Raw genomic sequence first — 55,795 nt, forward strand, 5'->3', positions numbered from 1 at the left:
GCCCGGCAGACGGAACTGGGCGAAGCCGTCCGTCGCGTACGGGAGCACGGAGTCGAGCAGGTGGTCGGCCATGGCCTCCCAGTGCGCCCGGATCCAACCGGTGTGACCGGACAGGTGGTCGTCGGACGGGGGGAGACGAAAAGCCATGAGGCGGAGGATACTACGCGGGTAAGCGCTTACCGACCCGGAGACCGCCTAGCCGGCGGCTCCGCCGCCACAGGCGCTGCGGATCTTGTAGAACCACGACAGGTACTGGGAGTGCACGTCACGGCCGCTGATCCGGAGCAGGGAGTCGTCGGCGTTCTCCAGCGTGGTGAAGTTCGCGCTGCCGGTGTAGACGCGGGGCGTGATGCCGCCGTCGTACGCGCCGTCGATCATCATCAGCTTCGTGTGCGGCACCACCGACCGGTTGCCGACGGTGAACCGGCACGGCCTGACCTGGAGGTACTTGCCGTTCGACGCCTTGCGGGCGAGCAGGCCCCTGATGTAGTCGGTGACGTTCCGCTTCGCGGGGTCGTCGTAGTACACGATGTCGATCCAGCAGTTCTCGCCGCGCAGCCTGATCAGCTCGTCGGCGATCTCCTTCCTGGCGGCGTTGAAGGCCGTCAGGGCCAGGCGGATGTCCGTCTGTCTGCTCACGCCGTCGGCGTCCTTGTAACCGCATTCGACCAGCTTGAGCACGTTGACGATCGGGTCGCCCTCCGAGCTCAGGCGGGGGAAGAAGTGCCCCTTGTACGTGGAGCCGGTGGGAGTCGTCCAGAAGTAGTCGGGGTCGACCGGCTTGAGCCGCCCGGCGCGCAGGTCCTTGAAGTAACGGACATAGCCGTCGTAGACCGTGGAGTCGGAGAGGGTGAACCCGTCGTTGTAGGAGTTGTACAGGTACCAGTTCGACAGGTTCGACGAGCTCTGGAAGACGACCTTGTCGTAGGTGGTGCCGCCGGCGACGACGCGGGAGAAGGTGGCGAACTTGTCGTGCAGGTAGTCGCGGGCGATGCAGCCGCGGTTGACGTCCTGGCTCGGGTACTCGCACCGAACCGCCCACGACGCGGCCGTCTCCGTGGTGCCGAGCGCGGCGCTGAGCTGCCCGAAGACGGCGTCGTTGCCGCCGTCTTCCTGGCTGTCCATGATGACCTGGACGCCGACGCCCCTCTCGTGCGCGGCGATCAGCGACGAGGCCACCTCGCTCGACCGGTCGCCCGGGGCGAACTCGTGCATCGCGAACCGGATCTCGCCACCCGCGGGGACGGCTTTGACGAGCCTGATGAGCTGGTCCATCACGGCCGACTGCGTGGCGCTCGGGCTCCCGGCGACGCCCGAGTCGGCCGTCGGGTCGTTGAACACCGGCGCGTTCATCACCGGCGGGCCGCTCACGTCGGCCGCCGCCCCGGTGACCGGCGCGACGCCGATGCCCAAGGCCCCGAGACAGGCCAGGACGGTGGATGTCTTCATTCGCATGAGGGCTCCTGTACGTGATCACGGACGCCTGGGCGCACAACCGCATGATCTCGCTTCCCGGCGTCACCGGCGGGCGATCCGCATGATGCGCCCGGTGCTGTTGAACCCTCGTTGAGCATCCGTTGAGCCCGCCCGCCGCACCACGATCCCCGATCCCCGATCCCCGGGCCCCGCCGCCTCGCGCTAGTCGCCCCGCGTACGGTTCAGCTCGCGCAGCGCGCGGGCGGCGGGCGTGCCCGGATCCCCGGTGATGAAGACGACCTGCTGATCGTCGTCGGGGACCACGAGAATGTCGCAGTTCACCTTCAACATGCCGCCGCCCGGATGCGGCACCGTCTTCGTACGGTGGCCCGGCGCGTGCACCGGATTGGCCTCCCAGAGCTCGGCGAACTCCGCGCTCCCCGCCCGCAGCTCACGCAACAGCCCGGCCAGCGCCCCGTCTCTCGGGTACCGCTCGGCGGCCCGGCGCAGGCGGGAGACCACGACACGGCCGAACTCCTCCCTGCCGGAGCTCTCGGGCAGTGGGCCGGTGCCCAGGAAGCGGCGGCGGGCCAGGTTCGGCTCGGTCTCGAAGTCCCCGCCCAGCAGGATGTGGGCGAGCCGATTCCAGGCGACGACGTCGTAACTCGCGTCGGTGACGATGGCGCCCGCGTCGGGGATGCGGTCGAGCAGCCCGGCCACGTCGGGACGGACGCGGCGTACCGGGCCGGGCGGCGGCGTGGGCGGCGCTCCGGCCAGCTGGAACAGGTGGGTGCGCTCGGCGCGGTCGAGCCGCAGCGCTCCGGTGAGCGCGTCGAGGACGCGCGGCGACGGGCGGGGCCCGCGCGCCTGTTCGAGCCTGGCGTAGTAGTCGACCGACATGTTCGCCAGCTCAGCCACCTCTTCCCTGCGCAGCCCCGGTGTCCTGCGCCGCCGGTCGGCGGGCAGGCCCACGTCGGCGGGACGCAGGCCCTCCCTCCGCGCCCGCAGGAAACGGGCCAGCTCCCGCTTGGCCACGCGCGTCTCCCCTCTCTTCCAGGGATCGGCTGTCCCTGGCTGAACCCCTGTCGCCGGGGGCATCGTCGAAGGCATGAACGACTTCACGGCACCACGGGATTCCGTCGCGCTGGTCACCGGCGCCAACAAGGGGATCGGCAAGGAGATAGCCCGCCAGCTCGCGGACGCGGGCTGCACCGTCTACGTCGGCTCGCGCGACCTCGGCCGGGGCGAGCAGGCGGTCAAGGAGATCGGCGGCGACGCCAGGCCGCTGGTCCTCGACGTCACCGACGAAGGGAGCATCGCGGCCGCGGCGCGGGAGGTGGACCGGCTGGACATCCTGGTCAACAACGCCGGGATCATGCCCGACGACGCGAAGGCACCCGACGCGGGGATCGACTCCTTCCGGCGCACGTACGAGACGAACGTCTTCGGCGTCCTCGCGGTCACCAACGCCTTCCTGCCCGCGCTGCGCCGCTCCCCCAGGCCCAGGATCGTGAACATCTCCAGCGGCACCGGCTCGCTGACCTGGAGCGCGGACCCGTCGCACGCGTTCGCGCTCGCGGCCGGCTCGGGCGCCGCCTACCGCTCGTCCAAGGCGGCGCTGAACGCCCTGACGATCTACTACGCGCAGGCGCTGGACGAGGCGGGGTTCAAGGTGAACGCCCTGGCTCCCGGGCTGCGCAAGACCGATCTCACCGAGCGTGCCGCCTCGGGCGGCGACCCGGCCGAGGCGGCGGAGGCGGCCGTGCGACTGGCCCTGCTTCCCGACGACGGCCCCACCGGCGCGTACGTCTCCTGGGACGGGACCACCGTGCCCTGGTAGCGGTGGGGAGGGCGCGGGCGCTCCCGGCCGGCGGGACAATGGGCTGACTCTTTCGGAAGATCGCCTTCCGCCGAGCCTGCTCTCGTGAGACGGAGTGAGTGTCATGCCCGCACCCGCGCGGTTGCTCGCCTTGCTGGCCGCGGCGACGGTGCTGGCGGGCTGCGCGGCCCACGGCGGCGCGGCGCCTGCCGACACGTCTCTCGACATCGCCACCACGACCCTGCTCACGAGCTTCGACACCGAAGACGCGACCGCCGGAACCCTGCCGTACTTCCAGGCGGTCTACGACACCCTGGTCAAGCGCGAGCCGGACGGCGCGCTCAGCCCCATGCTCGCCACCGGATGGGCCTACGACGCCGCCCGGACCACGCTGACGCTCACCCTGCGCACCGGCGTGCGGTTCGACGACGGCACTCCCTTCGACGCGAGCGCGGTCAAGGCGAACCTGGATCACCTCCGGCGGGGCGACGGCGCCGCGGCCGGCGCCCTGGCCCGGGTCGAGGCGGTCGAGGTGGTGGACGCCACGCGGGTGAGGCTGGTCCTTCCGGAGCCCGACCCCGGGCTGCTCAACTCGCTCGGCGGCCCGGCCGGCCTGGTGGCCGCCCCCGCCGGGCTGCCCGGCGAGGGGCTGCGGATCGAGCCGAGCGGCACTGGCCCGTACGAGCTGGACCAGGCCAGGACGGTGGCCGGCTACACGTGGGTGTTCACCAGGGCGGCCGGCTACTGGGGCGCGCGGCTCCCCTACGACACGATCACGTTCAGCTACCTCCCCGACGAGAGCGCGATCGTCACCGGCCTCACGGCCGGCCGGTTCGACGCCACCCTGCTCCGCGACCCGGCCCAGCAGCTCGCCGTCAGGAACGACCCCAGCTTCAGCACCGTCGAGCAGGTCGCCGACCTTCAGGGCCTGATGCTGTTCGACCGCGCGGGCGCGGTGGCGCCCGAGCTGAAGGACCCACGGGTGCGCAGGGCGCTCAACTACGCCGTGGACCGCCCGACCCTGCTGAGCAAGCTCCGGCAGGGCCGCGGCCAGGTCACCGGCCAGGTCTTCGGGCCCGGCACGGCCGGATACCGGCCCGAGCTCGACACCTACTACGCGCTCAACCGGGCCAGGGCGCGCGCACTGCTGGCCGAGGCAGGGCTGGCGAACGGGTTCACGCTCAGGCTGCCGCGCGACCCGTCCGTGGTGAGCCCCGCGCTGGCCTCCTTGCTCAGGAACGACCTGGGCGCGGTCGGCGTGGAGGTGGTGTGGGAGCCGCTCGACCACGGCTCGGCCCAGCGGCGGATCCTGCTGGAGCAGGCGTACCCGGGGCTGGTCATGACGCTGCGCCAGTCGTCCGACGACTGGGCCGTGCTGCGTGAGCTGGTGCTGCCTGGGCGGCTCAACCCGGCCGGCTACACCGACGCCACGGTGCGGCGGCTGCTGCCGAAGCTCAGGGACAAGCCGGCCGAGGCCGACCTCGAAGCGCTCAACCGGCATCTGGTCGAGGACGGCTGGTTCGTGCCCTTCTTCCGGATGACGTACCTGCACGTGTCCGACGGCACGGTGACGATCAGCCCGCAGGACGGCATGGCGGCGCCGTCCCTCTACGGCTACGCGCCCGCCCGGTGAGGGGCGCGCCTAGCTGAAGCCGTTGGGGCACAACCAGCCGCGGATGGTCGCGGGCGCGCTCCTGAGCAGGGACGGCTGGTCGGTCACCGAGCAGACGTTGCTGCCGTACTCGCCGCCGGTGAAGCCGCCGGTGTCCTGGGTCGCGATCAGTTTCACGCCGCCGACGCTCGGCGAGTCGATCCTGGCGGCCACCCACCGGCCCGAGCACCTCTTGCCGGTGACGCGGGCGTCGTCGGGCAGGCTGCCCTGGTTCATCCGCTTCAGGTAGCTCAGCACGGCGGACGCGGTCGCGCACGGGATGGGGGGCCGGCGGCTGGCCCGGCTCGGGGTCGGGGTCTCGCTGTCCTCAGGAGTCTTCTCAGCACGCGTCGGGGTCGGCTCGGAGGTGTCGTCGGGCGTCCGCTCCGGGGTGTCAGACGGCTCAGGTGTGTCAGACGGCTCGGGGGTGTCGGACGGTGTCTCGCCGGAGCTCTCGGAGGTCTGCTCGGCGGCGTCGGCGCTGCCAGAGGACCGGTTCGGCGGCACGAGCGCGCCCAGCACCCCGGACGAGCTCACCGCGATCACCACCCCGGCCACCACGACCGCGGTGGCGGCCGCCGCCACCGGCCACAGCGGCACCGTCATCCGCTTCCCGCCCCCGCCCGGGTCGGCCGCGCCCGCCCTGATCGCGGCCATTCTGGCGAGGATCTCATGCGCGGCGGGCCGGGCCGCGCGGTCCTTGGCCAGGGCGGCGCGTACCAGGGCGCGCAGCGGCGCGGGCACCCCGGACACGTCGGGATCGGCGCTCATGACGCGGTAGGCCAGCACCTCGGGCGGCCCGGTGCCGAACGGCGGCTGTCCCGTGGCTGCGTACGTCATCAGCGCGCCCCACGCGAAGACGTCGGCGGCGGCGTCGGCCTGCTCGCCCCGGTACTGCTCGGGGCTGATCCACCCCGGCGTGCCGATCAGGCCGCCGGTGCCGGTGAGCCCGCTCTCGTCGAGGGCCCGCGCGATGCCGAAGTCGAGCACCTTCGCCCCGGACGCGGACAGGATCACGTTGCCGGGCTTCAGGTCGCGGTGCACGACGCCGGCCCGGTGGATGTCGGTCAGCGCCTCGGCGATGTCCACGCCGAAGTCGGTCAGCCGCTCGTACGTCAGCGGCCCGTCACCACGGACGAAAGCGTTCAGGGTGGGGCCTGGGACGTACTCGGTGGCCAGCCACGGCGGCATCGCGGCGGTGTCGGCGGCGAGCACCGAGACCGTGCACCGGCCCCTTACGCGGGACAGCATGTCCACCTCGCGCACGAAGCGGGCGTGGAAGTCGGGGTCGGCGGCCAGCCCGGGATGGATCACCTTGACCGCGACCCTGCCGCCGTCGGGCGCGGTGCCCGCGTAGACCACGCCCATGCCGCCGGCGCCCATCCGGCCCGCGATCCGGTAGGGGCCGATGACCTCGCGCTCGTCCGCCGTGAGGGGGCCAAAGCCGCCGGGGTCGCTCATCGAGGCTCCCGATCGCCGGATCATCGAAACAGGGTGATCTTACTGATCAACGCCCGAATTGGCCCTCTTGGGCGCTGCCGTATTCTCTTCGCCTGCCCACCGACCCGCCAGCGCCGATGGGCCACGAGCAGTCACCGTCCTACCGGGGCCTGCTGACCGAGCGCATCGCGCGCCAGCTGGAGCACGACATCCGCTCGGGCGACATCGCGCCGGGCGCCAAGCTCCCGTCGGAGCGCGAGCTGCCTCTCCTGCACGACGCCCACCACCGGCTCACCCCGATCCAGGCGGCCAGGCCGGGGCGGGTTTGGAGCCGTACGACCTGTTCTGGCTGGAGGACTGCACGCCGGCCGAGAACCAGGAGGGGCTGCGGCTGGTGCGCTCCCACACCACCACGCCGCTGCGCAAGCTGTTCGACTTCGCCGCCCAGTACCAGATCAAGAGCGCCGTGCACGGGCCCGAGGACATCTCCCCCGTCGGCATGGCCGCCGCGATCCATACGAGCAGGCGTACCTGCCGGTCAACCGGCTGCTGGACGGCACGGTGCACGACTGGTAGCCGGTCAGAAGTACTGCCCGATGTGGAAATGGCGCACCGTGAGCGGCAGCGCGGCCCGGCTGAGCACCTTGACCTTCCGCAGGCCGCTCGGCTTGTGGATGCTCACCTTGACGCACTTCATCCGCACCACGTGGTCGCCCGGGGGCGCGTAGCGGGAGATGATCACGGCCCGCCGGCCGAAGCCCCGGCTCGTCAGGCCCACGCCCACCTCGCGGTAGCGGCGCCATGAGCCCTTGAGCATGAACGCGGTGGAGCCGAGGATCGCGTGGTTCGCCTCGACGGGGCAGTGCAGGAGGACCCTGAGGACGTCGTTCTGGTGGGGTGCCTCGGGTGAGATGCGGAAGGAGGTGAGCTTGCGCCACTTCGGCTCGTCGTCGTTGTCGTCGGTGGAAGTGGCGGTGGCGGTGGCGGTGGCGGCGGCCGGTGGGGCTGTCAGGGGGACGGCGGCCGGCGGGGCGGCGAGGGCGAGCGCCGCCGCCACGCTCGTGATGGACCGCATCCGCCCTCCTCGCACATCGTGATCGCAGTGCTCCCCATTGTGACGAACGCGCTCCCGTCCTGGCCGGTGCCACGCCGAACGCCGTCTCGTCGCCGGCCGTCACCAGCCCTCGCCGGTCCTCGCCGGTCCTCGCCGGTCCTGGCGACCGCCGTCACCCCACGTCAGCCATCGGTTCCGAGCGCACGGCGTACCGCCTCCTCGGAGCGGGCGACCACCGCCGATCCGTCGTCGGCGGTGATGATCGGGCGCTGGATCAGGATCGGGTCCTTCGCCAGCGCCTCGATCCACCGGTCGCGGTGGGCGGCGTCGCGCGGCCAGGCGTCCGCACCCAGTTCGGCCGCCCGCGCCTCACCGGTCCTGGTGATGTCCCACGGTTCGAGGCCGAGCCGGGCCAGGACCTCGCGCAACTCCGCCTCGTCCGGCGGGTCCTCCAGGTAGTGCCGCACGGTGTAGTCGGCGGCCTCGGCGTCCAGGACGGACAGGGCGGAGCGGCACTTCGAGCAGGCGGGATTGATCCAGATCTCCATGACCCACGACCGTACCGGGCGGCCTCAGGAGAGGACGGCGAGCAGGACGAGCACGAGCGTGACGACGGCCAGCAGTCCGTGCCCGACGACGACCGCGACGGGGAAGTGCCGCTCGGCCGGCGCGACGGCTCCGGAGGCGGCGGCACCGGGGACGGCCCCGGGGGCAGTCCCAGGGGCGGTGGTCTCGGAGGCGGCGGTCGTGGGGGCCGCGGTCTCCGGGGCGGGGGCGCGGTAGATCGGGATCCAGCGGGCCAGCATGACGAAGCCGAGCAGGGCCACCGGCACCAGGATGATCAGTGCCGTCCAGGCGAGGCCGGTCGAGCGGGTCGCCAGGTAGAGGATCCAGGCGACCAGCCCGGCGGCGGCGAGCAGCAGATGCCCGAAGACCACCGGGCTGGGCAGCCGGGTGCCGGCGCCCTCCTCGCGGCGCAGGCCGCCCCGGGAGATCCAGATGCCCAGCAGAGCGAAGCCGCCGAGCGCGGTGACGATCCAGGTGATGAGTGCGGCGATGTCCATGATCCTCCTTCGCGGATCAGGTGTGGAAACCCTCGGCCTGCGTCTTCTCGTCGGCGACGCGGACGCCGTAGCGGTAGGCGAGCTTGCCTCCCAGGTAGCCCGAGACCGCCAGGGCGGCCAGGCTGACGGCCGACAGGGCCACCTGCCCGGCGGCGACCGGCTCGGCCGCGGCGTCGCCGGTGGCGCGCCAGGCCCAGGCCAGGCCGTACGCGGCGGTGACCGTCAGGTTGAGGCACATGTGCACGATCCCCGTGCGGTACGCGGCGGTCCCCCGTTCGATGCCGAGGAAGTCGAGGAACCCGAGCAGGGCCGCCCCCAGCGCCCCGAGCACACCGGTCGCGATCAGCCAGAGCGAGCCCCTGACCAGGAAGGCCGGGTCGGGCACGACGTACGAGGCGAGGTCGAAGATCAGGCTCGTCACCCAGGCACCGATGGGCACGGTGACCAGGATCGGATGGAACGGGTGCCCGTACGGGCCGGCGAGAGCGGTCGCCGGGCGCTTGGCGCGATGCAGTGGACTCGTCACGGCCCACCTCCTATTTGCCAACAAGTTTTGGCTTTATTCGGCCCGCGGGTCTATGGCTAAGCAGTTAGAGGAGGCTGTCTTCGACATTTGACCCACTGTCATGGGTGTTACTCTCACCACATGAGCTCAGCGCTCGAAGCCGTCGCGGTGCTCGGCGACGACCTGCGGCGCCGCCTCTACGACCACGTCCGCCGCTCGCCCGCCCCCGTGACCCGCGACGAGGCGGCCCGCGACGCGGGCATCTCGCGCAAGCTCGCCGCCTTCCACCTCGACAAGCTCGTCGCCGTCGGCCTGCTCTCCGTCTCCTACGCCCGCCCGGCCGGCCTGCGCCGTGCGGGCCGCACGCCCAAGGTGTACGCACCGGCCGAGACGAGCCTGCAGATCAGCATCCCACCGCGCGAGCACGGCCTGCTGGCCGGCATCCTGCTGCGCGCCGTACGCCACCAGGCCCCCGGCGAGAGCGGCACCGAGGCGGCACTGCGCTCGGCCGCCTCCCACGGGCGGTCACTGGGCGCGGCCGACCGCGACCGGCTCAGGCCGGGTCGGCTCGGCCCGGAACGGGCCCTCACCTACGTCGCCGACCTGCTCGAACGCCACGGCTTCGAGCCGGCCCGCGACGCCCCCACGCGGATGACCCTGCGCAACTGCCCGTTCCACCCGATGGCGGCCGACGACCCCGACCTCGTCTGCGCCATCAACCACGCCTTCGTCTCCGGCCTCCTCGACGGCCTCGGCGCCACCACGCTCGACGCCACCCTCGCGCCCAGACCCGACGGCTGCTGCGTCGCACTCGCTCCCAGGACACCGCCCGCTTGACCTTGACACCGGCGTCAACGTCTACCCTCGGTCTCCCGGCCTCGACGAACGGACGCCCATGACTCCCGACCACGACACTTCCGGCGGCACTTCCGAGGGCACGCCGCACAACACTCTCCGCGACATCCTCCTCGACCACGACCAGAGCTTCTTCGACGCTCTGACGAGCGGTGACGCCGGCCGGCTGAAGGAGCTGCTGTCGGACGACTTCCTCCTCGTGAGCGTCGAGGACGGCGCCGTCGCCGACAAGGAGACGGTCATCGGCCTGCTCGCGTCCGGGGCCCTGGAGTTCCCGAGGATCGAGTCGTTCCCCGGGGAGGCGGTCGTGCGGGTGGTCGGGGATGTGGGGATTGTCGTCGGGCGTACCGGGATGAACTTCACCAACCCCGACGGCACCCCGTTCAGCGCCGCGAGCCGGTACACCCATGTGTACGCCGCCGCCTCCCCCGGCCTCTGGCACCTCGTCTCCGCGCAGGGCACCACGATCAAGGCGTGAGGGTCTGGACGGGGGCGGGCCGGGATCGCATCATCGGGGGCGAACCCATCAGAAGGGGGAGCTCCCATGCGCGCTGCCGTCAGGTTCGTCATCCTGCTCGCCGTCGCACTGGTCGCCCTGGTGATCGCCCAGGTCGCGGCCACCGCGGCCACGGCCATCGAGTACGGGCTCATCGCCTGAGGCGGGCCCACCCGTAGCGGCCACCCGAAGCCGCCCTGGCGTGGCCGGCCGAAGCCCCATAATGAGGGACCGGCCGACCGCGACGGGAGAGGAGAACGGGTGAGCCATCCTGCGCCGATCGCGACCGCTGAGCCGGTCGTCGGGCGCCGTGAGCGTAAGAAACAGGCCACGCGGGCCGCGTTGCGCGAAGCCGCGTTGCGCCTGTCGCTGCGGCACGGCGTCGAGAACGTCACGGTCGAGCAGATCGCCTACGAGGCCGACATCGCGCTGCGCACCTTCTTCAACTACTTCTCCAGCAAGGAGGAGGCGGTGGTGGCCTCGCTGTCGTCCGGGGCGGAGGCGCTCATCGCCGAGTTCCGGGCCCGGCCGCTCACCGAGTCGGTGCTCCAGGCGTTCCGCGAGGCGGTGCTCACCGTCATGAACCGCAGCGACGCGGCCGGCCGCGACTACATCGAGGCGATGCGGCTGATCAGGAGGGCGCCGTCGCTGGTGCCGCAGAAACTGGCCGTGCTCGCCGCCCAGGAACAGGCTCTCGCCACCGCGATAGCCGACCGCCTCGGCCTTCCCCATGGGCGGGGCCCGGGGGACGGCCCGGTCTATCCGGCGGTGTGCGCGGCGGCGGTGCTGTCAGCCCTCCGGGTCGTCCTGGATCGGTGGCTGCTGCCGGGGCCCGGCCCCGAGCCGACGCCGTCGATGGCCGTGCTGGGCCGGCAGATCGACGAGGCCATCGCCGAACTCGCCACCGGCCTCGACCGGCACCGCTGACCCACGGCCTGAGCCACGGCCTGAGCCCGGCCGCCGGCCTCCGGACGGGACCGAGACCCCTGACCTATCGGCCCGGCGGCTTCATCAGCGATCGGCCAGGTTCTTCACCCAGGCGGACACGCTCTCCATGAGCACGTCCAGCTCCCGGCGCAACTGCGTGTTCTCCGCGCGGATCTCGGCGTTCTCGTCGCGTACGGCCGCGCAGTCGCCGCGCAGCTCCAGGTTCACCCGGCGCAGCTCGGCGTTCTCCCTGCGCAGCCAGCGCAGCTCGGCCAGCTCGTCCGCCGTCGCCCGATCCTGCGGCTGGTACGCGGGCGACGGCTCCGGACGGCCGGCCCCGTCCGGGACGGCCCGCTCCTCACGCGACCGGAACGCGTCCCCCCCAAGGCCCCAGTTCCGCGTGCACGATCGACATGGGCCGAGCCACCCGGGGGCGAACGGCTGGGTCACCTCGGCGGACGAGCGTCGCACCGGCTCCCCGCGCAGGTCGGCGGCAGGGGCGGGATGCGAGGCCCTGACACCGGCGCCCGCACCCGCATCGGCATCGGAACCTGCACCGGCATCGGCAATCGCATCGGCATTCGCACCAGCACCGGCACAACGCCCGGCGATCGGCTCTGGGACCGGCCCCGCGGCGGGAGGTTGCGGAGTGGCGGGTGCAGCGGTGGCACCGCGACATGAGGCAGCCCAGCGCCGGCGGCGACGACCGGCACCTCGACCGCAGCGCGTACATTGTGCTCAGCCGCCTGGAGCTCGACGGCCCGATGTCGATCGGGCAGCTCAGCGAGGCGTTCAGGGTGGCCTCGTCGACCGTCCACCGGCAGAGCGCGGCCATGCTCTGCGCCGGGCTGGTGGAGCGCATCCCCGACCCCGAGGGCGGCATCGCGCGCAAGTTCCGCCTCACCGAGGAGGGGCGGCGCCGCCTGGACGAGGAGCGGAGCCGGAACGTGCGCGGGCTGGAACGCGTCCTCGCGGGCTGGAGCGAGGAGGACACGGCCGCTTTCGCCGCCTGCCTGCGGCGGTTCAACGCCGGGATGGAGCGCCTCTCAGCCCAGCGCCCGCCACCCGCCTGACCTGCTCCACCTGAATGATCAGCGAGCGGGACGGGGCCAGGGGCGGCCTTCGAGCCGTTCGATGTCGGAGTTGAAGCGGCGCAGGTAGCCCGCGAAGGCCGCGGTGTCCTCCTCGCTCCAGCCCTCCAGCACCTTCTCCAGCCCCTGGATGTTCTGCAGGCGCTCGGCCCTGAGGCGGTGCTCGCCCTCCGCGGTGACGCGGAACTTGCGCGCGATGCCGCCTTCCGGGTCGGGGATGCGCTCGACCAGCCCGGCCCGGGTCATCGCGGAGGTCTGCCGGTTGAGCGTCGAGGGGTCGAGCCGGAACGCCTCGCTGAGCTGGCCGATCGACATCGGGCCGTCGAGCTCCAGGCGGCTGAGCACGATGTACGCGCTGCGGTCGAGATGTCCGCCGTCGGGGTGAAGACGTGGCGCGGACAGGTAGCGGTGCCGCCCGAGCAGCATGGTCTCGTACTCGATGCGGTGGGTGGACTCGTCCATGGCCGGTCTTGATCCCTCCTCGCCGCCAGCCTACACAGGGACGCCCCCGCCCGAGGCCGGCATACCGGACGCGGAACGTCCGGAACGGCCCCTAACATGCGGGGATGACCCAGCATCTCGCAACACACGACCAGGGGCCGATCGAGGCCGGGCGGCTCACCGTCGTCCCGGCGAACGAGGCGTCCTGGGAGGACCTGGACGCGATCTTCGACGCCAACGACGCCCGCCGCTGCCGCTGCCAGCGGTTCAAGGTGGCCGGCTGGTTCTGGCGGGACACCACGCTGGAGGAGCGGGCCGCGATGCTGCGCGCCCAGACCGCCTGCGACGAGCCGGACGCGCCGGTGACCAGCGGCCTGGTGGCCTACGTGGACGGGGAGCCCGCGGGCTGGGTGGCGGTCGAGCCGCGCACGGCGTACGTGAAGCTGCGCACCTCCCGCATCCCGTGGGCCGGCCGGAACGAGGACCGCGACGACGACGACGTGTGGGCGGTGACCTGCCTCGTGGTCCGCAGGGCCTACCGGGGGCGCGGGCTCACCTATCCCCTCGTGCGGGCCACGGTCGGCTTCGCCCGCGAACGCGGCGCGCGGGCGCTGGAGGCGTATCCGATGATCACCCGGGCGGGCAAGGAGATCACCTGGGGCGAGCTGCACGTGGGGGCGCGGCAGGTGTTCGAGGAGGCCGGGTTCGCGGAGATCACTCATCCGACGGCGCGGCGGGTGGTCATGCGGATCGACTTCGCCTCCTGACCGCTCCCGATCGTACGTATACACGGAGTGTATAACCCTGGTGTATAGTCCGGGCCCATGAGCGTTCCCCTTGCGCTGCTCGGCCTGCTGGAGCGCGAGCCCAGCCACGGTTACGACCTCAAGCGCGACTACGACACCTACTTCGGCCAGGGCAAGGCGCTGCCGTTCGGGCAGGTGTACTCCACGCTCGGCCGGCTGGCCAGGGACGGCAAGGTCACGGCGGGCCTGAGCGAGCCGGGCGACGGGCCCGACCGCAAGCGCTACGCGATCACCCCTGTCGGCCGGCGGGAGGTCGAGGAGTGGCTGTCGGAGCCGGTCGCGGCCGAGCCGTACCTGCAGACGGTGCTGTTCACGAAGGTCGTGCTGGCGCTCATGCTCGGGCGCGACGCGGCGGCCTACCTCGACCTGCAGCGGGCCACGCACCTGCGGCGCATGCGGGAGTTCACCCAGATCAAGCGCACCGGCTCGCTGACCGACGCGCTGCTCGCCGACCACGGCATGTTCCACCTGGAGGCCGACCTGCGCTGGATCGACGTCACCCAGGCGCGGCTCGGGGCCCTGGCCGCCATGGTGCGCGAGTCATGATCATCGAAGCGCGCAAGCTCAGCCGCTCGTACGGGAACACCCCGGCGCTGCGCGAGGCCGACCTGGCCGTGGAGGCCGGGGAGATCCTGGCCGTCATGGGGCCGAGCGGCTCGGGCAAGTCGACGCTGCTGCACTGCCTGGCCGGGATCTTCACCCCCGACAGCGGCGAGGTGTGGTTCGGCGGGCGGCGCCTGGACACGATGAGCGACGCCAGGCGCACGAAGCTGCGGCGCACCGCGTTCGGGTTCGTCTTCCAGTTCGGGCAGCTGGTGCCCGAGCTGACCGTGGCCGACAACGTCGCCCTGCCGCTGCTGCTCGGCCGGGTCAGGCGCCGGGAAGCCTACGCGCGGGCGGCCGGCTGGCTGGAGCGGCTGGGGCTGGCGGAGCTGGGCGGCCGGCGTACCGGGCAGCTGTCCGGCGGCCAGGCGCAGCGGGTGGCCATCGCCCGCGCGCTGGTGCTCGGGCCCCGGGTGCTGTTCGCCGACGAGCCGACCGGCGCGCTCGACTCGCTCACCGGCGAGCACGTCATGGAGCTGCTGGTCGGCCTGGCCCGCGAGGAGGGCACGACGGTGATCGTGGTGACCCACGACGCCCGCGTGGCCGCCTTCGCCGACCGGGAGGTCATCGTCCGCGACGGCCAGGTCACCGACCCCTTCGCCGATCAGGCCGTACGATGATCGCTCTTGGCCTGCGCCTGTCGCTGCGCGGCGGCGGGGAGGCGGCGGCCAGGCTCGCGCTGATCGTGGCGGGGGTGGCGGCCGGCGTCACCGTGCTGCTGGTCACGCTCTCGCTCTTCAACGCCTTCCAGGCCACCTCCGCCCGCCCCTGCTGGGAGTGCGCCACCGGCACCGCCCCCAGCGGGTGGGTCCTCGACGCCACCGCCGACGGCGCGCTGTGGAACTACCGCGAGGACTACTACGCCGGTCAGAGCATCAAGCGCCTGGACGCCGCCGCGCTCGGGCCGCGCGCGCCGGTCGTGCCCGGTCTGGCGCGCATGCCCGCCCCCGGCCAGTACTACGCCTCCCCCACCTTGGCCAGGCTGCTGGCCTCGGTGCCGCCCGAGCAGCTGGGCGACCGCTTCCCCGGCACGCTCGCGGGCACCGTCGGCCGGGCCGCCCTGTCGGGCCCCGACGAGCTGACCGTCGTGGTGGGACGCACGCCGCTGGAGGTCGCCGCCATCGCGGGGACGCGGCAGGTGGACACGGTGGAGACCGGCACCGGCTACGACGACTTCGGCGACATCTACCGGTTCGGTTTCGCCGTCGCGGCCGTCGGGCTGTTCGTGCCGCTGCTCGTGCTCGTCGGCGCCGCCACCCGGCTGGCCGCCGCCCGCCGCGAGGCGCGCTTCGCCGCGATCCGGCTCGTCGGCGCCACGTCCCGCCAGATCAGCGTGATCGCCGCGGTGGACGCGGCGATCGGCGCGTTCCTGGGCGCGCTGCTCGGTGTCGCGCTGTTCCCGCTGGTACGCCCGGCCGTGGCGGACGTGCGCGTCACCGGCGCCCGCTTCTTCCCCGACCTGGTGGCCCCCGCGACCTGGCAGTACGCGGCCGTGCTCGTCTGCGTGCCGCTCCTGGCCGGGTGCAGCGCTCTGTGGTCGCTGCGCCGGGTACGGGTCTCGCCGCTCGGCACCGTCAAGAAGGCCGCGCCCCGGCCGCCTCGGGTCTGGCGGGTGATCCCGCTGCTGGCCGGGCTCGGGCTGTTCGCCGGGCCGGTGTTCCGTGGCGACGGTCACAAGCTCGACGAAGGGGTGGCCGTGGCGGCGCTCGCGCTGGTCATGGCCGGGCTGGTGCTGGCCGGTCCATGGCTGACGATGCTGGGGGCGCGGCTCGCGGCCCGCGTGACCAGGGGCGCGGCCACGCTGCTCGCCTCGCAGCGGCTGGCGGCCGATCCTCGGGGCGCCTTCCGCTCGGTGAGCGGGCTCGTGCTGGCGGTCTTCCTGGGCACGGCGATCTCGGGCATCGTGCCGGCCATCGTCTCCGGGCAGCAGGCCGTGGCGGGCGGGGCGCTGACCGGCGTGCTGCGTGCCCCGCTGGGTCTCGGCGGACTGCCGCCGCGCGAGGGGGCCGAGCTGCTCGACCGGCTGCCCCCGTCCCCGGGGGTCGGCGTGCTGCCCGTCTACGCGCTGGCGGAGCCGGCCGAGAACCACGTGATCAGCCCCGAAGGGCCGCCGCCGACGACGGCCGTCGAGTGCGCGGAGCTGGCCCGCTTTCCCGTGCTCGGGACGTGCCCGGCGGGCGCGCGGGCCGTCATGGGCAACTTCGAGCGGGTGATGGGGCTCGACAACCCGCTCACCATCGACCGGATCCTGCCCCTCTCCGGCCCCTCCAGCCGGTCCGTCTCCACCACCACCGGCCTCAGCCTCGCGGCCGTCCTGGTCCGCCTCGACGCCGCCCCCTCCGGCACCGGGCACGGCGCCGAGGCGGGCGGCGCGGGGACGGACGCCGGACGTACCGACGCGGACGGAGCGGACGGAGTGGACATAGCGGACGACGCGGCGACCTTGGAGCGGGTGCGGACGTTGCTGGCGCGGTACGGCGCCGACGCGCCGATGACCTTCGCCGAGGTCGCCCAGACCAGGGCGACGCTGTTCACCCAGGTCGAGAACATCGCGCTGGGCATGGTCGCGCTGACCCTGCTGACCGGCGGGTGCAGTCTCGTCGTGGCGGTCGGCGGCGGGCTGATGGAGCGCAGGCAGCCGTTCACCCTGCTGCGACTGGCGGGCACGCCCGCCCGCACCCTGGCCTCGGTGGTGCTGCTGGAGTCGGCGCTGCCGCTGGTCCTGGCCGCCGCCGTCGCCGCCGCGGCCGGTTTCGGCGTGGCGGGCCCGCTGATCGACGGGCTCGCGATGAAGAGCGCCTCGCCGGCGCTGCCCGGCCCCGTCTACTTCGCCACCGCCGGCGCGGGACTGGCCGCGTCGCTGCTGGTCATCCTCATGGCGCTGCCGTTGCTGCGGCACATGACCGCGCCCGACAACGCGCGTTTCGAATAGGAGAGCCCCCATGAAGCTCAGATCCTGGCCGGCCGCTCTGGCGGCCCTGGCCTTGGTCACGACCGTCACGGTGGCGGTCCCGGGTACGCCGGCCGCCTCGGCCCCTGACGGGCCCGCTACCGGGGACCAGGGCCGGCCCGCCATCGCGGAGCAGGACCGGCCGGCCGACGGGAGCTACGCGGCCGAGATCCGGCGCACCGAGTACGGCATCCCGCACATCTCCGCCAAGGACCACGGCGGGCTCGGCTTCGGCTACGGCTACGCGTTCGCCCAGGACAACCTGTGCGTCCTGGCCTCGTGGGTGACGACGCTGCGGGGCGAGCGCTCGCAGTTCTTCGGCCCCGAGGCGGAGTCGGACGACCCGGTCCGCCCGGTGGCGAACCTCACCAGCGACATCTACTTCAAGAGCGTCGCCGACTCGGGCGTCGTACCGAGGCTGCTGGCCAGGCCGGCGCCGGTCGGCCCCACCGACGACATGCGCCGGCTCGTGGCCGGTTACGCCGCCGGCTACAACAAGTACCTGCGGGACACCGGGGTGGCGAACCTGCCCGACCCCACCTGCCGGGGCCGGGCGTGGGTGCGTCCCATCACCGCCACCGACGTCTGGCACAACCTCCTCGACCTCAACCGCCTGGCCGGCGGCTCCGGCCTCAAGGAGGCCGTCGCCGGAGACGGAGAGGCCGAGCCGGACGGGCCGGCCCCCGGCAGCAATGCCTGGGCGCTGGGTCGCCAGGCCACGCGAGACGGCCACGGCATGCTGCTGGCCGACCCGCACTTCCCGTGGAACGGCATCCGCCGCTTCTACCAGGTGCAGCTCACCATCCCCGGCGTGCTCGACGTGGCGGGCGCCAGCCTGTACGGCACCCCGGTCGTCCAGATCGGCCACAACGCGCACGTCGCCTGGGCGCACACCGTCTCCCACGCCCACCGCTTCAGCGTCTACCGGCTGAAGCTGGCCGGCGGGCGCGGCGGCTACCTGGTGGACGGAAAGACCGAGCCGATGGGGCGTCAGGAGGTCGAGGTGCGGCTGAACGACGGCGGCATCGTCACCCGTACCCTCCCCACCTCCCGTTACGGCCCGGTGCTGGCCGCCGGTCGGAGCGACGAGTACGCCTACGCGCTGGCCGACGTCAACGCCGCCAACCTGCGCTCGGCGGACACGTGGCTGGCGATGGCCAAGGCGCGCGACCTCAAGGAGCTGCGTGCCGCCCAGGACACCTACCAGGGGCTGCCGTTCGTCTACACGCTGGCCACCGACGTCGCCGGCACGACCACGTTCGCCGACGCCTCGGTCGTCCCCCACGTGACCGACGCCATGGCGCGCCGCTGCGTCGTGCCATCGCCCGACCCGTCGCTGGAGGCGTACGTGCTGGACGGCACCACCTCGGCGTGCCTGTGGGGCAACGACGGCGACGCCGTCGTGCCCGGCATCTTCGGGCCGGGCAGCCAGCCCCGGCTGACCAGGGCCGACTACGTCGCCAACAGCAACAACACCCCCTGGATGACGAACCCGTCGGTGCCGCTGACCGGTTACGACGAGGTGTGGGGCAAGGTCCGCACCGACGTCGAGCCGCGGCCCCGGGTGAGCCTGGACATGATCGCCCGGCGGCTGTCGGGCTCCGACGGGCTCGGCCCGCGCGGCTTCACCCTGGACACTTTGAGCGCCACCGTCCGCTCGAAGCGCAACCACACGTTCGAGCTGCTGCGTCAGGACCTGGCGGCACTGTGCCGGGCCCATCCCGTGATGAGCACGGCCGCCGGCGAGCGGGTCGACGTGCGCGCGGCCTGCCGGACGCTGACGGCCTGGGACGGGCGCGCCACCCTGGACGGCGAAGGGGCGATCCTGTGGCGCGAGTTCTACACCGGGATGGAGCGCCCGGCGAAGCCGGGTGAACCCGTGTGGCGCTGGTGGCGGGTGCCGTTCGATCCCGATCATCCGCTCACCACGCCGCGCGGGCTCAAGCGGGACGCCCCCGAGGTGCGGCAGGCCCTGGCCGAGGCGGTGAAGTCGTTCGAGGACGGCGGCATGCCGCTCACCCTCACCCCGGGTCAGGCCCAGCGTTACGGCGCGAACCCGATCCCCGGCTGCACCGAGGGCGAGGGCTGCTTCGACCGGGTACGCATGCGCGGCAGGCTCGCCGGCGGGCGCTATCCGGACGTGGACACTGGCTCCAGCTTCATGATGGCCGTCGAGCTCACCCCTGACGGTCCGAGGACGCGCACGATCCTCACCTACTCGTTGTCCGCGAACCCGTCCTCGCCGCACCACACCGACCAGACGGCCCTGTTCGCGCGCGACGGGTGGGTGACGGAACGTTTCACCGAGGCCGAGATCAAGGCGGATCCGCGGCTGCGCGTCACCACCGTGCGGGGGTGAGAGAAGCGCCCGGCGGCGAGTGAAGGCACGACGTTCAAGGTCGCGATCTCGCGGATGAACGCCGGCCATCCGCCAATTCGCGATTAACCGCGTAGTTAAGGGGACGCCGAATGGCGTGAGGGGCTCCCGGCAAGGCGTCGCCGAGGCCCGCGGCTAATGGCGAAGAAAGGAAGTCAGCCGAAACTCGTGGCCCGCGGGCGGGGTCCCGGCCGAATCAACGCGACCGAATCGGGGCGGCCGGTTGAACGCGGTGCGCGGGGCGGGACCCCGGACGCTCGCTCAGTGGGCCGCCTCGTACTGCTCCACGACCGTGGAGGCGATCCGGCCGCGCTCGCTCACCGGCAGCCCCTGCGCCTTGGCCCACCGCCTGATCTCGGTCGACTTCTCCCTGCTGACGGCCCTGGAGGAGACGGCGCCCGCACGGCGGCCGCGCGCGCCCCTGTCGGCGCGGACGGCACGCGCCTTGGTGATGAAGGGGGCCAGGGCCCGCTCCAGCTTCTCCCGGTTGGATCCGGACAGGTCGATCTCGTAGTTGGTGCCGTCGAGGGAGAACCTTGTGGTGCCTTCGGCATCACTGCCGTCGATGTCATCGAGAAAGGACTCAACAATACGCTTCGCCATAAGGGTGCTCCAATTTACGTCACGGTTGCACGTACTGTAGCCACCTTCAGCAGATCACGCACCTCTCGGGGGCGCCTTCGCGGTAAAAAGGCACGAGTGCGCCGCGGCGTTCGGGCATGAAAGGCACTTGCCCAAAGGCGTCCGCGTCTGTACGGGTCCGGCATGACATCACCGTGTTGAAGGGCAATTCAAAGACCGTTCCGGCCGCCGTCTCCGTCAGCCCCGCGCCCGTACTCGTGCCGGTAGTCGTGCCCGCAGTCGTATCGGCAGTCGCGGCTCTACTCGCGAGGGTGCTCGCGGCGGTAATGGTAGCGGTGCGACGTCGTGAAGCCGAGCCCTTCGTAGAGCGCGCGGGCCGGGTGGTTGTCCTCCTCGACCTGGAGATAGAGGCAGGGCGCGCCCCGCTCCTGCGACCACCGGGCGAGCTCCGCCATGACGGCCCTGGCCACGCCCTCGCGCCGGCGGCCTGGATGGGTGGCCATGCAGAACACGCCCGTCCACCCGTCGTCCATGACCGCCAGCCCCAGACCGGCCCCGTTGCCGGCGACCAGCAGCACCGTCTCGGGCTCGATGCGCCCGATGACCGGCATGCTGCCGGCGTCACCGGTCACGGCCTCGAACAACGCGGCCCAGCGATCCCGATCGAAGACCCGCTCGACCCCGCTGTCCCCGTTCTTGGCGGCGGCGGTCAGGACGGTCTCGGCGTCCGCGGTCATGACGAGCGTCTCGCCGGTCTTGGCATATCCGCGGGCGGCCAGGGCCGCGTCCAGCTCCGTGTGCTGTTCCGCCGGGCTGACCTGGACGATCGCGGGCAGACAGCGGTCGGCGTAGAAGGTCTCCACCGCGGCGAGGGGCGGGGACGCGGTCACGAGCGGGAGCGCCGAGTTGGAGCGCTTGCGGTGGACGCCGGGCGTGTGGCGCAGGAGCCAGCCGTCACGTTCCTCCGCGTGCCCTGCGGGCCAGGCCGCGACGGCGCGCCGCTCGATCTGCCGGGCCCGCGAGCCCGCGCACAGCCGGACCAGCTCGGGCACCATCCACTTGAGCAGGTCCTCGTCGGCGGGGTCCGAGGGGGCGTACTCGGTGATGCCGAGCCCGACGATCTCGTGCCGGGCGGCCAGGTCGGCGACGGCCGCGATCAGGGCCTCAGGGCTCAGGCCGTCGGGTTCGGGATAGCCGACGGAGGCGAAGCCGTCGAGGACGTCGAGATCGACGTGGACGTAGACGAGCGCGTCGTCGGCGACTCTGGCCGGGCCGCCGATGTCCGCCAGCCGGATGTAGTCGGCCTCGGCCGGGTCCAGCGCCCGCGTTCCCACGAGGGCGAGCCGGTCGGGGCGCAGCGTGGGCGAGGGAACCAGGTCCGGCGGGCCCTCCCCCAGCAGCGTACGGACGATCATGCCGTGGAAGGCGCCCGACGGGGAGGACTCCGGCGAGTTCAGGTCGCCGTGGGCGTCGAACCACACGACGTGCAGCCGGTCGCCGTGTCGGCGCAGCGCGGCGGCGACCGGTTCCAGCTCGACGCCGCAGTCGCCGCCGACCGTGACGGTGAAGCCCGCGGCGGGCAGCGCGCGCCGGACTCTCGCGGCGGTCTCGGCCAGGGTGGCGCCCGTCTCGACCCGGACGTGCGCGTCGGCCGGGACCATCGCCGCCAGCCGGGCCGCGCCTTCGACCAGCCTCGGCGCCGTGGGCGAGAGCGAGCCTTGCCACTGGGGCACCTCGACGACAGTTCGCATCACGTTTCTCCTCGCCTCGATCTCCGATGATGACCCCGGGTGCTGATTTCGGGTGGTGCGGCGACAGTCTCGCGTGGTCGAATCGGCAACGTCCACTTAGTAATCGTGAGCCGATCTATAAGGATCGCTTGATGTTGGATCCCACCAGACTCCGCCTGCTACGCGAGTTCGCCGAGCACGGCACGATGACGGCCGTGGGCGAGGTCTGCGGAATGACCTCCTCGGCCGTCTCCCAGCAACTGGCCACGCTCGAACGCGAGGCCGGGGTGCCGCTGTTCGAGCGTTCCGGGCGCCGGGTCCGGCTCACGGCGGAAGGACGGCGTCTCGTACGGCACGCGCACATCGTCCTCAACGCCCTGGACGCGGCGGAGGAGGATCTCCGCTCGGCCACGACTCCGCGCGGACCCGTCCGCGTGGCGTGTTTCGCCACGGCCGCCGTGCACCGCCTGCTGCCCGCGATGGCCGTGGCCAGGACCCGCCATCCGGGCCTGCGGGTCATCCTGTCCGAGCTCGAACCCCGCGAGACCGTCGAGGCGCTCCGCCGTGGCGCCTGCGACCTCGGGATCTCCTTCACCTACAACCTGATCCCCGAGGACCTGCCGCCGGGGATCTCCCGCTGGTTCGTGGGCGCCGAGCCGATCCTGCTCGCCCTCCCCGCGACCCATCCGGCCGCAGCGGACCTGGGCGCGGTGGATCTGGGCACGCTGCGCGGTGACCCGTGGATCGCGGGATCTCGGGGCACCACCGACCATGTGCTGCTCGGGCGGGCCTGTGCCATGGCGGGCTTCCATCCGGACGTCATCCACACCGCCGACGACTACGCGCTGGTCCTGCGCATGGTGCGCGAGGGCCTGGGCGTCGGACTGGCGCCCGAACTGGTCGCCTCCGTGGTCGGCGTGCCTGACGGCGTGGTGCTCCGGCCGATCTCCACGGTCGAGATCACCCGGACCACGTACGCGCTGGTCCGCACCGTGACGCCGGCCGTCGCCGCCGTGCTCGACCTGCTCGGCGCCCACCCCGAGGCTCAGGTGGTGGGCAGGCGATAGACGGAGACGTGGGAGCGTGACTCGGCGGTGAACTCGGCGCCGGTCCAGTCGGCGTGCCTGCTCTCCAGCTCGAACCCGGCCAGTTGAGCCATGAGGTCGAGCTCGGCCGGCCAGATGTAGCGGTGCGGGCTGCGGAAGAGCTCGGCCCGCCCGCTGTCGTCGAACCTGAAGTGGTGGGAGACGACATGCTGGCGCAGCACGTCGACGGTGTCGAGGCCGATGTACCCCGGCTCGGACGCGAACACGACCGCCTGCTGGCCAGGGGGCAGCTTGCGCAGGTCGGGCACCCAGAGCTCGATCACGAAGCGTCCGCCCGGCGCGAGATGACGGGCGGCGTTGCGGAAGCACTCGACCTGTTCGGCCTGGGTGAGCAGGTTGGAGATCGTGTTGTAGACGAGGTAGACGAGCGTGTAGTCGCCCGGCACCACGACGGTCGCCATGTCGCCCTCGACCACGGGGATGACGGCCTCGCCCACCTTGGTCCGCAGTTGCGCGATCATCGCGGGCGCCAGTTCGACGCCGGTGACGGGCACGCCGCGCTCGGCCAGCGGCACTGCCACCCGTCCTGTGCCGATGGCGAACTCCAGCGCTCGCCCGCCCTCCGCGAGCTCGGCCAGGCGGTCCACGGCGGGGCCGAGCACCTCTGGCGCGAACATGCCGGTGCCCGGCGTGTCGTAGCCCTTGGCGACGTCGTCGTTCCAGATCTCCTGCTGTCGCATCCGCTCACCATGGTCATCCGGGTGCGCGATGTCCACCGAATTTCTCCGGCCGGGCGCTGGCCGGGGTGGACGGCGTACGGAGAGCAGGCGGGGGCGGGCGGCTGACGGCGGGCGGCTGACGGCGGGCGGCTGACGGCGGGCGGGCGTCTGACGGCGGGCGGACCGCCGTGGACAGTCGTGGGCTCAGCCGAACTCTTCGACGTACTCCTCAGGCGGCCCGAGCTCCGCCCGATCGCGCAGTTCGAGGACGTCGCCGGGCCGTTCGAGTTCGAGCACGGTCACGACGTTGTCCCCTTCGCGCAGCAGCGGCGCGGGGCAGTACAGCGTGACCTGGGGGCCGATGTCCCAGTAACGGCCGAGCAGGAACCCGTTGACCCAGACCAGCCCGCGGCCCGATCCCGGCAGGGCGAGGAAGGTGTCGGCGGGCGTCTCGACGCGCACGATCGCCTCGGAGAACCCGGCGCCGACCGGCGCGCCGCCTGCGAATTCCCCGACAACCGCAGAATCGCCGGCGATGGTCGCGGCGTCGGAGCCTGTCGCACTGACGCTACCGGCTGAGGTCGCGGTGGCGAGGTCGGTGGTGGTCCACTCCTGGAGGGCGATCGGCCTGCTCTCCCAGCCCTGCACGATCCGCCGGTCGACGAGCACCGGCCCGAGCAGCCCCTTGTGCCGGCCGAGACCGGGCCCGTAGTTCACCCGGCCGAGGCTCTCGGCCAGGACCTCCAGCCGTACGACGGCCCCGCTCCCGCGTACGGACAGCTCCGGCAGGCCGGGACCGGCCACGCCCAGGAACGCGCCGTCGCAGAAGACCATGGCCCGGTCGCGCACGTCGGTGAGCGTGAGCCGGTGCTCGCCTTCGGGGATGCGCGGGTGCGCGGTGTGCAGGACCATTCCGGCGTCGAGTCCGAGCCGTTCGAACGAGGCCGGTCGCGGCTCGACCGTGGCGGGCGCGGGCAGGGCGAGCAGGCCGGGCAGCAGTCCGGCGCGGCGGACGAGCGGCACCCGCGCCGGCGGCAGCACCGGCAACCGTTCGGGCACCCGCAGCGGCCCCCGGGCGCCGAGGGCCGCGCGCATGGCGTGGAACTTGGGCGTGAGACTGCCGTCCTCGGCCACCGGCGCGTCGGAGTCGTAGCTGGTCACGGTGGGCTGCAGCCGGCCCTCGTGCTCGTTGGCGCCGGCCCAGAGCCCGAAGTTGGTGCCGCCGTGGGCCATGTAGACGCTCACGCTGCCGCCGTCGGCGATGATCCCTTCGAGCGTGCGCACGGCGCTGTCCACCCCGCGCACGTGATGCTGTTCGCCCCAGTGGTCGAACCAGCCGTTCCAGAACTCGGCGACGACGAACGGCTCGTCCGGCCGCCGCGCCGCCTGCAGCCGCCGGGCGGCGGCGGGTTTGGAGCCCAGGGTGACGGCGGCCAGGGTGCCGGGCAGGGTGCCGCCGTCCAGCATCAGCTCGGTCGGGCCGTCGGCGGTGAACAGCAGCTCCCCGATGCCGCGCGAGGTCAGCGCCTCGCGGTTCCAGCGCAGGTACGCCTGGTCGTCGCCGTAGCTGCCGAACTCGTTCTCGACCTGCACCGCCACGATCGGCCCGCCCGCGCCGGCCTGGAGGGCGGCCAGGCGCGGGATCAGCTCGTCGAACCAGCGGCCGACGGCGGCGGTGAACGCGGGGTCGGAGCTGCGCAGGGCGACGTCGCGGGCGGTGAGCCAGCTCGGCAGGCCGCCGTTCGACCATTCGGCGCAGATGTACGGCCCCGGCCGCACGACGACGTCGAGCCCCTCCTCCCCCACCAGGCGGATGAACCGTTCGACGTCACGCCAGCCGTCGAAGCGGGGCGCCTCGTCCTCGCGGGGCTGGTGGAAGTTCCACGCGACGTAGGTGTCGATCGTGTTGAGCCCGAGGTCGGCCAGGCGGCGGATGCGGTCCCGCCAGAGCTCGGGGTGGACGCGGAAGTAGTGCAACCCTCCGGACAGGATGCGGTGGGGCACGCCGTGCCGGCGCAGGCGGCCTCCGGACCAGGTGAGCGCGCTCGTCGCCGTTCCGGCAGACGCCTCAGACGCCGTGAACGCCGCGGAGGCCGTGGGTGCCGCGGAGCCCGTAGGTGCCGCGGAGGTCGTGGGGTTTCGCGTCGCAGGGAGCTCGATCACGAGGGGAGACCCTATGTTATCGATGCCATATGTAACAAGCGCGGTAGGATCCCCTTGATGAAGCCGCGAGAGAGGAGCGCCGTGACCAAAGCCACCGAGCGGCCGACGAGGCAGCCCAGCATGGCTGACGTGGCCAGGACCGCCGGGGTGTCGGCGCAGACGGTCTCGCGCGCCCTGCGCGATTCCCCCAACGTCAACCCGGAGACCAGGAAACGCGTGCTGGCCGCCGTGGAGCAGCTGGGCTACCGCTTCAACAACGCCGCGAGGGTGCTGTCCTCCGGCCGCAGCCACACGATCGGGCTCGTGCTGCTGCAGTCCGGCGGCTACTACTCGCGCTCGGCGGTCACCGCCGGCGTCGAGGCGGCCGCGGGCGAGGCGGGCTACGCGGTGAGCATCGCGACCATCGCCAGGCTCGACACCGGCCTGATGGAGCGCTCCCTGTCCAAGCTGGCCGACCAGGGCGTCGACGGCATCGTCATCGCCGTGCCGCTCATCTCCGTGACCCAGAAGATGGAGGACATCACCCGCGACATCCCCACGGTCACGCTCGACGGCTCACGTACGGCCAGCGCCAGGGTGCTCGGGATCGACCAGAAGGAGGCGGGCCGCCTGGCCACCCAGCACCTGCTCGACCTGGGCCACCGCCAGGTGTGGCACGTCGCGGGCCCCGACGAGTGGATCGAGGCCCGCCAGCGGCGCCAGGGCTGGCAGGAGTGCCTGGCCGCGGCCGGCGTCACGGCGCCGCCCCCGCTGGAGGGCGACTGGTCGCCCGACTCCGGCTACCGGCAGGGGCAGGTGCTGGCGATGATCCCCGACGTGACCGCCGTCTTCGCCGCCAGCGACGAGATGGCCTTCGGCGTGATCCGCGCCCTGCGCGAGCGCGGCAGGAGCGTGCCGGAGGACGTGTCCATCGTCAGCGTGGACGACATCGAGCTGGCCGCCTACTGCTCGCCGCCGCTGACCACCGTGCGGCAGGACTTCTACCGTTCCGGCGAGGCGGCCGTCGCCCTGCTGCTGCGCGAGGACGGGGCGGAGTCGGAGGAATCCCTGGTCACGGCCACCCTGTCCGTACGCGCGTCCACGGCGCCGCCGCGCGCCTCCTGACCCCCGGGTGAGCGGCACTTGCGGAAGTGCCACTTGCGCCATCCATGTTATCGATGCCACTGTAACAACGTCCGGCTCCGGACTCGTTCCTCCGTCCCCAGTCAGGTGGGCTGAGTGCCCACGGAAGGATCCCAGAACCATGAGGAGATCACTCGTCCTCGCGACCGCCGCGGTCGCGACGCTCGGACTGCTCACCGGCTGCGCGGCCGAGGGGGACGGCTCGGACGCCGGCGGCAAGACGACCCTCGACGTCGCCGCCCTCGAAGGCGGCTACGGCCGCGACATGTACGCCCAGGTCATCCAGGCCTATGAGAGCGCCCACCCGAACGTGGACGTGCAACTGCAGATCTCGAAGAGCATCGAGGACGAGATCTCGCCGAACATGAAGGCCGGGCGCTTCCCCGACGTGGTGGTGCTGGGCCAGGGCCGCAAGGCCGCGCTCACCGAGACCCTGATCAAGGACAAGGCGCTCGAAGACCTCACGCCCGTGCTCCAGGCGAAGGTGCCGGGCGAGGACAAGACCGTCGGCGACAAGCTGATCGACGGCATCGTGGGCAACCTCAACACCAACCCGTACGGCGACGGCAAGACGTACACGATGCCGATGTACTACGCGCCGACCGGCCTGTTCTACAACAAGGGCCTGTTCGAGAAGAAGGGCTGGAAGGTCCCGGCCACCTGGGACGAGATGTTCGCGCTCGGCGAGACGGCCAAGAAGGACAAGATCTCGCTGTTCACCTACCCGACCGCGGGCTACCTCGACTCCTACTTCTTCGCGCTGCTGGCCGACGTCGGCGGGGAGCAGTTCTACACCGACGTCATGACGTACAAGCAGGGCGTGTGGCAGACGCCGCAGGCCAAGCAGGTGCTCGACCTCACCACCCGGCTGCTGAAGTACGCCGCGCCGACCACGGTCGGCTACGCCAACGAGCAGGACTTCACCAAGAACCAGCAGTCCATCCTGGACGACAAGGCCCTGTTCATGCCGAACGGCACCTGGATCGTCGGCGAGATGGCCGACGCCCCGCGCGCCGACGGCTTCGCCTGGGGCCTGACGCCGCTGCCGGCGGTCACCGAGGGCGGCAAGCGCTACATCACCACCTCGGTCGAGTCGGTCTGGGTGCCCGCCGCGGCCAAGAACAAGGACGCGGCCAAGGAGTTCGTCGCCTACCTCTACTCCGACGCGGCGGCCGCGATCTTCGCCAAGTCGAACGCGATCCAGCCGATCGACGGCATCGTGAACAGCCTGTCCGGGGAGAACGCCGAGTTCTACAAGGTCTACGAGGACCCCTCGGTCTCCGCGCTCGTCGGCGGCTTCGCCGGCACCGCGCCCGTCGAGGGCGTCGACATCAAGGGCACGCTCTTCGACACCGCCAACAGCATCATCAGCGGCGACAAGACTCAGGAGCAGTGGCAGGCCGCGCTGAACGACGCCAGCGAGAAGCTGCGCCAGGCGGGTAACTGAGGTGGCCGGTCCCGCGGTTCGCAGGCGGGGCAGCGGCCTGTTCGTGCTCGCCTGCCTCCTGCCCGCGCTCGTGCTGTTCGTGCTGTTCATGATCGTCCCGACCGTGAACGTGTTCCGGATGTCGTTCTACACGTGGAGCGGCTTCTCCCCGGACATGCGCTTCGTGGGGCTCGACAACTTCGTCCGCCTGCTCGACGACACCCAGTTCGTGCGGGCGTTCCAGAACACCGTGGCGCTGCTGGTCGTCGTGACCGTCGTGACGATGGGCCTGGGCCTGTTCCTGGCGGCGATCATGACGCGGCAGCGGCTGCGGGGCCGGACTTTCTACCGGTTCGTCCTCTACGTCCCGAGCGTGCTGTCCGTGGTCGTGATCGCGGCGATCTTCTCGGCCCTCTTCGACCAGGAGAACGGCCTGATCAACGGCACCCTGCGGCTGTTGTCGCTGGACGGCCTGCGGCAGGTCTGGCTCGGCGACCAGGACATCGTGCTCTGGTCGCTGGCCATCGCCATGGTCTGGCAGTCGCTCGGCTACTAGATGGTGCTCTACATGTCCGGCATGGCGAGCATCCCCGAGGAGGTCTACGAGGCGTCGGCGCTCGACGGCGCCTCGGCCGGCCGCCAGTTCTTCGCCATCACGCTGCCGCTCATCTGGCAGAACCTGCGCACGACGCTGACGTTCTTCGTGATGAGCGCGGTCAACCTCAGCTTCGTCCTCGTCCGCGCGATGACCGGCGGCGGGCCTGACGGCTCCTCCGAGGTGCTGCTGAGCTACATGTACAAGCAGGCGTACACGAACTCGTCGTACGGCTACGGCATGGCCATCGGCGTCGTCATCTTCGCCTTCTCGTTCCTCGTGTCGCTGCTGGTGAGCCGCGCGACGCGGCGCGAACCCCTTCAGTTCTGAGGACACATGACCACTTTCACCAAGGCCAGGACGGGCCGCGCGCTCACCTACGTCCTCGTCACGGCGATCGCGCTGGCCATCGCGGTGCCGGTCGCCTGGGTGCTGTTCGCCTCGGTCAAGCGCAAGGGCGAGTTCTACGGCAGCCCGTGGGCGCTGCCCGAGGGCCTGCACCTGCAGAACTACGTCGACGCGTTCGTGGGCGCCCGCATGGGCCAGTACTTCTTCACCTCGCTGCTGGTCACCGTGCTCGGGCTGGTGTTCGTCGTGGCGGTGTCGGTGCCGGCCGCGTACGTCATCGCCCGCTACGAGTTCCGCGGCCGGAGCCTGGTCGAGGTCGCGCTGCTGGCGGGGCTGTTCGTCAACGTCAACTACATCGTGGTGCCGATCTTCCTCATGCTCGTCGACTGGGACCGCGCGCTCGTGGACCTCCTGCCCGGCGGCTTCTTCATCGACAACCCCGGGGTCCTGTCGCTCGTGTACGCGGCCACGTCGATCCCGTTCAGCATCTACCTGCTGACCGCGTACTTCCGCTCGATCCCCGCCGACTACGAGGAGGCGGCGGCCCTGGACGGGGCCTCGCGCTTCCAGGTCATGACCAGGGTCATGCTGCCGATGGCGCGGCCGGCGCTCACGACCGTGATCCTGTTCAACTTCCTGGCCTACTGGAACGACTTCATCATCGCGCTCACCCTGCTGCCGGGCGAGGGCAAGACGCTGCAGGTCGGGCTGCTCAACCTGATGACCGCGCAGAAGGCGGCGGCCGACTACGGGCGCCTGTACGCCGGCATGGTCATCGTCATCGTCCCCGTCCTCATCCTGTACGCGCTCATCCAGCGCCGGCTCATCGAGGGCATGGCCGCCGGCGGCGTGAAGGGCTAGAAGGAGACATTCATGAAGGATTCGACGCGCGGCGTGCTGCTCGTCACCACCCGGACGATCATCGCGGCCGTCTGTGTGGCGGCGGTCGTCGTCGCCCGCACCACCGTCGGATGGGGCAGCCTGGCGATCATGCTCGGCGCGCTGGCGGTGCTGCTGGGCGTGCTGGCCTCCTACAACCGGCGGTTCCGGTGACGGCGGCCCGGGCGCTGGACCCGGCTCCTGAGCTGGTCGCGATCCGGCCGAGCGCCCGTCAGCTCGCCTGGCAGGAGATGGAGTTCTACGGGTTCATCCACTTCGGCATGAACACGATGACCGACAGGGAGTGGGGCGAGGGTCACGACGACCCGGCCGGCTTCGACCCCTCCGGTCTGGACGCCGACCAGTGGGTCAGGGCGCTCAAGGCGGCCGGGATGACCGGGGTGATCCTGACCTGCAAGCACCACGACGGGTTCTGCCTGTGGCCGAGCGACGTCACGACGTACACGGTGGCGTCCTCACCGTGGCGGGGCGGCCGGGGCGACGTGGTGGACGAGGTGGCGCGGGCGGCGCGCCGGCACGGGCTGAAGTTCGGCGTCTACCTGTCGCCGTGGGACCGCACCGAGGCGTCGTACGGGGCCGGGAGCGCGTACGACGACTTCTACGTCGCCCAGCTCACCGAGCTTCTGACCCGCTACGGGCCGGTGTTCACGGTGTGGCTGGACGGCGCGAACGGCGAGGGCCCGAACGGCAAGCGGCAGGTCTACGACTGGGAGCGCTACTACGCGGTGGTCCGCGACCTGCAGCCGGACGCGGTCATCAACGTGTGCGGCCCGGACGTGCGCTGGTGCGGCAACGAGGCCGGCGCCACCCGCACCGACGAGTGGAGCGTGGTCCCGCGCGCGTTGCAGGACGCCGAACGGATCGCGGACCGCTCGCAGCAGGCGGACGACGGCACGTTCGCCCGGCTCGTCCGCAGCGACGAGCGCGACCTGGGCAGCCGGGCCGCCCTGGCGGGGCACGAGGACGACCTGGTCTGGTATCCGGCCGAGGTGAACACCTCGATCCGCCCCGGCTGGTTCCACCATCCTTCAGAGGACGGCCAGGTCCGCTCCGCCGGCGAGCTGTTCGAGATCTACCTGCGTTCGGTCGGCGGCAACGCGACCTTCCTGCTCAACGTCCCCCCGGCCCGCGACGGGCTGGTGCGCGCGGCCGACGTGGCGGTGCTGACGGAGCTGGGACGGCGGATCGAGGACTTCCGCGCCCGGCGGATCGAGGCGTCCGTGACGGTGACGTCCGGCGCCCCCGGCGACGCCGCGACCGCCTGGCCAGGCCAGGCGCGGACGCCGTGGCGGCCGGACGACGCCGACCCTCGGCCCGGCCTCACACTCACCTTCGACCGGCCCCGACCAGTCGAGGCGGTCGTCGTGGGCGAGCACATCGCGGAGGGGCAGCGCGTCGAGCACGTGCTCGTACGAGGTCGCGCCGGCGGCCGGTGGACGACGCTGGCCGAGGCTGACGCCGTGGGCTACCAGCGCGTCCTGACCTTCCCTCCGGCGGAGGTGGACACCGTCCAGGTCGAGATCACCCGCACCAGGGACACACCCGTCGTCGCCCGGGTCGCCGCGATAGGGACGGCCGCCTCATGAAGGCAGCGACGAAGAGCCGCGCGCACCAGAGCAAGCGACCCCACCACCCATCGAGCCACCACCCATCGAGCCGCCGCCCATCGCGGCGGGTCCTGGTGGTGGCGGGCGCGCTGGCCGCGCTGGTCGCCCTGCTGGTCACCGGCGCGGTCGTGCTCGGCCAGCGCACCGACCGGGTCGCCGCCGTCGCCGGTCAGCCGGTGACCCGCGACGAGCTGCTCTTCCACATGCGCATGCTCGCCCCCCGGGTGCAGAACGAGTTACGCAACACCTACCACCTCAGGACCCCCACCGACTGGAACGAGCGGGCCGGTGACCGCACCGCGCTGCAGCGCCTCGCCGCCCGCGCGCTCGACCAGATCGAGCACGACAGGACGGTGCTCGCCCTGGCCAGGGAGCAGGGCCTGCCCGCGGCCGCCGGCCACGCGGGCTTCCTGGACGAACTGGCCGCCGAGAACGAGCGCCGCGCGGCCGCCATCGCCAAGGGCGAGGTCGTGTACGGCCTGGCCGAGTTCTCCCCCGAGGAGTTCTACTCCCACCGGCTCACCGAGCTGACCACGGCACTGAAGCGGCGGCTCAGCGCGAGCCGGGACGGCCCGCTGCACGTCACGGACGCCGACGTCCGCAAGGCGTTCGAGCAGGACAGGGACGCGTGGAGCGCCAACGCGACCACGTACACGTACGCCAAGCTCGTCGTCCCGGTGCCGAAGGGCGCGTCCGGCGACTACGCGGAAGGGCTGCGGCGGCGGGTGGCCGCCGCCGACGGGCTGGCGCGGCTCGCGAAGCGGGAGCCCGGCGCCGAGCTCACCACCGCCACCCAGCGCGGCGGCGGCTCGGCCGTGCACGACCAGGACCTCATGGCGGTGCTCGGCTCCCTTGAGAAGGGCCAGATCTCCGCCCCGGTCCCCGGCGCCGGCCAGATCACCTACTACGAGCTCGACGACAAGACCGTCGACGAGGACGCGGCCTTCGCCGAGTACGCCCGGCGGATCAGGCAGTCGCTCGTCGAGGAGAAGTTCGACCAGTTCATCCGCGACCGTGTCGAGGCCGGCCAGGCCGAGATCGACGCGGCGGCGGTGGACGCCATCAACGCAGAGGATGTGCAACAGTGAGAACTGTCGGTACCGCACCCCCCGAGCCGGCGCGCCGCCGGCCTGTGGCGCGGGCGCTGCGCGCGGGCCTGACCGGCCTGCTCGCCACGCTCGACGCGGGCTCGCTCGCCCCCGTGGCCGCGTCGGCCGCGCAGGCCCCGGGCCGCCCCTCCCCCGCCACCGAGCGCGCCCTGCCCGGCAACACCCCGAACAGGACCGGCGGCACGGACTACTACATCGACGCCACGAACGGCCGCGACGAAGGGCCCGGCACCTCGCGCAAGACCGCCTGGCGCACCCTGGCCAAGGCGAACGCGACCACGTTCCGGCCCGGCGACCGCATCCTGCTCAAGGCCGGCGAGGAATGGCACGACGAGCAGCTGTGGCCCAAGGGCTCCGGCAGCGCCGGCAAGCCGATCACCATCTCGGCGTACGGCGACCCGCGCGCCCGCCGCCCGTACATCGCGACGAACGGCAAGGTGCCGAGCCCGTTCAAGGCGGACGGCACGAAGAACCCGGAGACGGTCGGCCTGACCGGCGCCATCGTGCTGCGCAACCAGCAGTACTTCGAGATCGACCACGTCGAACTGTCCAACGACGACGACTTCGCCACGAACATCACCACCGGCGGCTACGTCAGGGACGGCATCGCGGTCTCCATCAACGCCGACCTGCTCCCGGCGGGCGCGGACAGCGTCATGGACCACTTCCGCGTCACCGACGTGTACGTCCACGACCTCGACGGCCCCAGCACCTGGCAGAAGATCCACTACGGCGGCGTCAACTTCCAGGTCTTCGGGTCCAAGAGCTACAAGGAGTACGGCACCGGCGGCCACCACTTCAAGGACGTCAAGATCGAGGACAACACGTTCGAGAACGTCGAGTTGCACGCCGTGCAGTTCGCGTTCAACTGGTTCGCCGCCGACGGCAGGGACGCCGGCGAGTACGACGAGGCCGGCAAGTTCCACGAGGGCTGGGAGCAGCTCTGGGTGCGCACCCGCGATCTCTACAGCCGGGACGTCTCCATCAGCCACAACTACGCCGAGAGCATCGGCCAGGGCGCGTTCCAGTTCGCCAACAGCAAGAACATGACGGCCGAGTACAACGAGGTCAACGGGTTCCTGAAGCGCTACGACGCGGTCTCGTGCGGGCTCTACCTGTGGGCAGGAGCCGACTCGGTGATGCAGTTCAACGAGGTGTACGGCGGCCCCGACAACGAGTACGACGGCACCCCGTGGGACCTGGAGTACACCAACTTCAACGTCACCTACCAGTTCAACTACTCGCACGACAACGCGGCGGGCTGGATGGCCTACATGGGCAACAGCTCCGACTCGGTCGCCCGCTACAACCTGAGCGTCAACGACAACGGCGTGCTGGTGAAGAACATGCTCTCGACGAACTACTCGCCGACGTACTTCACGAACAACACCTTCGTCTACGACGGCGCCGACCTCGACTACGTCCACGACGAGACGTTCCTGAGCAAGGTCTACTTCCTCAACAACATCTTCTACAACACCTCCAAGGCGGAGGCGACGCCGTGGTACCGCCGCACCGGCGCCCTGCGCCAGGCGGTGTTCTCCAACAACGCCTTCTACGAGGCCGGTGGCACCCACTCCGCCCAGGAGCCGGCCGACCAGGCGGGCGTGCGCACCGATCCGAAGTTCGCCGGCGACCCGGCGAGGTACGTGACCGGGGCGGGCGTTGACCGCATCCGCACGGCGGCGGCCCACTTCAAGCTGCGCAAGGACTCGCCGCTCATCGACGCCGGCCGCTACAACCCCCACCTCGGCACCGAGGACTTCCTCGGCACCCACATCTACTACGGGGACGCGCCCGACATCGGCATGGCGGAGAGCCGGATCGGCAAGAAGGTGCGCAACCCGGTGGACGAGCACCCCATCGAGGAGGAGCAGGGCGGCCGCGCCAACCTCGCCCTCGGCAAGCCGGTCACCGCGAGCTCGACCCATCCCGGCGCGAACGGCACGCTGATCGCCGCGAACCTGACCGACGGCGACCCGGCGACCCGCTGGGCGGCGGCCGACGACGCGGCGTACCCGATCACGCTGGACGTCGACTTCGGCGCGGACACCACGTTCGACGAGGTGTATCTCGACGAGTACACCGACTCGGGCACCAACCCGCGCGTGCGCACCTTCGACCTGCAGCGCTGGGACGCCGCGAGCGGCGCCTGGGTCACCTTCGCGAGCGGCTCGGACGGCGTCGGCCACGACCGGTCGGTGACCGGTTTCGGCGACGTCACCACCGCGAAGCTGCGGGTGGCGCTCACCGGCCTGCTGCCGTCGGAGGTCTACAGCCCGACCCTCACGGAGATCGCCGTGCACCGCGCCGGCGCGTAGGGCCCCGGCACACGGCGATCAAACGGGTGGGCGCTATGGTGTCCACCCGTTTACCTTTCGTCAACAAGTCGTATACGTGAAAGGTCTATCTTCGAGCGCCATGTCCCATCACCAGGTCGCGGTCCATGACCGCACCGATATACCCCAGCCTCCCGCGCCCGACACCTCCGCCGAGGAAGAGGGCAGCAGCAGCGTTCTCGGAGTGCTGGAGAGCATCAGCTCGGTCATCGTCCCCATCGGCGTGACGCTCTACGCGGTGCTCTACCTCGGGGTCGAGCAGATGTACGGCATCTTCGGCATCACCCCCCAGCAGGCGGGCATCGACCAGTCCGTGCTCCTGGGCCGGCTGATGGGCACCCTGATCCTGATGCTGCTGATCCTGCTGCCCACGATCGGCCTCGTCGTCGGGCTCTGCTGGCTCATCGACAAGGTGACCCTGGGCCTGTTCAGCAAGATGATCGCCGGGATCCGGCGGCGGCCGTGGATCGCCGCGCTGATCGCCGCCCTGTGGTGCGGCGCGACCTACTGGGGTCTGTTCAACCTCTTCGGCAACCTCGACCTCGCCATCATGGTGATCATCGCGGTCGGGCTCGGTGTGGTCACGTTCGTGGTGCCGTTCCGGCTGCTGCGCAAGAAGCCGGTCGGGCGGGCCGCCACGAAGGTGCTCGTCGGCGCCCTGACCGGTCTCGGGCTGGGCTTCCTGCTGATCCTCGCGATGGTGCAGGGCGCGGTCGAGGTGCAGGAGACCGGCCAGGCCCCCGAGCTGCTCAGCTACGTCGGCTTCCAGGACCAGTGGACGGTGATCAAGAACGCGGAGGACGACAAGCCGCTCTACGACGGCCGCTGGATGATGCTGCTGGGCGAGAGCGAGGGCACGTACGTCTTCTTCGACTGCGACAAGCTGGAGACCATGCGCCGTCCCATCGAGACGACCAACCTGTCCGACATCCAGCTCGACCCGGAGCGGGAGAAGGGCTTCACCTGCGGCGCGCTGGCCGAGAAGGAAGAGTAGCCACCTGACCGGGCAGCCGGGCGGCCGAATCCCAGGATCAGCCGCCCGGGGGCGGGAGCTCGGCCAGCAGGGCGCGTACGTCGTCCGCGTCGGGGAGGCGCTGCCGCTCCAGGAGCTCCAGCGCCTCCGCCAGACAGGCCCGGCCCCTCGCGGCTCGGCCCAGCTCGATCAGCGCCCGGCCGAGCAGCGCGAGCACCCGGCCTCTGGCCCACACCTGAGCCACCTCCGACAGCAGGGCCAGGGCCTCCTCCGCGCGTTCGACAGCGCTGTCAGGCAGGCCCGCGCGGAGGTGGATCTCCGCGATCCGGCGCAGCGCCAGCCCCACCCACGTGTGCTGCTTGAGCCGGCGGAACTCCGCCAGGCACTCCTCGAAGCGGTCGAGCGCGTCCTCGTGACGACCGGCCGCGCCGAGTGCCACGCCGAACTGGTAGACGATCTGGGGATGCGGCCGGCCCTCCCCCAGCTCACGCGAGATGCCGACGGCCGTCTCCGCGACCTCGACCGCCTCCGTGTGTGAGCCGGCCTCACTCAGCACGAGCGCCAGGTTGCCGAGCACGACGGCCTCTTCCGAGCGGTGGCCGAGCGAGCGCCAGACCTCGATCGACTCGTGGTACATCGCGGCCGCCTCGTCGTACTCCCGCCGCTCATGCGCGATCATGGCCAGCAGGTTGACCGCGTAGGCGTGGTGCAGGGCCAGCCCGCCGGCCCGGCCGGCCACGCGTACGGCCATGCCCTCCTCGACCGCCGCCTCGATCGCCCTGCGGGCGTGCAGGATCTCGCCGCGCTTGCGCCGGGCGTACACCTCGGCGGCCAGGTCGCCACGCGCGGCCGCCGCCTCGATGATCCGGCCCACGACCCGCTCGTAGCCGGTCGTGTCGGACTCGAAGTCGAAGACGTCGGTCATCATGTCGATCAGCGAGACGGCGTCGTACAGGGCCGATCCCGGCGTCTCGGCGATCTGGTTGAGGCAGCAGAGCATGCCGTACTCCTCGGCCGTCCCCCATTCGAGACCCGCCTCCAGGTCCGCGAAGGCCGGGCTCTTGCCGGTCACCCTGACCGTGTCGAGCAGTGGCGCGCCGGGGTACATCATCCCGAAGATCTCCGCCATATTGGTGAGGAAGTAGCCGAGCATCCGGTCCATCGCCACCCCCCGCGACTCCTCGTCCAGCCGGCAGCGGGCGAAGATCTTGAGCAGGTCGTGGTGACGATAGCGGCCGGGGGCGGGCGACTCCAGCAGGCTCACGTTCACCAGAGCCTCGCAGAGCTCCTCGGCCTCCGCCTCGTCCATGTCGAGCACGGCCGCGGCCACCGCCACCGGCAGGTCGGGCCCGTTCGGCGCGGCCAGCAGCCGGAACGCCGACGCGTGCGCCTCGTCGAGCTGGTCGTAGCCGAGCGCGAACGTGGCCTCCACGGCCAGGTCGTCCACCCGCAGCTCGGCCAGCCGGCGGCGTTCGTCGGCCATCCTGTCGCGCATCCTGGCCAGGCTCCATCCGGGCCGGGCCGCGAGCCGGGAGGCCACGATCCTGATCGCCAGCGGCAGGTGCCCGCAGGCTCGCATGAGGTCGTACGCGGCCTCGCGCTCCGCCGCCACCCTGGGCTCGCCGACCACCTTGACCAGCAGCTCCATCGCCTCGTCCGGGGGCATGACCTCCAGATCGACGTGGTGGGCGCCGGAGAGGCCGGTCAGCCTGGCCCTGCTGGTCACCAGCACCGCGCAGCCCGCCGCGCCGGGAAGCAGCGGGCGCACCTGGGCCGTGCTGGCCGCGTTGTCCAGCACCACCAGCACCCGCCGCTCGGCGAGGGTCGAACGGTAGAGCGCGGCCCGCTCGCCGGGGTCGTCGGGCAGCGAGGCGGCGTCCACGCCCAGCGCGCGCAGGAACGCGCCCAGCACGGCCTCGGGCGCCAGCGGACGCGGCCCGGCGCCCTGGAGGTCCATGAAGAGCCGGCCGTCGGGGTAGGCGCCGGCCAGCCCGTGCGCCACGTGCACGGCCAGGGCGGTCTTGCCCATGCCGCCCGCGCCCGCCACGGCCGCGACGACGAGCGCGGACCCGTCGGCCGCGAGCAGGGTCCTGGTCACCTGCTCGATGTGCGCCTGCCTGCCAGTGAAGTCCGCGGTGTCGGCGGGCAACTGGCGCGGCACCGGCGTGGAGGGCGTCCGGTCGTCCTGGGGCCCCGTGCCGAGCTCCGGATCCGCGGTGATGATCCGCTGGTGCAGCCGTACCAGGTCGGCGGACGGGTCGAGGCCGAGCTCCCCGGCCAGCAGCTCGCGGGTGTCGGTGAACACCCCGATCGCCTCCGCCTGCCTGCCCGAGCGGTACAACGCCAGCATCAGCAGCCCGGCCAGCCGTTCCCTGGTGGGGTGTTCTGCGCAGAGCGGGGTCAGCTCGGCCACGGCCTCGGCGTGCCTGCCCTGCTCGACGTCCTCGCAGATCCTGCGCTCCAGCAGGGTGAGCCGCCGCTCGGCCAGGTGGGCCCGCTGCGCCTGGGCGTAGGCGCCCTCCAGGCCGGCCAGCGGCTCGCCCTGCCAGAGCGCGAGGGCCTCGCCGTACCTGCCCTCCTGCGCCAGCCGCTCCATCGCGGCCAGGTCGGAGGTGGCGGAGTCGAGGGCGTACCCGTGCCCGGCGGAGACGATCGCGCCGGCGCCGAGTGCGGCGCGCAGGCGGGAGACGTAGGTACGCAGGGTGCTGAGAGCGGTGCGCGGCCGCCGGTCGCCCCAGACTGCGTCGAGCAGCAGGTCGTGGCCGACCACCCGGCCACGGGCCAGCAGCAGCGCCGCCAGGACCAGCCGTTGCTGGGGCGAGCCGAGATCGACCTCGGCCCCGTTCCGGCGGGCGCGCACAGGGCCCAGCACCGACAGCCACAGCTCGGGTTCGCTCACCGGCAAAGGGAAGCAGTTAAGCGTGATGATCGGTATCGATTCCACCGAATCGTGACCTGGTCACTCGGGAAGACCTCTGCGGCGAATGTGGGGTTCGTCCGACTTCGGGGGATCTTGATCCGGCTAGGCTGCGTTCCTGCGGAATACGGCGATCGGGCGGAGGACGAGGTGGCGGAGGAGGCGGCGCGGCTGCTGACGCGCTTCGGCCGCCGGTACGCGGCCGCCGTGCGGCTGGCGACGCTCGTCCCGATCTGCGGGATCGCCCTGTTCCGTGCGCCGCCCGAGCACTTCGCGGCCACCGGGGTCATGGTCGCCGTCGCGTTCGTCTGGACGTGCGGCTACGCGTGGTGGCTGCTCGCGGGGCGGGGCAGCCTGCCGGTGGGGCTCGACGTCCTGGTGCAGCTCGGGCTGTTCGGCGGCGTCTTCTGGACGGACGCCGTCGCCGACACCAACACCGGCTGGCTGCGGCTGCTGCTCACCTTCTTCTGCGTGACGTGCCAGTGGCACACGACCCCGCTGGCAGGCGGTGTGGCGGCGCTCGTGGCCGGCGGCGGAGCGGTGGCCGTCCTGGCCGCCGCCTCGGCGGCGACGGAGGATCCCGACCCGACCCTGGTCACGGGGACGATGTGGGCGGTGCCCGCGGCAGGGCTGTCCAGGGCGGTCTGGACGCTGGTCCGGCGCGCCGCCGCGCGGGCCGACCGGATGGCGGACGAGGCCGCGCGGGCCCGCGCCCGATCGCTGGTCGCCGCGGCCGTCCGTGCCGAGGAACGGGAGCTCGCCAACTCCCTGCACGACACGGCGGCGACCACCCTGCTGATGGTCGGCATCGGGCAGGTGCGCTCGGACGCCGGCTGGCTCGCCCCGCAGGCCCGCCGCGACCTGGACAGCCTGCGTACGGGCAGCGCGCCGGCTCCTGGGCTCACGGATCTGGTCGGGATGCTGCGCGCTGACCTGGAGGTGGCGCGGCTGAGCGTGGAGTTCGAGGCGCCCGCGCGGCTGCCGCTCCCGCCCGGCGTCGCCGCGGCCGTCGCCGGCGCGGCGCGGGAGGCTCTCACCAACGTCCGCCGCCACTCGGGCACGACCCGGGCCACCGTACGGCTGAGCGGCGACGGCGGGCGGCTGCGGCTCGACATCGCCGACGAGGGGAAGGGGTTCCGCGTGCAGGACGTGCCGCTCACCCGGCACGGCGTCAGGGAGTCCGTACGCGGCCGGATGACCCGCGTCGGCGGCTCGGCGGACATCGTCTCCGCTCCCGGCGAAGGCACCCTGGTCCGGCTGGAATGGCGGGCGCGGCATGACTGACACCACCGAGGAGCAGACCAGGAGCCAGCTTGGCCACGGCCTGCGGATCGCCACCGCGATCGTGGCCGTGGCGATCGTGTTCGGGCTCGGTCTGTCCAACCTGCTACGCCACCTGGACTCCTACGAGCCCGCGTTCACCCAGTGGGCCGCGCTCGCGATGCTGGGTGTGCCGCTCGCGGGCGAGATCCTGCTCCTGGTCCGGCGGCGCTCGTGGGGCCGGACGCGCCGGGCCGCCGTCGCCCTGGTGCTCGCCGCGTCGGCGCTGTCGTACGCGACGCAGCCGGACGACCGCACCGCGACCGGCGTGGACTGGATCTTCGGCGCGGCCAACTGGGTGGGCCTGGTCGTGCTGCTCGACCGTCCGCTGCGGATCGCCGGGGCTTTCCTGGCCGCCCACGAGTTCCTCGCGCTGCTGCACCTGCTCCTGCTCGACGGCCCCAGCCGGGGTGCGCTGGCTCGGTTCGCGACCGGCTCGGTGACCGTGATCGGCTTTCCGCTGTGCGTCGCCGTGTCGGCCGCCGCCCTGCACGGCCTCAGCGCGGCGGCCGCCGCCTCCCAGCAAGAGGCCGAGCGGGTACGCGTCGCCGAGGCCGTCGCGGCCGCATCCCACCGGCGCAGGCGGCAGCGGCTCGCCGAACTGTCCACGTCCACGATCCCGCTGCTGGAGGGGCTGGCCGACGGCTCGCTCCGCCCCGAGGACGCGGCGGTCCAGCGGCGCTGCGCGATCGAGGCGGCCAGGATGCGGCGGCTGTTCGCCGAGACCGACGCCGTCGCCGATCCCCTCATGCACGAGCTGCGCCACTGCGCCGACGTGGCCGACCGCAAGGGCGTGGTGGTGGAGCTGGAAGCGCGCGGGCAGTGCCCGCCGCTGCCCGTGGCCGTCCGGCGCGATCTGACCGAGGCGGTGCTCACCGTGCTCGCCACCGCCGTCTCCCACGCGCGGGTCACCGTGGTGGCCGGCCCGGAGCTGGTGTCGGTCAGCGTCGTCGCGGACAGCGGCGAGGTGGAGCTGCCCGGCCCGGCGACTCCAGGCGTCCTCGTCGAGGCGCTGCACAACGACGACATCGTATGGGTGGAGGTCCGATGGCAACCGAGCCGGGAACCGACGGGGGGACCGGTCGCGCGGCACAGTCTCCGGCCCCTGTGAACGGCGGGACGATCACCGCGGTCATCGTCGACGATCACGCGGCCATCGCCGCCGGGGTCCGGTTCTGGTGTGCGCAGGCGGTGCCGCCGATCGAGCTCGTCGACGCGCGCGACCGCCTGGCCGACGTCTGGACCGGCCCGGGGGCCGACGCCGACGTGGTGATCTTCGATCTGGAGCTGGTGCCGCACCGGCCCGACTTCGGCGAGCTGCGCAGGCTGGTCGACAGCGGCCGGCGGGTGATCGTCTACTCCCAGCACACCGACGACGCGACCGCGATCAAGTGCATCGACCTCGGCGCGCTCGCCTATCTGACCAAGCGCGAGGGCCCCGAGCACCTGGTGCCCGCGATCCGGGCCGCCGCGCGGGGCGAGTCGTACACGGCGCCGTCGCTGTCAGGGGCGCTCGTCACCGACGACTCCCCCGACCGGCCGCGCCTGTCGCAGCGAGAGACCGAGGTGCTGCGGGCGTGGTTCGTGTCCTCGTCCAAGGAGCTCGTGGCCGCCAAGCTCAACATCACCGTCAAGACCGTGGACACCTACATCACCCGCGTCCGGGTGAAGTACGCCGACGTGGGGCGGAGTGCCCGTACCAAGAGCGAGCTGGTCGGCCGCGCCCTCGACGACGGCCTCATCACCCTCGCCGAACTGAACCGCACCGCCCCTCCGGAATCCGGCCCTCCGGAATCCGGCCCTCCGGAATCCGGCCCTCCGGAATCCGGGCGGACACCGCCCGTACGGTAGGCTGCCCCGGCACGTGACCGCGTCGGCAGGGGAGGTTGATGAATATGGCTCGCCGAGAGCTTCGTCGGCATGCCCTTGACCGGGTCGCGCGAGTCTGAGAAGCGGCTCGCCGGCAGCGTCCCGGTCGTCATTCGACAACGACCAGGAGTGTCACGTGTCCACCTTTTTCATGACCGGTGCGGATCTGGCCACCGACCGTCTCGTGCTGCGTCCATGGCCCGCCGGTGACCTCGCCGCCGTCCTGGACGGCAGCCGCTCCGCCTCCTGGGCGGACGACTTCCCCGCCGAGGGCGACCGCGTGATCGCGGGCGTCATCCACGGGCAGGCCGGCCTGCTCGATCCGTACGGCCACCGTCAGGTCGTCGAACGCGAGAGCGGGCTGGTGATCGGCTCCATCGGCCTGTTCTGGCCGCCGAACCACGGTGTCGTGGAGCTCGGGTACGGGATCGTGCCCTCGCGGCGCGGCCTCGGCTACGCGTCGGAGGCCACCAGGGCGCTGGTCGAGTTCGCCCTGACCGCGCCGGAGGTCTCCGTCGTGCGGGCCACGGTCGAGCTGACCAACCCCGCCTCGGTCCGCGTTCTGGAGAAGGCCGGCCTCCGTCGCACCGCCGGTGACGCGGCGACCGCCGAGTACCGCAGCGTCCGGTAAACGACGCTCCGCCGGGCAGCGGCGCCTTGCCCGATCACGGCGCCCTGCCCGGTCGCGGCGACTCGCGCTGTTATGGCGGCTCCCCTCCCCCTCAGAGAAGAGCCGCCATCCCATCCTCCCGGGATCGGCGCGCCCTGTGCCGATCACCTGCTGGGGGACCGTATCCGGCGACGGTATGCCGGGAGTATGCGCGAGCGGCCCGGACGCCACGAGCACGGCGGGGACCCGCAGCCGATAAAGGGACGGCGAAGATGCACAACGGGGAGACAAGCAATGGCTAACCGCCTGTAATGTGGCGACTACACGGGTTTGTCCGGGGCAGAGCAGGGGCCGGATGATGTGGGAGGACTCGCCGTACCCCATGCTGACGATCGACGCCACGGGCGTCGTCGCGCAGGCGAACGAGGCTGCCCGGCTGCTGCTCTCCGGCACGGCCGACGGTGAGCGGATGCCACGGACCGCACCCGATTGGCTCACCCGCGCCCACGACGGGCCCCCCGACGGGCCCCACGACGGGCCGCGCGCGGTCGAGGGCGAGATCGGTGGGCGCACCTTCCAGGCCCACCGCGTCCACTCCGGCGGCGGCCACGTCGTCTGGTGGCTCGTGGACGTCACCGAGCAGCGGCCGGAGGTCGCGGCGCGGCCGGCCGAGCGGGAGTGGAGCGCGTGCATGGTGGAGGCCGCGAACGAGCTGCTGCCGTCGCTGAACCTCGATCGTTGCCTGGACTCCGTCGCCCGGCTGGCCGTCCGGTACCTGGCCGACGCCGCGTTGGTCGTACTGCCCCTGTCGGGCCGTAAACAGCTGCTCACCTGGTACGAGTCGGACCGTGGCATGCGGCGGGAGAGCGTGAGCGCCGACCCGCGGACGGCGCCCGGGCTCGCCGAGGCCCTGCAGTCCCTTCCGCCGGAGTCCGTCCACTGGATCGACCCGGCCGAGCTGCCCGCATGGCTGCTCCCCCACCGGCCCGGCGAGCAGGGGTCCGAAGCGGTGACCGCCCCGCCCGGCGAGAGGTCCGAAGCGGTGACCGCCCCGCCCGGCGAGGGGTCCGTGGCGGTGACCACGCTGCCCGGCCACGGGCTGCCCGTGGGCGCGCTGATGCTGCTGCGCCACGGACGCCCGGCCGGGTTCACGGCGGGCGAGCAGGCGTTCGTGCGGCTGTTCACCGCGCTGGCCGGATCGGCGATCTCGGCCGCCCGCCTCTACACCGAGCAGGTGACCATCACCGAGGTCCTCATGGCCGAGCTGCTGCCGCCGCCGACGCCACGGCTGCAGGGGGTGGAGCTGGCGGCGCTCTACCGGCCGGCGGGGCCGGCCGAGCGGGTCGGGGGCGACTTCTACGACGTGCACGCCGTCACCGGCACGGGAGGCGAGTCGCTGGTGGTGCTCGGGGACGTGGCCGGCAAGGGGCTGGAGGCCGCCGTGCTCACCGGCCGCATCCGCAACACCCTGCGCGCGCTGCTGCCCCTGGCCGACGACCACCGGTGCGTGCTGGAACGACTGAACAGCGTGCTGGTCAACGATGGTGATCCGACCCGTTACGTCACCCTCGTACTGGTCTCGTTCGAGCGACACGGCCGGCGGGTCGCGCTGCGGGTGACCAGTGCCGGACACCCGCCACCGCTGATCATCAGGAACGACGGCCGCGTCGAGACGGTACCCGCCGAGGGCACGCTGATCGGCGCGATCGAGGAGGTCTCCTGCGTCACCACGCCCGTCGTGCTGGAGCCGGGAGAGACGTGCCTGCTCTACAGCGACGGCATCATCGAGGCGAGGGGCGGCCCGCTCGGCCAGGAGTTCTTCGGCGAGGAACGACTGTGCGAGCGGCTGCACATGTGCGCGGGCATGCCGCCGGAGGCACTGGCCGAACGCGTCCAGATGCTGGCCTCGCAGTGGGTCGGCGGGGGCGAGCACGACGACATGGCCGTCGTCGCCATCACCGCTCCCCGAGACGCCCCGGGCAACGGGCCGCCCCAGGAGAGGTCAGCGCAGAACGGGTCGGCGCAGGGGGCGTCTGCGGGAGGAACGCGGTGAAGGACGACATCGAGGAGCGCGCCGAGGCGTTGTGGGCGGCGGCGACGGCCGGTGACGAGTACGCCGCCACCGGCGTGGCGATGGCCGCCCTCGACGCCGGCGTCCCCATGGAGACGTTGCTGCTGGACATCGTCGCGGCGGTGCAGTCGCGCGTCGGTCACGAATGGGCGGCCAACCGGATCACGGTGGCCCAGGAGCACACCACGACCGCCGTCAACGAACGCGTGCTCACCGCCCTCGCCGACCGCACCACCGAACGCATCGCGGACCACACCGCCGGACGGACCGCCGGTCGGGGCGGGGCGGCGGGGTTGGGGCGGGTGGCGGTGGCGTGCATCGACGGTGAGTGGCACGCGTTTCCCGCCCGGCTGCTGACCGAGGTGCTGCGGACCCGGGGATGGGACGTGGACTACCTGGGCGCGCAGGTGTCCACGCCGCAACTGGTCGCGCACCTGCACCGGACGAACCCCGACGTGGTGGCCCTGTCCACTTCGCTGGCCGTCCGGCTGCCCGCCGCGCACATGGCGATCACCGCGTGCCGGGCGGCGGGCATGCCGGTGCTGGCCGGGGGTCCCGCGTTCGGGGCGGACGGCCGCTACGCCCGCCTGCTCGGCGCCGACGCCTGGGCGCCCGACGCGCGGGCCGCGGCCGACCTCCTGTCCGCCGGGCCGCTGCCCCGCCGCGCCTGTTCCGTCCAGGACGACCTGCCGCACCTGGACGGCCGCGAGTACAGCCACGTGACCCGCTCCGCCCCCGACCTGGTGCGGACCGTCCTGGACGACCTGACCAGGCGACTCCCCGAGACCGCGTCCAGGAACGAGCAGCAGACCGAACCGCGAGCTGAGCAGTGGGCCGCCCAGCAGACCGAGCCGCAGGCTGAGCAATGGGGCGCGCAGCCGGTGGAGCACCGACCGGCGCCCGGGGAGGGCTGGCGGTGGTTCGAGCAGACCGCCGAGGAGGTCGCTCACATCGTCGACTTCCTGCGGGCCGCCCTGTACGTCGAGGACCCCGAGATCCTCTCGTCCTTCGTGCGCTGGATGGCCGACACGCACGAGGCGCGTGGCGTCTCCCCCGCCCTGCTGCGGTCGATGCTGGAGTCGCTGGCCGCCCGCCTCACCGACTTCCCGCACGCCGTCGGCGCACTCGCCCGAGCCGAAGCCGCACTGCGCCTCCCCCACCACACCGAGCCGCCCGGCGCATGACCAGACGGGCGGGCCACACGGGCGGCTGCCGGACGTCGCGGAGTGACGGCGACCGTCCGGCCACCGGCGCGACGGACGCGGCTCAGGCGACTTCGACGGCGGGTTGCGGCCGCGGGAACAGATCGTCGAAGACCGCCGCCCGGTCGAAGCGCATCGCGCGGGCACGGGCGCGCCGTTCGAGGTCGCCCCGCTCGGCCGGGGACATGTCCAGGACCACCCGGTCGAGGGCCGCGGCCAGGCCGGTGACGTCCTCGGGCGCGACGATGACGGCGGTGTCGCCGACCGCCTCCAGGGTTCCGCCCGTCATGGTGGTGATGATCGGCCCGCCGCCGGCCAGCATCTTCTCGGCCAGCGCGATCCCGAACGTCTCCACGAACTCGGGCACGGGCTTGGTCGGCAGGACGTAGGCCGCGCAGCCGCGCATGAGCAGCGCCTTCTCCTGGTCGTCGACGTCGGTCATGAAGACCACCCGCTCGTCGCCCGCGGCCATCGCGCGTACCTGCTCCAGATCGGGCCCGGTGCCGGCGACGACGAGCTTGACCCGCGACCGGCAGCGCGCCCGCTTGAAGGCGGCGATCAGGTCGTGGACACCCTTGGCCCGGGTCACCCGGGACAGGAAGAGCACGTATCCGTCACGCGAGAGGCCGCGTCGTTCGAGCGCGCCGTCCAGCCGCGCGGGGTCCAGGCCGAGGAAGGCGGATGAGTCGATCGGCGGGTAGCTGACGCTGACGCGGCGCCGGCACTGCTCGGCGAACGTGGTGCCGCATCGGGCGTCCACCTGCTCGGCGGAGGCGATGATCTCCTGCCGGGTGTATTCGGAGACGGCGACGACCTCGTCGTTGGCCAGGAACGTGGTGAACAGCACGGTCGCCGCCCCGAACCGGCCCTCCCGCAGGCATGACCGGATCACGTTCGTCACGTCGGAGCCGACCGCCTTGGCCACGGTCCGCACATCGGGCGCGAACCCGGCCGCGCGTGCCGCCGCCACCGCGTCCACGACGACCGCGGTGTGCGGCGCCAGGTACATGGACAGGCAGACCGTGGGCACCGGCTCGGCGAGCAGTTCGACGAGCCGGCCGGTGAGCCCGGCCTGGTGGCGTCCGTCGGGAACCCGGTAGTCGCCGACCGCGTCCGGCCGCTCCACGGTGATCCCGGCGCTGTACGGCAACAGCCGGTCCAGCGGCTTGAGCGGTAACCCGGCCGCCTGGAGCGCGGGAATCGGCCACGTCAGCAGGCGTACGTCGGTGAACCCGCGGGTGAGGGCCACCTCGGCGAGATTGCGCGCCTCGCCGGAGTGGCCGCAGATGACCGGATCGGCCCTGACCACGATGACGAGACGGCGAGGGGGGTGGGTCATCGCGTTTCCTCCGGTGTCGCGGGCGGATGGGAGAGGGAGGGCGGGCGGACGTCGCGCCCCCACGCCGACGGCTCCGGGCCCAGCCGCAGGTGCAGCCGGCCGCCCCGGTGCAGCGTGGTGGCGCTCAGGTGGGTCGCGTGCAGGGGTTCGCCGTTGAGCGTCGCCGCCTGGACGTACTGCGCCGGCGGGTCGCGGTCGAGGCCGTCGGCGCCGATCGGCGTCTCGCGGTGCCCGCTGGTCTCGATGACGAACTCGTTGTCACCGGCCCTGAGCACGGCCCGCTCGAACGCGGGCGCGTTGACGAGGAACAGGTTCTGCCCGGCGACGGGGAAGAGCCCCAGTGACGCCCAGACGTACCAGGAGCTCAGGCCGCCCGAGTCGTCGTTGCCCGGCAGTCCGCCGGGCCCGGTGCCGAACTGCCAGGTCAGCGCCGCCTGCACCACCTGGGCCGTGCGCTCGGGCCGGCCCGCGTAGTGATAGGCCCACGGCGCCTCCATGTCGGGCTCGTTGTTCAGCCCCTCGAACCGGTTGAGCGCGTAGCCGGCCAGCATCTCCGCGGGAAGGGGGCGCCGGCCCGGCTGCCGCACCGGCGGGGCGCCGAACCCGAAGAAGCGGTCGAGCTTGACGGCGAACGCCTCGTCGCCGCCGGCCAGGGCGATCCGCGCCGCCATGTCGTGCAGCAGCCGGAAGGAGTAGTTCCACTTGCCGCCCTCGTAGAACTCCGAGTCGCGCAGCAGCCCGGTGCCGGGGTCGAAGGCGTTGGACCACTGGCGGGCGCGCTCTTCCAGGTCGTCGGCCAGGCCGCGGTCGTTGAGCGCTCTGGCGACCTGCGCCGTGCAGTGGTAGGCGTAGGCCAGGTCGAGGGTGTGCGTGATCGGGTGCACCAGGCCGTGCTCGAAGAAGTCCTCGCCGTACATCCGGCGCAGGTCGCCGACCATGTGCACGAGCGCCCAGTTCCAGTCGAAGCTCTCCCGGCCGAGCGCGTGGGCGTCGGCGAGCGCGGTGTGCACGAGCGCGCTGGCCTGCCGGAAGAACCGGTCCGCGCCGCGGGCCATGCGGTAGCCGATGGGGAAGTTGCCCTCCTCCTCGCACACCCTGATCAGCGATTCGAGCAGGTCGGCGGCCCTGCCGGGGACGATGGCGGCGAGCAGGGGGAGCTGCGTCTTGTAGATGTCCCACATGGTGCAGACGTCGAACGCGAACGGCCCCGAGGCCGGCCAGAACGGGCTCTCGTCGTCGGCGATGCACGGCTTGACGAGCGCGTGGTAGAGCGCGGTCGCCATCACGGTACGCCGGGCCGGGGTGCCGCCTTCGACCTGGACCCGGCCGAGGTGGTCGGCCCAGCGGGCCCTGGTGCGCCCGCGTACGGCGTCGAAGGCGGGCTGGGCGGCCCCGCACTCGCGTTCCAGGTTCCGCCGGGCCTGGTCGCACCCGCGCAGCGAGAATCCGAGCCGCACCTCGATGGTCTGTCCCGCCGTGGCCGGGCCCATGAAGAGCAGGCCGAAGGGGCGCAGGGTGGTGTGCCGGATGCTGTCGAAGTCGAGGCGGGTGCCGCCGTCGATGAGGCGCCGGTCGTACCAGAGCATCTGCCGCCAGCCCGGGCTGTCGACGTCGAGGCAGACCGACAGCGGGACGCCCTCCATCACCACCGTGGCCTGGGCCCGGCCGTGCCCCACGCTCTCGACCTGAGCCCGCAGCGGCACGGTGCGGCCGAGTTCGATGTCGAGGCCGCCGCAGGACAGGTCGACGACGACGCGGGCGCTGCCGTGCTCGGGGAAGGTGTAGCGATGGACGGCCACCTTGGCGCCGACGGTCAGCTCGCAGCGGATCCCGGTGTCCAGGGTGGCCGCGTAGTAGCCCGCCTGAGCCACCTCGTCGCGCAGCGGCCACGCCTGGCCGAGCTCGTCGAGTGGCTGCACCATCGGGGTGACCCGGACGTAGTTGTAGTACTTGCGGATCGCGCCGGTGCCGGACTGCTGGAAGTGGGTGAAGCCGGACGCCTGCAGCCGCTCGTACATCTCCTCGGGCACGCCCTCGGTGTTCTTGGCGTAGCGGCCGTAGCCGGTGGGGTAAGCCCCGGAGTAGGCGCAGGCCGACACCATGCCGAGCGGCGACGTGGCGCCCGGGTGGGTGTTTCCCACCTGCGGTTTCGGCCACCACCAGGTGGCGGCCAGACCGCGGGCGCGTGGCAGGTCGGTGGCCGCTGTGCCGATGAAGGGGTCAACGTTGTCCAGGATGCGGGGACTCTACCCAGCGCGACCTCACCGTAGGTTTCGCCGAGATGAAATCCTGTACCACGAATCCGTCCGTCCGGCGGGTCAGCGGCGGGCCCGCCACTCGGGCGCGAGGACCGACCAGATCTCCACGTCCGCCCGTACGCCCCGGTGCGGATAGCTCTCGCGCAGCACCCCGTCCCTGGTCATGCCGAGCCGCCGGGCCACGGCGATGCTGGGCCCGTTGGCCGCCGAGACCTGCCACTCCACGCGGTGGATGCCGCGCTCCTCGACGGCCCAGTCGATGATCACGCGTACGGCCCTGGTGACCAGCCCCTTGCCCGCCGCCGACGGCTCCAGCCAGCAGCCCGCCTCCGCGTTGCCCTGCTGGACGTCCATGGTGCGGAAGATGACCCCGCCGACGAGTTTGGCGTCGGCCCAGATGCCGTAGATGCGGGCGGTGTCGTCCACGGCCTTGAGCGCGTACTCCCGCAGGAAGTCCCGCGCCGACTCCAGGTCCTGGATCCGGTCGGGCAGCCCGACGTGCCGGCCGATGAACTCGCGCCCGCGCTCGATGTGGGCAAGGAACTCCCCGGCCTGCCACGGTTCGAGCGGGCGCAGCTCGGCGCCGTCGTCACCCAGGGACACCGCGAACATCACTCATCTCCAAAGATCGTCCTATAGGCGTACGGAAGTACCGTACGCCGCCGGTGGCCGTCAGGGCCTGCGAATTTGCCGCCGGCCGGAGCGACCTTCGCACCCATGCTCATATGAGCAAAATGTGGCTCAAGTGTTGCGATCAGTTTAAAAGCCGACTTACGGTGCGTTACCTACGTCACATACGGAGGCCCCTATGAGTGCATTCCGGTCGTTCTCAATCCCTGCCCTGCTCCTGGTCACCGCCTTGACCGCGTGCTCGGTGTCCACCTCCCCCGGTGGCTCCACCGACAGCTCCACCGGAGCCGCCGGGCAGAAGGACGACGGCCCCGTCGCCATCGGCTTCAGCCAGGCGACCCAGCAGTCCCCCTTCTACGTACAGCTGCGCGAGGGCGCGGAGGCCGCCGCCAAGAAGGCCGGTGGAACGCTCTATTTCGCCGACTCGGGCGGCGACGTCACCAAGCAGAACAACGACATCCAGGACCTCATCACCCGCCAGGTGGACGTCCTGCTGATCAACCCGGTCGACCCGAAGGGCGTCCAGCCCGGCATCGCCGCGGCCAAGGCGGCCGGCATCCCGGTCGTGACCGTGGACCGGCCGGTGCCTGAAGGCGCGGTCGCGCACGTCGGGCGGGACAACAAGGCGATGGGCGCGCTCGTCGGCAAGCGGCTGAGCGAGCAGCTCGGCGACAAGGGCGGCACCGTGATCGAGATCCGTGGTGACGCGGGCGGCGCGGTCGCGCGGGATCGCAGCGCCGGCTTCCACGAAGCCGTGGCGGGCAACCCCAAGATCAAGATCGTCGAGGGGCCGTACTCGGACTACGTGCGCTCCAAGGCCGTCACCGCGATGCAGGACCTGCTCCAGGTCCACCCCGACGTCGCCGCCGTGTACGCGCACAACGACGACATGGCGCTCGGCGCGCTCCAGGTGCTGAAGGAGAACGGCAAGGACAAGGTCCTGGTCGCCGGGGTGGACGGCCTCATGGAGGCGGTCAAGCAGATCCCCCAGGGCCAGTACGTGGCCACCGCGCTCAACGACCCCATCTCCCTCGGCTCCACGGCCGTCGAGACGGTGCTCAAGGTCCAGAAGGGCGAGCAGGTCGAGCCGAACATCGACGCCGGCACGGCGCTGATCGACACGGACAACGCGGCCGACTACGCGGGCTCCGGCGAGTTCGCCCAGGCGAGCAAGTAAGGCCTGGCACCCCAGGCCAGGCAACCCAGCAAGAAAGGCGCAAGGATGTCGGAAACCATGCAGGCCGCGGTGCTCCACGCCCCCGGCGACATCAGGGTCGAGCAGGTGCCCGTGCCGGAGCCGGGTCCCGGCGAGGCGCTCGTCCGCGTCGCGGCCTGCGGGGTCTGCGGCTCGGACATCCCCCGCATGCTGCACGCGGGGGCGTACCACTTCCCGATCATCTGCGGCCACGAGTTCTCCGGCCACGTCGTACGGCTCGGCGCGGACCTGGCCGCCACCGGCCGCGTCCGCGAGGGCGACCTGGTCACGGTGCCCCCGCTGATCCCCTGTCACGCCTGCGAACCCTGCAGCCAGGGCCACTTCAGCCTGTGCAAGAACTACGGCTACTTCGGCAGCCGCCGGGACGGGGCGTACGCGCAGTACGTCACCGTCCCGGACGAGAACCTGATGGTGCTGCCCGCGGACCTCGACCCGCGCGCGGCGGCCATGCTGGACCCGGCCGCGATCGCGCTGCACGCCCTGTGGCGGACGAAGATGCGCGGCGGCAAGCGGGTCGCGGTCGTGGGCGCGGGCCCCATCGGGCTGTTCGCCGTGCAGTGGGCCAGGCTCGCCGGGGCCTCTGAGGTGCTGGTCGTCGAGCTGAACGAGCAGAAGGCCGCCATGGCCACGGAGGCGGGCGCCACGCACACCGCGACCAGCGCCCAGGCCGCGGCGGAGACGGCCGGTGACGGCTACGACGTGGTCATCGAGTCGGCGGGCGTGCCCGCCACCGTCGACCAGGCCGTGGCGCTGGCCGCCAGGCACGGCGAGGCCGTGTTCATCGGCATCCCGCACGAGCCCGTGGTGCTGCCCAAGGCCACGTTCAGCTCGTTCCTGCGCCGCGAGGTCACCCTGCACGGAGCCTGGAACTCCTTCTCCGCGCCCTTCCCCGGTGACGAGTGGCGGGTGGCGGCGCGGTCGCTGGCCTCGGGCGACCTGGCCTGGAAGTTCATGATCACGCACGAGCTGGGGCTGGACGCGCTGCCCGCGACGATCGCGAGCCTCGGCGACCGCTCGATCTTCAGCTCCAAGGTCCTCTTCCTGCCGAACGAGGAGTGACGATGGCTGCCTTCCTCGCCCTCGACCTGGGGACCGAAGGCGCCCGCGCGGCGGTCTACGGCGTCGACGGCACGCTCATGGGGTCGGGCGCGGACCCGTACCCGACCCGGTTCCCCCGGCCCGGCTGGGCCGAACAGGATCCGGACGACTGGTGGCGGGCGGGCGCGAACGCCGTCAGGCAGGCGCTCGCCGAGGCCGGTGGCCCGGAGATCGAGGGGGTCGCGGTGGCGACCACGGCCTCGACGGTGGCCGTGCTCGACCGGGACGGCCGCCCGCTGCGGCCGGCCCTGCTCTGGATGGACGGCAGGGCCGGTGAGGAGTCCGAGCTCACCGCCGGCGCCGGCCATCCGGTCCTGCGGTACTCCGGCGGCCGCGACGCGGTCGAGTGGCTGGTGCCCAAGGCCATGTGGCTGGCACGCCACGAGCCCGCCACCTACAGCGCCGCCGCCCGCATCGTCGAGGCGGTGGACTACATGGTCTGGCGGCTCACCGGGCGGTGGGCGGGCTCGCGGATGAACGCGGTCTGCAAGAGCAACTACGACCCGCGCGGCACCGGTCATCCGCACGACCTGTACGAGGCGCTCGGCATCGGCGACCTGGCCGCCAAGCTGCCCGACGAGATCGTGCCCGTCGGCGACCCGGTGGGGCCGCTGGGCGCGGAGGCCCGCGCGGAGCTCGGCATCACGGGCCAGGCCACCGTCGTGTCCGGCGGGATCGACGCGCACCTGTCGCTGCTGGCCGTCGGCGGCGGGCACGAGGGGCAGGTGTCGATCGTCTGCGGCACGTCCAACGCCTTCGTCACGGAGGTCGCCGAGCCGGTCTTCCCCGCCACCGTGTGGGGGCCGTACCCGGACGCGCTGCGTACGGGCCGCTGGCTCGTCGAGGGCGGTCAGGTGAGTGCGGGCTCCGTGCTGGCGTGGACGGGCGAGGGGCTCATCGGCCGGCCGCGTGCGGAGATCGGCGGGCTGATCAAGGCGGCGGCGGAGCTGCCGCCGGTGGAGCACGGACTGATCGTCCTCGACTACTTCATGGGCAACCGCACGCCGCTGCGCGATCCGCACCTGCGCGGCGCGGTGCTCGGCCTGACCCTGGCCAGCACGCCCGAGCAGGTCTACCGGGCGGCGGTGGAAGGCGTCGCGTACGGCACCCGCCAGGTCGTCGACTCCTTCACCGACGGCGGGATCGCGGTGGACGAGATCTTCCTGTCGGGCGGCATCCAGCACAACGAGCTGTGGCTGCAGACCACCGCCGACGTGCTCGGGAGGCCGGTCCACCTGGTCAGCGGCGACAACCTCACGCTGCGGGCCTGCTCGGTGCTGGCCGCGGCCGGCTCGGGCCGGCACGGCTCGCTGGCGGAGGCGGCGGCGCATTACGCGCCCAAGGTGCGCACGGTCGAGCCGGTGGACGGGAACGTGGCGGCCTACCGGCACGGCTACGCCGACTACCGCGCCGCCACCGCCGCCACGACCGGCATCTCCCACCGCCTCAGCGGGCGGAGGCCGGGCGCATGAGCCGCGACGACCGCAGGAGGGCGACCGCATGAGCCGCGACGACCGGAGGAGGCCGGGCGGATGAGCGACGACGACCAGCTCTACCAGGTGGCCGTCCGCTACTACGAGGCCGGCGAGACCCAGGAGCAGATCGCCACCGCGCTGCACCTCACCCGCTGGAAGGTGGGACGCATGCTGGCCGAGGCGCGCGAGGTCGGCATCGTCCGCATCGAGGTGCTGCACCCGCGCTCCCGCGTCCGCACGCTGGAACGTTCGCTCAGGGAGCGCTTCGGCCTGCGGGACGCCGTCGTGGTCGCCGCGGTCGGCGGCGACGACGCCGAGCAGATGCGCGACCGCGTGGCCGCGGCGGGCGCCGAGCACCTGATGGAGATGCGGCCCGCGCCGAGCCTGATCGGCGTCTCCTGGGGCCGCACGCTCGACCGGCTGGCCGGTGGGCTGACCCCCGGCTGGGCCACCGGCGTCAACGTGGTGCAGATCAACGGCGCCCTCAGCCGGTCGCGCCACCCCACGAGCGCGCACAGCATGGCCAGCCTGATGGCCCACCACGGCGGCGGCACCGCGACGCTGCTGGCCGCCCCGGCGATCCTGGAGCAGGAGAGCACCCGCGCGGTGCTGGAGAGCGACCGGGCCATCGCCGACGTGCTGGCCCTGGCCGCCCGCGCCGACCTGTTCCTGTTCAGCCCCGGCGGCATGGACAGCGACTCGGTGCTGGTGGACTCGGGCCAGATCGACGCCGCCTACCTGGGCGCGCTGGCCGGGGCGGGCGCGGTCGGCGACGTGCTGGGGCGCTTCATCGACGCCGAGGGCAGGATCGTCGATCCCGCCCTGGACGGGCGCACGCTCGGGCTCTCCCTGGACGTGCTGCGCTCGGCCACCACCTCCGTCGCGCTGGTCAGCGGCGCGGCCAAGCGCGCCGTGTGCCGGGCCGTCGTCTCCAGCGGCCTGTGCGACGTGCTGATCACCGACGACCACAACGCCCGCCATCTCCTGGAGGCCGCATGAGCACGGAACGCCTGCGCATGACCGGGATCGTCAAACGTTTCCCCGGCACCGTCGCCCTGGACGGCGTCGAGCTGAGCGTGCGTCCCGGCGAGGTGCACTGCCTGCTGGGCGAGAACGGGGCGGGCAAGAGCACGCTGATGAAGATCCTGTCGGGCTCGTACCGGCCGGACGAGGGGTCGATCCTGCTGGACGGGGAGCCGTACACGCCCGCCACCCCGCACGCGGGGCTGGCCGCCGGCGTCGCGGTGATCTACCAGGAGCTGGACCTGCTGCCCGACCTCACCGTGGCGCAGAACCTGCTGCTCGGCCGCACGCCCAGGCTGGGGCCGTTCGTCCGCGGGGCAGAACGGGCGCGGCTGGCCCGCATGGCGCTGGACCGGGTCGGCGCCCGCTTCCCCGTGACCGCGCGGGTCAGGGACCTGCCGATCGCGGCCCAGCAGCTCACGGCCATCGCCAAGGCCCTGACCGCCGACGCGCGCGTGATCGTCATGGACGAGCCGTCCGCCACGCTCGGCGAGAGCGAGCTGCTCGCCGTGTTCGAGGTCATCAGGTCCCTCGTCGCGGAGGGCCGCTCGGTGATCTTCATCTCGCACCGGATGGACGAGGTGATGGAGATCGGCGACCGCGCGACCGTGCT

52 protein-coding genes and 1 pseudogene (1 of these 53 only partly in view) are annotated in these 55,795 nt (G+C 72.3%); 34 read left to right on the plus strand and 19 right to left on the minus strand.

Going from position 1 to position 55,795, the window contains the following annotated elements:
* The 3 genes from ABFX54_RS16785 to ABFX54_RS16795 form a co-directional block, all read right to left on the minus strand.
* Positions 1–147, minus strand: partial view of a DUF2264 domain-containing protein gene (locus ABFX54_RS16785; RefSeq protein ID WP_346105789.1) — the start only. Its footprint begins 1,710 nt before the window's first position; 147 of the gene's 1,857 nt are visible here — the first part of the coding sequence; it begins with the start codon at positions 145–147; the stop codon falls past the left edge of the window.
* A gap of 48 nt (positions 148–195) precedes the next feature.
* Positions 196–1,455, minus strand: a complete 1,260-nt coding sequence (locus ABFX54_RS16790) for a phospholipase D-like domain-containing protein (protein ID WP_346105791.1) — start codon at positions 1,453–1,455, stop codon at positions 196–198.
* 183 nt (positions 1,456–1,638) lie between these two features.
* Entirely contained in the window at positions 1,639–2,451 is an 813-nt protein-coding gene (locus ABFX54_RS16795) for a helix-turn-helix transcriptional regulator (protein ID WP_346105793.1), read from the minus strand.
* Positions 2,452–2,524: 73 nt separating this feature from the next.
* On the opposite strand from ABFX54_RS16795, the gene ABFX54_RS16800 reads away from it, so the two are divergent.
* Together ABFX54_RS16800 and ABFX54_RS16805 are read left to right on the plus strand one after the other, a co-directional pair.
* The gene (locus ABFX54_RS16800; protein ID WP_346105795.1) at positions 2,525–3,256 is read left to right on the plus strand and encodes an SDR family oxidoreductase; all 732 of its coding nucleotides are present in this window, start codon (positions 2,525–2,527) and stop codon (positions 3,254–3,256) included.
* A 103-nt stretch (positions 3,257–3,359) separates the two neighbouring features.
* Complete coding sequence (locus ABFX54_RS16805; protein WP_346105797.1) at positions 3,360–4,868, plus strand: ABC transporter substrate-binding protein; 1,509 nt, start codon at positions 3,360–3,362, stop codon at positions 4,866–4,868.
* Positions 4,869–4,877: 9 nt separating this feature from the next.
* Here the strand turns inward: ABFX54_RS16805 and ABFX54_RS16810 are convergent, their stop codons facing one another.
* Positions 4,878–6,371 (minus strand): protein kinase domain-containing protein, encoded by a 1,494-nt coding sequence (locus tag ABFX54_RS16810; RefSeq protein WP_346105799.1) that lies wholly within the window; start codon positions 6,369–6,371, stop codon positions 4,878–4,880.
* A gap of 92 nt (positions 6,372–6,463) precedes the next feature.
* Here ABFX54_RS16810 and ABFX54_RS56950 point away from each other — a divergent pair.
* Positions 6,464–6,577, plus strand: a pseudogene (locus tag ABFX54_RS56950) (hypothetical protein); the annotation flags it as partial.
* 40 nt (positions 6,578–6,617) lie between these two features.
* Here the strand turns inward: ABFX54_RS56950 and ABFX54_RS16815 are convergent.
* The 5 genes from ABFX54_RS16815 to ABFX54_RS16835 form a co-directional block, all read right to left on the minus strand.
* Entirely contained in the window at positions 6,618–6,893 is a 276-nt protein-coding gene (locus tag ABFX54_RS16815; protein ID WP_346105801.1) for a hypothetical protein, read from the minus strand.
* Positions 6,894–6,906: 13 nt separating this feature from the next.
* Complete coding sequence (locus ABFX54_RS16820; protein ID WP_346105803.1) at positions 6,907–7,401, minus strand: hypothetical protein; 495 nt, start codon at positions 7,399–7,401, stop codon at positions 6,907–6,909.
* A gap of 161 nt (positions 7,402–7,562) precedes the next feature.
* Positions 7,563–7,928 (minus strand): ArsC/Spx/MgsR family protein, encoded by a 366-nt coding sequence (locus ABFX54_RS16825; RefSeq protein WP_346105805.1) that lies wholly within the window; start codon positions 7,926–7,928, stop codon positions 7,563–7,565.
* Between the two features lie 24 nt (positions 7,929–7,952).
* On the minus strand, positions 7,953–8,444 hold the full coding sequence (locus ABFX54_RS16830; RefSeq protein WP_346105807.1) for a hypothetical protein: 492 nt from the start codon (positions 8,442–8,444) through the stop codon (positions 7,953–7,955).
* Between the two features lie 16 nt (positions 8,445–8,460).
* Positions 8,461–8,970, minus strand: a complete 510-nt coding sequence (locus ABFX54_RS16835) for a DUF2231 domain-containing protein (protein WP_346105809.1) — start codon at positions 8,968–8,970, stop codon at positions 8,461–8,463.
* Positions 8,971–9,090: 120 nt separating this feature from the next.
* On the opposite strand from ABFX54_RS16835, the gene ABFX54_RS16840 reads away from it, so the two are divergent.
* From ABFX54_RS16840 to ABFX54_RS16850, 3 genes are all read left to right on the plus strand, one after another.
* The gene (locus tag ABFX54_RS16840) at positions 9,091–9,786 is read left to right on the plus strand and encodes a helix-turn-helix transcriptional regulator (protein WP_346105811.1); all 696 of its coding nucleotides are present in this window, start codon (positions 9,091–9,093) and stop codon (positions 9,784–9,786) included.
* 58 nt (positions 9,787–9,844) lie between these two features.
* Positions 9,845–10,282, plus strand: coding sequence for a DUF4440 domain-containing protein (locus ABFX54_RS16845; RefSeq protein WP_346105813.1), 438 nt, complete (start codon positions 9,845–9,847; stop codon positions 10,280–10,282).
* Between the two features lie 279 nt (positions 10,283–10,561).
* Positions 10,562–11,227 carry a TetR/AcrR family transcriptional regulator gene (locus ABFX54_RS16850; protein ID WP_346105814.1) on the plus strand — a complete coding sequence of 222 codons (666 nt, stop codon included), beginning with the start codon at positions 10,562–10,564 and terminating at the stop codon, positions 11,225–11,227.
* A gap of 84 nt (positions 11,228–11,311) precedes the next feature.
* Here the strand turns inward: ABFX54_RS16850 and ABFX54_RS16855 are convergent, their stop codons facing one another.
* Complete coding sequence (locus ABFX54_RS16855; RefSeq protein ID WP_346105816.1) at positions 11,312–11,698, minus strand: MreC domain-containing protein; 387 nt, start codon at positions 11,696–11,698, stop codon at positions 11,312–11,314.
* Between the two features lie 206 nt (positions 11,699–11,904).
* Here ABFX54_RS16855 and ABFX54_RS16860 point away from each other — a divergent pair, with 206 nt between their 5' ends.
* A complete protein-coding gene (locus ABFX54_RS16860) occupies positions 11,905–12,300 on the plus strand; it encodes a MarR family winged helix-turn-helix transcriptional regulator (protein WP_346105818.1) in 396 nt (131 codons plus the stop codon).
* Between the two features lie 18 nt (positions 12,301–12,318).
* On the opposite strand, the gene ABFX54_RS16865 is transcribed toward ABFX54_RS16860, so the two are convergent.
* Positions 12,319–12,780 (minus strand): MarR family winged helix-turn-helix transcriptional regulator, encoded by a 462-nt coding sequence (locus ABFX54_RS16865; protein ID WP_346105819.1) that lies wholly within the window; start codon positions 12,778–12,780, stop codon positions 12,319–12,321.
* A gap of 104 nt (positions 12,781–12,884) precedes the next feature.
* Between ABFX54_RS16865 and ABFX54_RS16870 the strand changes: the two genes are divergently transcribed.
* From ABFX54_RS16870 to ABFX54_RS16890, 5 genes are read left to right on the plus strand one after another with little or no spacing between them, the layout of a single operon-like run.
* Complete coding sequence (locus ABFX54_RS16870; RefSeq protein WP_346105820.1) at positions 12,885–13,526, plus strand: GNAT family N-acetyltransferase; 642 nt, start codon at positions 12,885–12,887, stop codon at positions 13,524–13,526.
* 57 nt (positions 13,527–13,583) lie between these two features.
* Positions 13,584–14,111 carry a PadR family transcriptional regulator gene (locus tag ABFX54_RS16875; protein ID WP_346105821.1) on the plus strand — a complete coding sequence of 176 codons (528 nt, stop codon included), beginning with the start codon at positions 13,584–13,586 and terminating at the stop codon, positions 14,109–14,111.
* Entirely contained in the window at positions 14,108–14,788 is a 681-nt protein-coding gene (locus ABFX54_RS16880; protein WP_346105822.1) for an ABC transporter ATP-binding protein, read from the plus strand. Before ABFX54_RS16875 ends, ABFX54_RS16880 begins: the two co-directional genes overlap by 4 nt.
* On the plus strand, positions 14,785–17,100 hold the full coding sequence (locus tag ABFX54_RS16885; RefSeq protein ID WP_346105824.1) for an FtsX-like permease family protein: 2,316 nt from the start codon (positions 14,785–14,787) through the stop codon (positions 17,098–17,100). Before ABFX54_RS16880 ends, ABFX54_RS16885 begins: the two co-directional genes overlap by 4 nt.
* A gap of 10 nt (positions 17,101–17,110) precedes the next feature.
* Positions 17,111–19,477, plus strand: coding sequence for a penicillin acylase family protein (locus tag ABFX54_RS16890; protein ID WP_346105826.1), 2,367 nt, complete (start codon positions 17,111–17,113; stop codon positions 19,475–19,477).
* A 279-nt stretch (positions 19,478–19,756) separates the two neighbouring features.
* Here ABFX54_RS16890 and ABFX54_RS16895 read toward each other — a convergent pair whose 3' ends face one another.
* Positions 19,757–20,098: a histone-like nucleoid-structuring protein Lsr2 gene (locus ABFX54_RS16895; RefSeq protein WP_106238642.1), complete on the minus strand. Its 342-nt coding sequence runs from the start codon at positions 20,096–20,098 to the stop codon at positions 19,757–19,759.
* Positions 20,099–20,376: 278 nt separating this feature from the next.
* Positions 20,377–21,828 (minus strand): GNAT family N-acetyltransferase, encoded by a 1,452-nt coding sequence (locus tag ABFX54_RS16900; protein WP_346105827.1) that lies wholly within the window; start codon positions 21,826–21,828, stop codon positions 20,377–20,379.
* Positions 21,829–21,959: 131 nt separating this feature from the next.
* Between ABFX54_RS16900 and ABFX54_RS16905 the strand changes: the two genes are divergently transcribed.
* Positions 21,960–22,874, plus strand: a complete 915-nt coding sequence (locus tag ABFX54_RS16905; RefSeq protein ID WP_346105828.1) for a LysR family transcriptional regulator — start codon at positions 21,960–21,962, stop codon at positions 22,872–22,874.
* On the opposite strand, the gene ABFX54_RS16910 is transcribed toward ABFX54_RS16905, so the two are convergent.
* On the minus strand, positions 22,853–23,593 hold the full coding sequence (locus ABFX54_RS16910; protein WP_346105829.1) for a class I SAM-dependent methyltransferase: 741 nt from the start codon (positions 23,591–23,593) through the stop codon (positions 22,853–22,855). The genes ABFX54_RS16905 and ABFX54_RS16910 overlap by 22 nt on opposite strands.
* A 183-nt stretch (positions 23,594–23,776) precedes the next feature.
* Positions 23,777–25,735 carry a glycoside hydrolase family 35 protein gene (locus ABFX54_RS16915; RefSeq protein WP_346105831.1) on the minus strand — a complete coding sequence of 653 codons (1,959 nt, stop codon included), beginning with the start codon at positions 25,733–25,735 and terminating at the stop codon, positions 23,777–23,779.
* An 81-nt stretch (positions 25,736–25,816) separates the two neighbouring features.
* Between ABFX54_RS16915 and ABFX54_RS16920 the strand changes: the two genes are divergently transcribed.
* The 10 genes from ABFX54_RS16920 (at position 25,817) to ABFX54_RS16965 (ending at position 36,175) form a co-directional block, all read left to right on the plus strand.
* Positions 25,817–26,839, plus strand: coding sequence for a LacI family DNA-binding transcriptional regulator (locus ABFX54_RS16920; protein WP_346105832.1), 1,023 nt, complete (start codon positions 25,817–25,819; stop codon positions 26,837–26,839).
* Between the two features lie 139 nt (positions 26,840–26,978).
* Positions 26,979–28,304, plus strand: a complete 1,326-nt coding sequence (locus ABFX54_RS16925) for a carbohydrate ABC transporter substrate-binding protein (protein ID WP_346105834.1) — start codon at positions 26,979–26,981, stop codon at positions 28,302–28,304.
* Position 28,305: 1 nt separating this feature from the next.
* Positions 28,306–28,839, plus strand: coding sequence for a carbohydrate ABC transporter permease (locus tag ABFX54_RS16930; RefSeq protein ID WP_346105836.1), 534 nt, complete (start codon positions 28,306–28,308; stop codon positions 28,837–28,839).
* Between the two features lie 12 nt (positions 28,840–28,851).
* Positions 28,852–29,208, plus strand: coding sequence for a carbohydrate ABC transporter permease (locus ABFX54_RS16935; RefSeq protein WP_346105837.1), 357 nt, complete (start codon positions 28,852–28,854; stop codon positions 29,206–29,208).
* A gap of 6 nt (positions 29,209–29,214) precedes the next feature.
* On the plus strand, positions 29,215–30,087 hold the full coding sequence (locus tag ABFX54_RS16940; protein ID WP_346105839.1) for a carbohydrate ABC transporter permease: 873 nt from the start codon (positions 29,215–29,217) through the stop codon (positions 30,085–30,087).
* A gap of 12 nt (positions 30,088–30,099) precedes the next feature.
* Complete coding sequence (locus ABFX54_RS16945; RefSeq protein ID WP_346105841.1) at positions 30,100–30,279, plus strand: DUF6903 family protein; 180 nt, start codon at positions 30,100–30,102, stop codon at positions 30,277–30,279.
* Positions 30,276–31,712 (plus strand): alpha-L-fucosidase, encoded by a 1,437-nt coding sequence (locus ABFX54_RS16950; protein WP_346105842.1) that lies wholly within the window; start codon positions 30,276–30,278, stop codon positions 31,710–31,712. Before ABFX54_RS16945 ends, ABFX54_RS16950 begins: the two co-directional genes overlap by 4 nt.
* Positions 31,709–32,821, plus strand: coding sequence for a hypothetical protein (locus ABFX54_RS16955; protein WP_346105843.1), 1,113 nt, complete (start codon positions 31,709–31,711; stop codon positions 32,819–32,821). The genes ABFX54_RS16950 and ABFX54_RS16955 overlap by 4 nt, the downstream gene beginning before the upstream one ends.
* Positions 32,818–35,163, plus strand: a complete 2,346-nt coding sequence (locus ABFX54_RS16960) for a galactose-binding domain-containing protein (RefSeq protein ID WP_346105844.1) — start codon at positions 32,818–32,820, stop codon at positions 35,161–35,163. Before ABFX54_RS16955 ends, ABFX54_RS16960 begins: the two co-directional genes overlap by 4 nt.
* A 100-nt stretch (positions 35,164–35,263) precedes the next feature.
* Complete coding sequence (locus tag ABFX54_RS16965; RefSeq protein ID WP_346105846.1) at positions 35,264–36,175, plus strand: hypothetical protein; 912 nt, start codon at positions 35,264–35,266, stop codon at positions 36,173–36,175.
* 37 nt (positions 36,176–36,212) lie between these two features.
* Here the strand turns inward: ABFX54_RS16965 and ABFX54_RS16970 are convergent, their stop codons facing one another.
* On the minus strand, positions 36,213–39,053 hold the full coding sequence (locus tag ABFX54_RS16970; RefSeq protein ID WP_346105847.1) for an AfsR/SARP family transcriptional regulator: 2,841 nt from the start codon (positions 39,051–39,053) through the stop codon (positions 36,213–36,215).
* 168 nt (positions 39,054–39,221) lie between these two features.
* Between ABFX54_RS16970 and ABFX54_RS16975 the strand changes: the two genes are divergently transcribed.
* The 6 genes from ABFX54_RS16975 (at position 39,222) to ABFX54_RS17000 (ending at position 46,125) form a co-directional block, all read left to right on the plus strand.
* Positions 39,222–40,355, plus strand: coding sequence for a sensor histidine kinase (locus tag ABFX54_RS16975; RefSeq protein ID WP_346105849.1), 1,134 nt, complete (start codon positions 39,222–39,224; stop codon positions 40,353–40,355).
* A complete protein-coding gene (locus tag ABFX54_RS16980) occupies positions 40,348–41,502 on the plus strand; it encodes a hypothetical protein (protein ID WP_346105851.1) in 1,155 nt (384 codons plus the stop codon). The genes ABFX54_RS16975 and ABFX54_RS16980 overlap by 8 nt, the downstream gene beginning before the upstream one ends.
* Entirely contained in the window at positions 41,499–42,242 is a 744-nt protein-coding gene (locus ABFX54_RS16985) for a response regulator (RefSeq protein ID WP_346105852.1), read from the plus strand. Before ABFX54_RS16980 ends, ABFX54_RS16985 begins: the two co-directional genes overlap by 4 nt.
* A gap of 154 nt (positions 42,243–42,396) precedes the next feature.
* Positions 42,397–42,891, plus strand: coding sequence for a GNAT family N-acetyltransferase (locus ABFX54_RS16990; RefSeq protein WP_346105854.1), 495 nt, complete (start codon positions 42,397–42,399; stop codon positions 42,889–42,891).
* Between the two features lie 334 nt (positions 42,892–43,225).
* Positions 43,226–44,923 (plus strand): PP2C family protein-serine/threonine phosphatase, encoded by a 1,698-nt coding sequence (locus tag ABFX54_RS16995; RefSeq protein ID WP_346105855.1) that lies wholly within the window; start codon positions 43,226–43,228, stop codon positions 44,921–44,923.
* Entirely contained in the window at positions 44,920–46,125 is a 1,206-nt protein-coding gene (locus ABFX54_RS17000; protein ID WP_346105856.1) for a cobalamin B12-binding domain-containing protein, read from the plus strand. The genes ABFX54_RS16995 and ABFX54_RS17000 overlap by 4 nt, the downstream gene beginning before the upstream one ends.
* An 82-nt stretch (positions 46,126–46,207) precedes the next feature.
* On the opposite strand, the gene ABFX54_RS17005 is transcribed toward ABFX54_RS17000, so the two are convergent.
* From ABFX54_RS17005 to ABFX54_RS17015, 3 genes are all read right to left on the minus strand, one after another.
* Positions 46,208–47,482, minus strand: a complete 1,275-nt coding sequence (locus ABFX54_RS17005; protein ID WP_346105857.1) for a glycosyltransferase — start codon at positions 47,480–47,482, stop codon at positions 46,208–46,210.
* On the minus strand, positions 47,479–49,719 hold the full coding sequence (locus ABFX54_RS17010) for a glycoside hydrolase domain-containing protein (protein ID WP_346105895.1): 2,241 nt from the start codon (positions 49,717–49,719) through the stop codon (positions 47,479–47,481). The genes ABFX54_RS17005 and ABFX54_RS17010 overlap by 4 nt, the downstream gene beginning before the upstream one ends.
* Positions 49,720–49,800: 81 nt before the next feature.
* Entirely contained in the window at positions 49,801–50,352 is a 552-nt protein-coding gene (locus ABFX54_RS17015) for a GNAT family N-acetyltransferase (protein WP_346105858.1), read from the minus strand.
* Between the two features lie 196 nt (positions 50,353–50,548).
* On the opposite strand from ABFX54_RS17015, the gene ABFX54_RS17020 reads away from it, so the two are divergent.
* The 5 genes from ABFX54_RS17020 to ABFX54_RS17040 all read left to right on the plus strand — a co-directional run.
* Positions 50,549–51,547 (plus strand): substrate-binding domain-containing protein, encoded by a 999-nt coding sequence (locus ABFX54_RS17020; protein WP_346105860.1) that lies wholly within the window; start codon positions 50,549–50,551, stop codon positions 51,545–51,547.
* 45 nt (positions 51,548–51,592) lie between these two features.
* Positions 51,593–52,645, plus strand: a complete 1,053-nt coding sequence (locus tag ABFX54_RS17025) for a galactitol-1-phosphate 5-dehydrogenase (RefSeq protein WP_346105861.1) — start codon at positions 51,593–51,595, stop codon at positions 52,643–52,645.
* 2 nt (positions 52,646–52,647) lie between these two features.
* Complete coding sequence (locus ABFX54_RS17030) at positions 52,648–54,156, plus strand: FGGY-family carbohydrate kinase (protein ID WP_346105863.1); 1,509 nt, start codon at positions 52,648–52,650, stop codon at positions 54,154–54,156.
* Positions 54,157–54,216: 60 nt separating this feature from the next.
* Entirely contained in the window at positions 54,217–55,158 is a 942-nt protein-coding gene (locus tag ABFX54_RS17035; protein ID WP_346105865.1) for a sugar-binding transcriptional regulator, read from the plus strand.
* Positions 55,155–55,795: ATP-binding cassette domain-containing protein (locus ABFX54_RS17040; RefSeq protein WP_346105867.1), on the plus strand; the 641-nt coding region annotated here is incomplete at its 3' end. The genes ABFX54_RS17035 and ABFX54_RS17040, both read left to right, overlap by 4 nt.

Source organism: Nonomuraea maheshkhaliensis (genome assembly GCF_039529435.1).
GTDB lineage: Bacteria > Actinomycetota > Actinomycetes > Streptosporangiales > Streptosporangiaceae > Nonomuraea > Nonomuraea maheshkhaliensis.

Excerpts from the sequence above, each read along its gene's own strand:
- ABFX54_RS16790 (WP_346105791.1), bottom strand. The coding sequence starts at position 1,455 with ATGCGAATGAAGACATCCACCGTCCTGGCCTGTCTCGGGGCCTTGGGC.
- ABFX54_RS16800 (WP_346105795.1), top strand. The coding sequence starts at position 2,525 with ATGAACGACTTCACGGCACCACGGGATTCCGTCGCGCTGGTCACCGGC.
- ABFX54_RS16805 (WP_346105797.1), top strand. The coding sequence starts at position 3,360 with ATGCCCGCACCCGCGCGGTTGCTCGCCTTGCTGGCCGCGGCGACGGTG.
- ABFX54_RS16810 (WP_346105799.1), bottom strand. The coding sequence starts at position 6,371 with ATGATCCGGCGATCGGGAGCCTCGATGAGCGACCCCGGCGGCTTTGGC.
- ABFX54_RS16820 (WP_346105803.1), bottom strand. The coding sequence starts at position 7,401 with ATGCGGTCCATCACGAGCGTGGCGGCGGCGCTCGCCCTCGCCGCCCCG.
- ABFX54_RS16825 (WP_346105805.1), bottom strand. The coding sequence starts at position 7,928 with ATGGAGATCTGGATCAATCCCGCCTGCTCGAAGTGCCGCTCCGCCCTG.
- ABFX54_RS16830 (WP_346105807.1), bottom strand. The coding sequence starts at position 8,444 with ATGGACATCGCCGCACTCATCACCTGGATCGTCACCGCGCTCGGCGGC.
- ABFX54_RS16840 (WP_346105811.1), top strand. The coding sequence starts at position 9,091 with ATGAGCTCAGCGCTCGAAGCCGTCGCGGTGCTCGGCGACGACCTGCGG.
- ABFX54_RS16845 (WP_346105813.1), top strand. The coding sequence starts at position 9,845 with ATGACTCCCGACCACGACACTTCCGGCGGCACTTCCGAGGGCACGCCG.
- ABFX54_RS16860 (WP_346105818.1), top strand. The coding sequence starts at position 11,905 with ATGAGGCAGCCCAGCGCCGGCGGCGACGACCGGCACCTCGACCGCAGC.
- ABFX54_RS16865 (WP_346105819.1), bottom strand. The coding sequence starts at position 12,780 with ATGGACGAGTCCACCCACCGCATCGAGTACGAGACCATGCTGCTCGGG.
- ABFX54_RS16870 (WP_346105820.1), top strand. The coding sequence starts at position 12,885 with ATGACCCAGCATCTCGCAACACACGACCAGGGGCCGATCGAGGCCGGG.
- ABFX54_RS16875 (WP_346105821.1), top strand. The coding sequence starts at position 13,584 with ATGAGCGTTCCCCTTGCGCTGCTCGGCCTGCTGGAGCGCGAGCCCAGC.
- ABFX54_RS16880 (WP_346105822.1), top strand. The coding sequence starts at position 14,108 with ATGATCATCGAAGCGCGCAAGCTCAGCCGCTCGTACGGGAACACCCCG.
- ABFX54_RS16885 (WP_346105824.1), top strand. The coding sequence starts at position 14,785 with ATGATCGCTCTTGGCCTGCGCCTGTCGCTGCGCGGCGGCGGGGAGGCG.
- ABFX54_RS16890 (WP_346105826.1), top strand. The coding sequence starts at position 17,111 with ATGAAGCTCAGATCCTGGCCGGCCGCTCTGGCGGCCCTGGCCTTGGTC.
- ABFX54_RS16895 (WP_106238642.1), bottom strand. The coding sequence starts at position 20,098 with ATGGCGAAGCGTATTGTTGAGTCCTTTCTCGATGACATCGACGGCAGT.
- ABFX54_RS16900 (WP_346105827.1), bottom strand. The coding sequence starts at position 21,828 with ATGCGAACTGTCGTCGAGGTGCCCCAGTGGCAAGGCTCGCTCTCGCCC.
- ABFX54_RS16905 (WP_346105828.1), top strand. The coding sequence starts at position 21,960 with ATGTTGGATCCCACCAGACTCCGCCTGCTACGCGAGTTCGCCGAGCAC.
- ABFX54_RS16910 (WP_346105829.1), bottom strand. The coding sequence starts at position 23,593 with ATGCGACAGCAGGAGATCTGGAACGACGACGTCGCCAAGGGCTACGAC.
- ABFX54_RS16925 (WP_346105834.1), top strand. The coding sequence starts at position 26,979 with ATGAGGAGATCACTCGTCCTCGCGACCGCCGCGGTCGCGACGCTCGGA.
- ABFX54_RS16935 (WP_346105837.1), top strand. The coding sequence starts at position 28,852 with ATGTCCGGCATGGCGAGCATCCCCGAGGAGGTCTACGAGGCGTCGGCG.
- ABFX54_RS16940 (WP_346105839.1), top strand. The coding sequence starts at position 29,215 with ATGACCACTTTCACCAAGGCCAGGACGGGCCGCGCGCTCACCTACGTC.
- ABFX54_RS16945 (WP_346105841.1), top strand. The coding sequence starts at position 30,100 with ATGAAGGATTCGACGCGCGGCGTGCTGCTCGTCACCACCCGGACGATC.
- ABFX54_RS16955 (WP_346105843.1), top strand. The coding sequence starts at position 31,709 with ATGAAGGCAGCGACGAAGAGCCGCGCGCACCAGAGCAAGCGACCCCAC.
- ABFX54_RS16965 (WP_346105846.1), top strand. The coding sequence starts at position 35,264 with ATGTCCCATCACCAGGTCGCGGTCCATGACCGCACCGATATACCCCAG.
- ABFX54_RS16980 (WP_346105851.1), top strand. The coding sequence starts at position 40,348 with ATGACTGACACCACCGAGGAGCAGACCAGGAGCCAGCTTGGCCACGGC.
- ABFX54_RS16995 (WP_346105855.1), top strand. The coding sequence starts at position 43,226 with ATGATGTGGGAGGACTCGCCGTACCCCATGCTGACGATCGACGCCACG.
- ABFX54_RS17005 (WP_346105857.1), bottom strand. The coding sequence starts at position 47,482 with ATGACCCACCCCCCTCGCCGTCTCGTCATCGTGGTCAGGGCCGATCCG.
- ABFX54_RS17015 (WP_346105858.1), bottom strand. The coding sequence starts at position 50,352 with ATGTTCGCGGTGTCCCTGGGTGACGACGGCGCCGAGCTGCGCCCGCTC.
- ABFX54_RS17020 (WP_346105860.1), top strand. The coding sequence starts at position 50,549 with ATGAGTGCATTCCGGTCGTTCTCAATCCCTGCCCTGCTCCTGGTCACC.
- ABFX54_RS17025 (WP_346105861.1), top strand. The coding sequence starts at position 51,593 with ATGTCGGAAACCATGCAGGCCGCGGTGCTCCACGCCCCCGGCGACATC.
- ABFX54_RS17030 (WP_346105863.1), top strand. The coding sequence starts at position 52,648 with ATGGCTGCCTTCCTCGCCCTCGACCTGGGGACCGAAGGCGCCCGCGCG.
- ABFX54_RS17035 (WP_346105865.1), top strand. The coding sequence starts at position 54,217 with ATGAGCGACGACGACCAGCTCTACCAGGTGGCCGTCCGCTACTACGAG.